Genomic DNA, 57,671 nt, shown 5'->3' with positions numbered 1-57,671 from the left:
CGCCGGGAGTCATTTCGATAGCGCCTTTGCGGGCAAGGGCCTTCAAGTGTTCTTCTGCAGCGTTGGGTGATTTGAAACCCAGCTCCTGGGCGATTTCCGCACGGGTAGGCGGATAACCGTTGTCTTCAAGGCAACGTTTGATGAAACCCAGAATTTCTGCTTGGCGTGGCGTCAGTTTGATCATGTTGAGCGCTCTGGCTTTTTATACAGTGACTGGGATTATATACAGTGATTGCGTCTTGGCAATCGTCCTTTTTGTTTCCGCTGCCAGGCGGTACTCGGGAAGGGTGGATTCGGGCTTTGCAAGCGGTCGTCAGCTAACGGCTACAGGGGCCAGCCGATATGGTTAAATGCGTGACCGTACAGGCAGAAAGTGAACGGCCAGACTTGACAAGTAACCCGTGTAATACGTATGTTTCAAACAAGTGTTTGTCAGGCAGGAAACCATGGCCCAGTCGGAAACAGTTGAACGCATTCTCGATGCTGCCGAGCAGTTATTCGCGGAAAAAGGTTTTGCCGAAACATCGTTGCGGCTGATTACCAGCAAGGCATCGGTGAATCTGGCTGCGGTGAATTATCACTTTGGTTCCAAGAAAGCCCTGATTCAGGCGGTTTTCTCGCGCTTCCTCGGGCCGTTCTGCATCAGCCTTGATCGTGAGCTGGAGCGACGCCAGGCCAAGCCGGAAAACAAGCCGACGCTTGAAGAGCTGCTGGAAATCCTCGTCGAACAGGCGCTGGTGGTTCAGCCACGCAGCGGTAACGATCTGTCGATTTTCATGCGCCTGCTGGGTTTGGCCTTCAGCCAGAGCCAAGGCCATTTGCGGCGCTACCTGGAAGACATGTACGGCAAGGTGTTCCGCCGCTACATGACGCTGGTCAACGAAGCCGCGCCGCGTATTCCGCCTATCGAACTGTTCTGGCGCGTGCACTTCATGCTCGGCGCTGCAGCCTTCAGCATGTCCGGGATCAAGGCATTGCGGGCCATCGCCGAAACCGATTTCGGGGTGAATACCTCTATTGAACAGGTCATGCGCCTCATGGTGCCGTTTCTCGCCGCCGGCATGCGCGCTGAAACCGGCGTCAGCGATGCCGCGATGATCTCGGCGCAGCTCAAGCCGCGTACCAAAAGCAGCACCAGCGTCCCCGCGACTGCCAAGGCCTGACCCTTCGCGCATTGCGCCAGACTCGATGATCAAGCACCATTGCCCGGATTGGATATAGGCAATGGTGTTTTCATATGAGTTACGGCCTGCAAGGCTCTTTGATGGTGGATGTCGCCGGCACGTGGTTGACCGCCGAAGATCGCCAGTTTCTGCGTCAGCCCGAAGTGGGTGGCCTGATCATTTTTGCTCGCAACATTGAACACCCGCGTCAGGTTCGGGAGCTGAGCGCAGCGATTCGCGCGGTTCGCCCGGACCTGTTGCTGGCCGTCGATCAGGAAGGCGGGCGTGTGCAGCGCTTACGCCAGGGCTTCGTGCGTTTGCCGGCCATGCGCGCAATTGCCGACAATCCGAACGCCGAAATCCTCGCCGGGCACTGCGGCTGGCTGATGGCCACCGAAGTGCTCGCGGTGGGCCTGGACCTGAGCTTTGCGCCGGTGCTGGATCTGGATTATCAGCGCAGTGCCGTGGTCGGCAGTCGTGCCTTCGAGGGTGACCCCGAGCGGGCAGCGTTGCTCGCTGGAGCGTTCATTCGGGGCATGAACGCTGCGGGAATGGCCGCCACCGGCAAGCATTTTCCCGGTCACGGCTGGGCTGAAGCCGATTCCCACGTAGCGATTCCCACCGACGAGCGCAGTCTGGAGCAGATTCGCGCCAATGATCTGGTGCCCTTTGCACGCTTGAGCAAGCAGCTGGCCGCCGTGATGCCCGCGCATGTGATCTATCCCAAGGTTGATTCGCAGCCGGCAGGTTTTTCCCGCCGCTGGTTGCAGGACATTCTGCGCGGCGAGCTGCAGTTTGACGGGGTGATCTTCAGCGATGATCTTTCCATGGCGGGCGCGCATGTGGTTGGCGACGCGGCCAGTCGTATCGAAGCGGCATTGAGTGCCGGCTGCGACATGGGGCTGGTGTGCAACGACCGTGCGGCTGCCGAGCTGGCGCTCACTGCGGCACAACGGCTGAAGGTCAAGCCTTCGCCGCGCATCGCACGCATGCGCGGCCAGGCATACGCCAATACAGAATACCGCCAACATCCGCGCTGGCTGGCGGCGCTCGAAGCGCTGCGTGCTGCGCAACTGATCGACTAAGGATTACTCATGACTGTTTACGCGATTATCGGCGGCACCGGCCTGACGCAGTTGGAGGGGCTGAACATTCGTCAGTCCCTGCCGATGAACACACCGTATGGTGCGCCTTCCGGCGAAATCCAGATCGGCGACTATGCCGGTCGCGAAGTGATGTTCCTCGCGCGCCACGGGCATCCGCACCGTTTGCCGCCGCATCAGGTGAATTATCGGGCCAATATCTGGGCCTTGAAGCAGGCTGGCGCCGAGGCGATTCTGGCGGTTAACGCTGTGGGCGGTATTCATCCGGCCATGGGCACCGGCCATTTCTGTGTGCCCCATGATCTCGTGGACTACACCAGCGGTCGCGAGCACACCTATTTCGCGGATGATCTGGAGCAGGTGACGCACATCGATTTCAGCTACCCGTACAGCGAAGCGTTGCGCGCGCGGCTGATTGCCGCGTTGGCGGCGGAAGGTTGCGAGTTCAGTGAACGCGGGGTTTACGCCTGCACCCAAGGGCCGCGCCTGGAAACCGTAGCGGAGATTGTGCGTCTTGAGCGCGATGGCTGCGACATCGTCGGCATGACCGGCATGCCGGAAGCGGCGCTGGCCCGCGAGCTGGAGCTGGAATACGCCTGTCTGGCGCTGGTGGTCAATCCGGCAGCCGGCAAGTCTTCGGCAGTGATCACCATGGCCGAGATCGAGCAGGCATTGCACGACGGAATGGGCAAAGTGAAGGCAACCCTGGCGCGGGTTTTGGGAGCCGAATAACCTGTTGGAGCGAGCTTGCTCGCGAAGATGTCAGAAGATCCGGGAGATTTGTCGGGCCTGAACTATTGCCTTCGCAAGCAAGCTTGCTCCCACAGGTGAAATGCGGTCATCCCGTGGGACCGGATTTATCCGGGAAGGCGTCGGTGCAGACGCCACATCTGCGGCATCTGTGGGTTGCCCTCAAACATAGAATCTCCCACTTGGTTGATACATTGCTTAACGCTTGACCTTCTTCGCTGGCAACGGCAGCGGCGCGAACAGTGCCGCGATGTCCTCGCTTTGCAGCTTCCAGTCGCCAGTCATCCGACCGTCCAGGACACCCGCTGCCAGCGCTGATTTTTCCTGCTGCAAGCGCTGGATTTTCTCTTCGACGGTGCCTCGGGCAATCATCTTGTAGACGAACACCGGCTTGTCCTGACCGATGCGATACGCGCGGTCGGTGGCCTGGTTTTCCGCCGCCGGATTCCACCACGGGTCGTAATGAATCACGGTGTCGGCCGCCGTCAGGTTCAGACCGGTGCCGCCGGCTTTCAGACTGATCAGGAAGATCGGCAGCTTGCCGGCCTGAAAGGCTTGCACGGGCGTGCGACGATCCCGGGTCGCACCGGTCAGCAACGCATACTCGATGCCGCGCTGTTTGAGTTCGGCTTCGATCAGCGTGAGCATCGAGGTGAATTGCGAGAACAGCAGGATCTTGCGACCTTCAGCCAGCAGCTCTTCGAACATTTCCATCAGGCTGTGCAGCTTGGCTGAACTGCCGTGACGCGGATTGGCCTGTTCACTGTTGACCAGACGCAGATCGCAGCACACCTGACGCAGCTTGAGCAGCGCTTCGAGGATGATGTTCTGGCTGCGCGCCACGCCTTTGCGGGTGATTTCGTCGCGGACTTTCTTGTCCATGGCCAGACGTACGGTTTCGTACACGTCGCGCTGGGCGTCGTTGAGTTCGACCCAGTGGATGATTTCGGTTTTCGGCGGCAGTTCGGTGGCCACCTGTTCCTTGGTGCGGCGCAGCAGGAACGGCTTGATCCGCGCGTTCAGGTGCTGCAGGCGATCCATGTTGCCGTGCTTCTCGATGGGATTGCGGTAGTTGCTGTTGAATTCCTTGCTGCTGCCCAGCCAGCCCGGCATCAGGAAGTGGAACAGCGACCACAGCTCGCCCAGGTGGTTTTCCAGCGGCGTACCGCTCAGGCACAAACGCTGGCGGGCGTTCAATTCGCGAGCGGCCTGGGCAGCCTTGCTGTTGGGGTTCTTGATGTATTGCGCTTCATCGAGAATCAGCGTGTGCAGCGGCTGTTTGGCCAAAACCTCGACATCACGCGGCAGCAGGGCATAAGTGGTCAGGATCAGGTCGTAATCCTGCAGATTGGCAAAGTCCTGCGAGCGATTGGCGCCGTACAGGGCCAGCACCTTGAGCTGCGGCGTGAAGTTTTCCGCTTCGTCCATCCAGTTGGGGATCAGGCTGGTAGGCATCACTGCCAAGGCAGGGCGATCCAGACGCCCGGCCTGTTTTTCCATCAGCAAGTGCGCCAGGGTCTGCAAAGTCTTGCCCAGGCCCATGTCATCGGCCAGCACGCCGCCGACTTCTAGTTCCCGCAGCGATTGCATCCAGCTCAGGCCTTCGAGCTGATACGGCCGCAATGTAGCGTTCAGGTCGTCCGGCACCACCACCGGTGCGTCCTTGATATTGGCCAGTCGGTCGGCGAACTGGCGCAGGCGGTCGCCACCTTGCCAGCTCAGTGGCAAGTCTTCGAGTTCGCCCAGGCGCGTCGCGTCGGCGTTGTTCATGCGCAGCGCGTTGTTGCCTTCGTCGCGCCAGTAGAAATCACCGAGGGTTGCCAGCACCGGCTTGAGCCGGCCGTAGGGCAGGGCGATCTGGATCGGGCCACCGCCACGCTGGGTGAAGTGATTGATCTGCACCAGCAGTTGCTCGTCGTCAGCGCGCTTGGCGATGCCGGCCGCGCTCATCAATTCCGGATGGGTACGAATCAGATTGATCAGGATCGGCAGCAGGCTCAGGCGCTCGCCATTGACGATGATGCCCAGTTCCAGATCAAACCAGTCACGCTCGGCTTCTTCGTCGATGACCGCGTACCAGTCATCGACAGGCGTGACGTCGAAGGCGAATTCATCGGTGATCTCGATATCCCAGCCTTGTTCTTCCAGGCGGGGCAAATCCTTGAGCACGAAATTCAGCCAGGCCTTGTCGTTGGGCAGTTCGAACATGTCGCCGGCGGTTTCGGGCAGCGCCTTGCTTTGCCGGGTCGCGACCCTGAAGCCCATGTCCTGCAACACCTGGCGCTGTTGGCGTTCGTCTTCGCCCCGGCGTCGAATGCGCAGGGTTTCGGTCGGATGATGCTCGATGATGTCGCTTTTCTGATTAACCAGATCGCTGCCCAGGGAACTGACCAGAATGCTGACATTGGCCGTGCCAATGGCGAAATGCTCGCCGTAACCGAACGCCAGCGCCGCGCGGTGCTGGATATGACGCTGCATGCGACCGTTACGTGGTTCGTAGGCGCTGTATTCGATACTCGCCAGGATCAGCCTTGGTTTGGGCTTGATGGTGTCGATCAGCCGTTCGGGCAGCGCGGGTTTGGGTTCGACCCGGGGTGGCGCCTCGCGTCGTGACTCATTCAGCACCGCCAGAATCGACGGTTGATTCGTCGGGTCCTGCAGGTAGTACAAGGCCGCCGCGCAGTGTTTGCAGTTTTCCCGCACCGGGCAGGTGCATTTGCAGATCAGGGTGTTCTTGAATCGGCCTGGATCCTTGAACATCAACGTCTGCTGATAGATCTCCAGACCGGAACCCCGACACGCGGTGCGGACCAGATCGGGATTGAGTTCTTCAAGGATGATGCGTTGTTGCAGGGCGTAGTCGAGCCCCCGCTCAAGAGTCTTGTCGGTAAAGTTGTCTGTCCACGCCAGGGCGAGGACTTTTTCGAGATTGGACGACACAGTTCTGGACAGCCTACGCCGTAGCGATGCTCAAAAGGGCAAGGAACGCGCTATGCGCTCCTTGATGGTTACAGGGGTGCAATCTTGATCAGCATGGCCAGACTTCCGTAGTCCATGTAGATCAATTCCCCGTTTTTTACCCGGGTTGTCTGTTTCATGCGCTCGCTGCTGATCAGAACGCCATGGCTATCGAGCTGGTTGACCCAGAAGTCTGCCGCGATGTCGGTGAAGCGCGCAATACCGATGCTCAACGTGCCTTCAATCGGGAAGTGCCCCAACTGCTCCTGGCCGCTGCTGATCGCCATTTTGCCGGGCTCGGCTGTCAGATTCTGGCTCCAGGCCCGGTGCAGCAGCACTTTATAGGTGCCACTGGCTTCAAGCTTGCTGGCCAGTTCGTTCAGGGCGACGCTGCGCTCGTTTAGCGCGTCGATCCTTTGCGCGTCGGCTGCCCAGCCCTCGGGCGCGAACTGACGCGTCGCGGCCGGTTCGCCCAACTGGCGGAACAGGATCATCTCGACCTGATAGCTGCCATCGGCGAAAGCTGTTGGCGCAACCAGCGTCAGCAACAGCAGGAGTGAACGAAACACACGCATGGATGAATCCTTCAAGCAGATTTCGGGGTCAGGCGCTCGAACAGCGCTTCAATGGTGTTGAAACGCTCTTCCGGGCGTTCCATCGGCACCATGAATTTGAACATCGTGGCGCCTTCGAATTTGTAACGGTTGGGTTGCCCCTGAATCAGCTTGATCAGCGTCAGCGGGTCCACCGGCGTATCCGCCGCGAACTCGATGCGCCCACCTTGCGGTCCGCCATCGACCTTCTTGATGCCCAGCTGCTCGGCCTGCAATTTGAGCAGCGTGATGCGCACCAGATTCTTGGTCGGTTCCGGCAACAGCCCGAACCGGTCGATCATCTCCACCTGCAAATCCTTGAGGCTGTCCTCGTCGGCGGCATTGGCGATGCGCTTGTAGAGTATCAGCCGCGTGTGAACATCCGGCAGGTAGGCTTCGGGAATCAATGCCGGCAGACGCAGGTTGATTTCCGGTCCGCCACCCAGCGGCTGGTCCAGATTGGGCTGTTCGCCCTTGCGGATCGACTTGACCGCCCGTTCGAGCATTTCCATGTACAGCGTGAAACCTACCGCCTGAATCTGGCCGCTCTGGCCGTCGCCGAGCAACTCGCCCGCGCCGCGAATCTCAAGGTCGTTGGTGGCCAGCACGAAACCGGCCCCGAGGTCTTGAGTGTTGGCGATCGCTTCCAGACGCTTTTCGGCGTCCGGGGTAATTTGCTTGCGCGGCGGCGTCAGCAGATAAGCATACGCCTGGTGGTGGCTGCGACCTACGCGGCCGCGCAACTGGTGCAGCTGCGCCAGGCCGAACTTGTCGGCGCGCTCGATGATGATGGTGTTGGCGCTGGGCACGTCGATCCCGGTTTCGATGATGGTCGAGGCGATCAGCACGTTGAAACGCTTGTGATAGAAGTCGCTCATCACCTGTTCGAGATCACGTTCGCGCATCTGGCCGTGGCCGATGCCGATCCGGGCTTCGGGCACCAGTTCCGCGAGGTCGGCGGCGCATTTCTCGATGGTTTTCACATCGTTGTGCAGGTAATAGACCTGCCCGCCGCGCAACAGCTCACGCAGCAAGGCTTCCTTGACCGTGGGCTTGTTGTGCTCCATGACAAAGGTACGCACCGACAAACGTCGCGCCGGTGGCGTGGCAATGATCGACAGGTCGCGCATGCCCGAAACCGCCATGTTCAGCGTACGCGGGATCGGCGTTGCGGTGAGCGTCAGGATGTCGACCTCGCTGCGCAGGGCTTTGAGCTGTTCTTTCTGGCGCACCCCGAAACGGTGTTCTTCGTCGATGATCACCAGGCCGAGATTCTTGATCTTGACGTCGTCCTGCAGCAGCTTGTGGGTGCCGATGACGATGTCGATCTTGCCTTCTGCCAAGTCGGCCACTGCCGCGTTGACCTCTTTGGTGGACTTGAAGCGGCTCATGACTTCAACAGTCACCGGCCAGTCGGCGAAGCGGTCGCGGAAGCTGTTGTAATGCTGCTGGGCGAGCAGGGTGGTCGGCACCAGGATTGCCACCTGACGTCCGCCATGCACGGCAATGAATGCGGCGCGCATTGCCACTTCGGTCTTGCCGAAGCCAACGTCGCCACAGACCAGACGATCCATGGGCTTGGGCGCCAGCATGTCGGCGCGTACGGCGTCGATGGTGGTTTGCTGGTCCGGCGTTTCTTCGAACGGGAAGCCTGCGCTGAACGTCGCGTAGTCGGCTTTCGGATCTTCGAAGGCATAACCTTCACGAGCTGCGCGGCGGGCGTAGATATCCAGCAACTCTGCCGCCACGTCGCGCACCTGTTCGGCGGCCTTGCGCTTGGCTTTCTGCCAGGTTTCCGAACCCAGGCGATGCAATGGCGCCAAGGCGTCATCGCTGCCGGTGTAGCGGGCGATCAAGTGCAGGTTGGCTACCGGAACGTAGAGCTTGGCGTCCTCGGCATAGGCCAGCATTAGAAATTCCGCGACCTGATTCTCGACTTCCAGCGTAGCCAGCCCGAGGTAGCGGCCGACGCCATGATCAATATGCACCACCGGCGCGCCTTCGCGCAGCTCGGTGAGGTTTTTGATCACTGCATCGTTGTTGCCGCCATCGGTGCGTTTTTCCCGGCGACGACGCTGCATGACGCGCTGGCCGAACAACGGGCTTTCAGCGATCAGCGCCAGCGCCGGTTGTTCGAGGACCAGGCCTTCATCCAGCGGGGCGATGGTGATCGACAGGCGTTCCTTGCTTTCGACGAAGTCGTTCCAGCTGTCCACGGTTTTCGGGCGCAGCTTCAGACGTTCCAGCAATTCGAGCAGGACTTCCCGGCGCCCGGCGGATTCGGCGGTAAACAATACGCGGCCGGGGAATTCGTCGAGGAAATTCGCCAGGGCGGCCAGCGGCTGGTTGGCCTTGGCTTCGATGGCTAGATCAGGCAACAGCTGCGCCGGGAAGCGCTCGCGACCTGTGCCAGCATCGACATCCTGCTGGCTGGCAACCACGCGCGGCCAGTTTTTCAGGCGCGCAAAACAGTCTTCAACCGGCAGGAATAGCTCCGCCGGAGGTAATAAAGGACGCTCCGGGTCGACACGACGCTCTTCGTAGCGGCCGCGCACGTCGTTCCAGAAGTTTTCCGCCGCCTGCTCGATGCCCGGCAGCGAGAACACTTGGGTGTCCTGGGGCAGGTAGTCGAACAAGGTCGAGGTTTCTTCGAAAAACAGTGGCAGGTAATACTCGATACCGGCCGGGGTGATGCCGCTGCTCAAATCCTGAAAGATCGGGCAGCGTCGGAAGTCCACGTCGAAGCGTTCGCGAAAACGCGCCTTGAAGCGGGTGACTTCTTCTTTTTGCAGCGGGAATTCCCGAGCGGGCAGCAGGCGTACCGATTCAACCTTATCGATGGAACGCTGGGTTTCCGGGTCGAAGGTGCGCAGGGTTTCGATTTCATCGTCGAACAGGTCGATCCGGTACGGCAGCTTGCTGCCCATCGGGAACAGATCGATCAGGTTGCCGCGTACCGTGAACTCGCCGTGCTCGTACACCGTGTCGACATAACGATAGCCGCTGGCCTCGAGCCGCGAGCGCATCACTTCGATATCGAGCTTCTGGCCGATATCCAGCACCAGGCTGCTGCCGAGCAGGAATTTGGTCGGCGCCAGGCGGTGTAGGGCGGTGGTGATCGGCACTACCAAAACGCCATGTTCCAGCTCGGGCAAGCGATAAAGGCTGGCGATGCGCTGGGAAATGATGTCCTGGTGCGGCGAGAATAAATCGTAGGGCAGCGTTTCCCAATCCGGGAAATGCAGGACCGGAAGGCTGGGCGCGAAGAACTTCAACTCCTGCTCCAGCCGCTCGGCGCTCTGGCTGTCGGCGGTCAAAAGCAGGGTAAAGCGCTTGGCGGCGCTGGCAGCCTCGGCAATCGCCAGGCTCAGGGCGGCACCGGGAAGATTGCCCCAGTGTTGTTTGCCTGCAGCAGCAGGAAGAAGCGGTAGGCGCAGAACGGGCACGGAAGATAGAGCTCCAAGCGTTGCGACGGGGCGGCGATTGTAACTAACGCAGGTATCGGTTGTCTGTTTTACGAGAGCCGGAAAAATGTAGTGCCGTGTAATCTGATAGCCGTGCATTGCTCATAAACAAAGGCGGCGGCATAATGTAGCCCCTTTTTTCAGCCCCTACATGTGGAAGGTTCCCGTGACTCAGAAGCCCGACCAGTGTCTTGGTGAATGGATTGATCGTGAAGCCCTAGCCGAAGCGATGATCCCGCTAATCGGTCAGCTCTACCGCAATAATAATGTGGTGAGCTCGATCTATGGCCGCAGCCTGATCAACCGTTCAGTGATCGCGATACTCAAAGCCCACCGCTTTGCCCGTCATCGCCAGTCCGATGCGAGTGAGTTGTCCGTACACGAGACTTTCCCGCTCATCAAGGCGATGAGCGAGCTTAAACTGGGTGCCGCTTCGGTGGACCTGGGCAAGCTGGCCGTGAAGTTCAAAACCGAAGGCAACGGCCGAACCGCCGAGCAGTTCGTGCGTGAAGAGTTGGCCGATGTGGTAGGTCAGCAAAACTCCAACAGCCGCAAAGGCACCGACGTCGTGCTGTACGGTTTTGGTCGGATCGGTCGCCTGCTGGCGCGGATCCTGATCGAGAAAACCGGTGGCGGCGACGGCTTGCGTCTGCGTGCAATTGTCGTCCGTAAAGGCGCCGACAACGATCTGGTCAAGCGCGCCAGCCTGTTGCGTCGTGACTCGGTGCATGGCCCGTTCGATGGCACCATTACCATCGACGAAGCCAACAACACCATCACCGCCAACGGCAACCTGATTCAGGTTATCTACGCCAAGAACCCGACTGAGGTGGATTACACCCAGTACGGCATTCAAAACGCGTTGCTGGTAGACAACACCGGCGTATGGCGCGATGCCGAAGGCCTGGGACAGCATCTTTCCTGCCCTGGCATCGACCGTGTGGTTCTGACCGCGCCGGGTAAAGGCAAGCTGAAGAACATCGTGCATGGCATCAACCATGGCGAAATCACTGCCGATGACAAGATTGTTTCCGCCGCTTCCTGCACCACAAACGCCATCGTGCCGGTGCTTAAAGCCGTGAACGACAAGTTTGGCATCGTCAACGGTCACGTCGAAACGGTTCACTCGTACACCAACGACCAGAACCTGATCGATAACTTCCACAAAGGCGATCGCCGTGGTCGTAGTGCCGCGCTGAACATGGTCATCACCGAAACCGGTGCTGCCACCGCTGCCGCCAAGGCGCTGCCGGAACTGGCTGGCAAACTGACCGGCAACGCGATTCGTGTTCCAACGCCGAACGTTTCCATGGCGATTCTCAACCTCAACCTTGAGAAGTCGACGACCCGCGAAGAAATCAACGAGTACCTGCGCTACATGGCATTGCACTCGGATCTGCACAAGCAGATCGATTTCGTCAATTCGCAGGAAGTGGTGTCCACCGACTTCGTTGGCTCGCGTCACGCCGGTGTTGTCGATGCTGAAGCGACCATCGCCAACGATAACCGGGTTGTCCTGTACGTCTGGTATGACAACGAATTCGGTTACAGCTGCCAGGTGGTTCGTGTGATGGAAGACATGGCGGGCGTCAACCCACCAGCGTTTCCTAAGTAAGACACAGGAGAGGCGTTAGCCGCGAGGCAGCTCTCCCGGCTAAAGCCGGTCCTACAAAAAACGCCCCGACCGGGTTTCCGGTCGGGGCGTTTTTTTGACTTTGACAAACCTGTAGAGCGTAACCCGTGGGACCGGATTTATCCGGGAAGGCGCCGGTTCAGACGCTACATTTGCAGCGTCTGAAAAATCCTTCGCGAGCAAGCTCGCTCCCACACAGATAGGGGCTCTAACGTAAAAACCAGCGTCAGATTATCCCGCCACCGCGCCCACCGGCGCTTCAAGCTTCTGACCACCCTTGCGGAACAGCACAAGCGTCGCCACCAGACCCAGAATCGCCGCGCCGGTCAGCCAGATGCCCGGTGCTGCCTTGTTGTCCAGCACATGAATCAGGTACGTGCAGGCCGCTGGGGTAAAGCCGCCGAAGGTTGCTGTCGCCAGGCTATAGGCCAGGGAGAAGCCCGTAGTGCGCACGGCGACCGGCATGATTTCGGTCAGCGCCACGACCATCGCGCCGTTGTATGAACCGTAAAGGAACGACAACCACAACTCGACCATCAACAGATTGCCGAAGCTCGGATGCGCGACCAGCCACGACAGGGCGGGGTAGGCCGTGGCAATTGCGAGAACGGTTGCGCCGACCAGCAGCGGCTTGCGGCCGATACGATCCGAAAACGCGCCCATCACCGGCAGCCAGATGAAGTTCGAGATCCCGACACACACAGTCACGATCAAGCTGTCGAGGTCGGACAGGTGCAGCTCGTTTTTGCCGAACGTCGGCGTGTAGGCCGTGATCAGGTAGAACGAAACCGTGGTCATGATCACCAGCGCCATACCGCCAAGCACCAGCCCGAAGTTCTGGCCGATGGAGCGCACCACTTCGCCCAAGGTCGGGCGATGAGTACGGGCCTGGAATTCCGGGGTTTCTTCCATCGAGCGACGGATCACGAAAATCACCGGCACGATCAGGCAGCCGATCAGGAACGGCACGCGCCAGCCCCATTCACCCATTTGCTCCGGGCTGAGCCAGTGATTCAGACCAACGCCCAGCAGACCGGCAAACACCACCGCAGCCTGTTGGCTGGCGGACTGCCAGCTGACGAAAAAGCCCTTGCGACCCGGCGTGGAGATTTCCGCCAGATACACCGAAACGCCACCCAGCTCGACGCCAGCGGAAAAGCCCTGCAGCAAACGACCCAGCAGGACCAGCAGCGGGGCTGCGACGCCAAGCGTTGCGTAACCGGGCACGCAGGCAATCAGCACGGTGCCCATGGCCATCAATGCCAAGGTGACGACCAGACCTTTTTTACGGCCGTGACGGTCAATATAGGCACCGAGAAAAATTGCCCCCAGCGGGCGCATGAGGAAACCGGCACCAAAGGTCGCCAGCGATAGCATCAGGGAGGCGAACGCACTGTCGGTCGGGAAGAAGGTCTTGGCGATGGCCGTGGCGTAGAAGCCGTAGACCATGAAGTCGAACATTTCAAGAAAGTTGCCGCTGACAACGCGAAAAATCGCCTTGCCTTTGCCTGTATTGGAGGCCATTGGAATTACTCGCTTAGGCTTTTTATCTAGGGGATCCGTTGTATTTATGTCCTGTTTGCACCGGTCAAGGCTCCTGCCTGCACGCGAAGCATATTTGTAACAATATGTGTATTGATCTGCAATGACAACCATCTGCCTTTCATCGCGCAATCTCGAGGCACGGTTTGGGCTTTGCGGGATGCGGTATTTGTTTAGCGCTTGCAGCACTCACCGATGGTTTTAGCTGCTGTGAAATACGCCCATGGCCCCAAGCCTTGATCGTCCTCATTCACAAGCAAGCTGGAATCACATGACTATTGCCTTAGATGTTGCAGAACAATTTGCTCACCGGCCGACCCTGCGCAGCGTGGCCAGCGCCGCCTTGCGGGACGGGTTGCGCGAGCTGTATCCGACGCTGACCATCGACCCGGAGGTCGCAACGCTCGCACATGCGGCAAAAACCCTTACCGACTGCCTGCTGGACCATTTCGCCGAGCAATCGACGGTCAAGTGGTGGCCGGAGCAAACCACGCTGTTGTCCAGGTCGGAAGACGCTACGCCGCTACCGGTGGATATCAACCAGGTCGGAGCACTGGTCGACCGGATCGCTTTAGGCTTGTTCGATTATTTCAAGCAGGCCCTGGTGGATTACTGGCACAGCTGCGCGGTCGACGGCGCTGGTTGCCGCAATCGCTGGGCCTGGCTGGCTGAACGGGTCTGGCAGCAAATAACCGACGGGTTGAATGCAACGCCCCCGCGCCCGGCGGATGCCGACGCCCGGCAGTTGCTGCACGACATCATTCGCTTTCCGTTCAAGCTCGACCGGCAACTGACGCTGGTACGAGCGCCGGTGCCTCGGGTGTGTATTGTTCAACTCAAAGCCGGGACGCAAACGGCGGTGAGGGTGCTGCCCGCACTGGTGGTTTTCAGTGGTGAGCGAGTGCTGATGTGTGGGATATCAGGACGCTGCGAGTTCTGGCCCTCACTGCATGCGTGGGAGCAGAGTCTGGCGCGCCTGCTCGCAGCTGATAGCCAGGTGCGCGAAGTTGAGTGGACGGCATACGAGCCTGAAGACGATATTTTCGAGGTGCTGACCCAGGCGCGTCTCGAAAGCCAACTGGCTGATATCGAGCAAATCAAGGACGAGCATTTTTACCCGCTCGACTACCTGGAACAGGCACTCTCAGCGGTTACTGACGTCAGCAGCTGGTTTCAGGCCGAGGAAGAACAGGTCAGCCCTTCGCCGGTAAGCCTTGATCACTTGCCGCATTGGCTCATCGGTGCATCGCAGGTCGACCGGGCTGCATACGGCCATCTGCTGACCGAACTGGCGGTGGTCCAGCGTCAGGCAGATGGCAGGTTTTTCAATGATGATCTGCCGCCGATTCTTGAGTTTGCAACTACGGCATTGACTGAAGAAATCCGCAAGGACCACCCGGATTCCATGGGTTTTCCCGTCGGACATGTTCGGGTGAGGATCGATAAGGTCATCGCCGAAGCTGTTCCGGGAGGTGGTCAGCCGTTTGCGGTGGGCAGTGTCGAACCGGTTTACATGACGCTCGCCGAGTTTGCCCTGGAGAATCTGGCCGGCTTGCCCGCCGGAAACATCTCGCTGGGGCGCACCGATTCAGGTGATTTGCCGGGCTGGATGACCGCTGGCTATCTGCGGCAACTGGTAATCCGCGCCGACATTGGCCAGGTTTATCCGGATTTGCTCAAGCGCTGTCTGGTCACCGACACCGCGCAAGCGCAACGACGGGAGCGGCTGTTTGCCGATCAGCTGCGTGTGCAACTGCCGCTGCTGGCGCTGGAACTGAAAATGAAGGGGCAGTTGAGTCAGGCTGCCTGGCAAACGGTCGACGCCATCATGCGACCGCGTGCGGCCCAGCGCAAAGTGGGCGCTCAGCGCGTTGTCATGCGTCCACTGGCGTTCGTCAGCGCTCCCGGGCGGAGCGCCGACGTCGTCGCCAATATGTTTGTGATCGGGCCTGCCGACATCCGTTCCGCTCCGCACGTGCTCTATCGGCCTTTGGCGCGTACGCCGTTGACCGAATTCCCCGACTGGTCGGCCTTGCTGGCGGGCATCGCGCAACCCGGTGCCTTGCAGAACAGCGTCCTGATCTGGCTCAGCGACACTGCGCGCCCGATCTACGCCAATGGCGGTTTCGTCGAGCCGCACATTGTCCGTTTTGGCCTTGGCTCCGAGTTCGCCTCGCTGGAGCGCCCTCGGCCTGCGGCGTTAGCTATCGATTGGGTCAGCGAAGATATCTTGAGCACGCTGTTCAATGCCAATGCTCAAACGTTGATCGCCCTGGCGGATCGCAACGCGATTTCCAATTCGGAAAACCGCTGGATGATGCTCAAGGAAGGCGGCTGGTTGCTGCTCAACACCCTGTTGCCGCTGATTGGCGGCACAGTTGCCAACGCATTGTGGCTCGGTCAATTGCTGGCAAGTGTCAACCAGTTGCTCGCCACACCTGCCACCGTGGATGCCCGAGTTCGCTCGGCGGTGCTTGCCGATTTGCTGATGAACATTTCATTACTATTGCTTCATCACGGTCTTGCCCTGCGCAGTGCGGCACGTTGGCGTTTGCCGGCGCCGACCCACTTGTTGGCGGAGCCCGCGCAAGCTGCACCGGTGGTCGTTCGTCAGGCATCACCTCATACGAGTGCACTGCTGGCCGATGCGCAGACCCTTCTGGACTTCTCCTGGTCACGACCGGTCAATCGACTCACCGAGCGGCAAAACAGGCAGTTGGAGCGGTTCAAATACTGGCCGCATCCGCATCTGGGGGAAAAATTGACCCATGGGCCTCATTCCGGGCTGTATGCCTACAAGGATGAATGGCTGGTCTGGGTCGGCACCGACCTGTTCCGTGTCGTTGTCGATGAGGAAGGTGTCGTGGTGGTGCGTGCCAATGATCCGTCATTCAGGGGGCCGCATCTGGTGCGGGACGCAGAGCACTGGCGTTTTGACCTCGGCTTGCGGTTGCGCGGTGGCGGTCCGAAAAAGACCCTGCGTAAGCTGGCTGAGGAAAATGCCGCGAATGTGGCTCGTATCGACGAGCAGGTAGCCTTGCTGGATAGCCGCAAGACGGCGCTGTTTGGGAGAGTTGCCGGATATTACGAACAATTACGGACGGCGAAGGGTGAGGTTCGACCGTTATTTTTCGATCGAAGTGAGAGCGAATTGACGGAGTTGGTCGACGTTGTGCAACAGCGGCTCGAATTGTCGCGGCAGCTCAGGCCGGGAGACCGGCTGCCTGAACGGGACGAAGCCGCAGAAATCAAGCGGCTGGCCAGTCATGTGGTGTGTCTGGAATTTATCCTGGTGGAAGAAAACCTCCACGTGATCAGGGATTCCATTGGGTTGCAGTTGAGTCAGGCTAATAGTTTTGTAGTGGCCGGCAACGTCGACGTCTATATCGATATGTTCAAAAAGTTGCTGGCCAATCAGGCGCGCGGGCTGCACTGGTCGCAAGTGCGTGAATCGCTTTGGTCCCGGTTGCGCGCGGTGCCGAAGGTCGGAGAGCAGTGCTGGCGCAACGAGGTTCTAGAGCTTCAAAGGGCGAAACTTTTTACCAGTCAGGAATGGAGGACCCAGCGAATGATGTCGTTGCTGGAACTGTGTTTCAGCAAGGCCGATATTCTCGAGGAGGACGAACTGAGTATGTTGAAAGCGCTGCGTGTAGACAAGGATCTGCACGGCGCATTCATATCCCAGGCTGAGCTGGACAAACCCAATGACTACTCTGTGCAGGAACAGATTGAGGTCCTGGAGAGTGCGTTGCGTGAGTACGACAAAGCTTTGGATATAGCAGCCTATGTGGAGTCAGCGGGGCTGGCCGTTGAGCAGGGCGATTACTTTGAACAGTTCTTCCGCGACTTCACGTTGCTGCGCGAGTCGACCGAAACCCGCCTGACCGCGTTAATTCATGACCAGCTGGAGTCTGCAGCGGTGGTCATTGCGCAGGTGCCTCGTGTACCACAGCCTGACAAACGGATTGTCAGAACTCGAGACCACCGCGCTTTTGTCGGACGGCTGCGCGAAGGCGGCAGCGATTCGCCCGAACCGGTGGTTGACGTCACCAATCCGCTGACCAATGAAGTAATCACTTCGTGGCACCAGCATGCCGACGGCGATTGGGTGGAAATCGAGACGGTACCACCTGCCGAGGTGCCGGCAACGCCTAAACCGGTATTGCCAGCACCGGGCGAACTGAAGAAACAGGCCCAGGTCCTGCTGGACAGCGTCGAGGGCTCGATTGCCACCGCTCGTCAGCAATCCACGCGCGTGTACGAACCTGAAGACATCGAAGACATCCTGGTTTTCAAGGCGCAAAAACTCACCGCGCTTGCCGAACAGATGATGCAAAGCGCCAGCGATGCTCGAACACCGGCGCCGATCTCGTCGCAATTGACCCAGACGGTGAGCGATTTGCGTACGGCCGCCGCCCGGTTGACCAGCGAAGGCAGGAATCTGCGCGTCGCAATGATCAAGGTGCAGCCGCCAACCGCAGCACGCGTCAGCTATTTGCACCGACAAAATGAGGTGAATATTGCCCGGGTTGATGGCCGCAAGAACATGTCCGGAAGCAAGCGCGATGATTTTATTCAGGAGTACTCTTTGCGTGACCGGGACCATCAGCTGTTGTGGTGGGCACATTTTCACTACGCTGCCGAAGATGCGGATGCCCAGTCATTCACCGCAGCCCACCTGAAATTGCCAGACCAGCGCCTGCTCGGCTACAAGGCGCTGGTGCGTGCCGCAAAAGATAACCGGGAAGTGGTCAACATTTATCGCAGCACAATCGGCAAGGAGGTGGCGCAGCGATTGTTTCTGGTGCTGGCGCGCTGAATCCACAGGCAGGCCTTGTCCGCATTTGTGTGGGCAAGGCACTCTCCTGGCCTTTTTTCGATCTCACATGGTTGCGTTGAACAGGAGGGTCTTTTGAACTTGCGGAAACTGGATTTGCTGCGCGGTTGTGCCTTCGGGCTTTTATCAGTTGGCCTGGCGGGCTGTGATTCAGGCGCTGATCCGAGGGCGCAAGGTTCCCGGCTGGAAAGTTTTGGCGGGCCGACCATGGGCAGCAGTTATTCGGTCAGCTATGTACGCCGGGCCGATCAGCCCGGTGTAGCGGCAGTGCAGCCCGAAGTCCAGGCGATACTGGCCGAAGTTGACCGGCAAATGTCCACCTGGCGCAGCGATTCGGACATCGAGCGTTTCAACGCCTTGCCCGCCGACAGTTGCCAGGCGATGCCGGAGCCGGTTCTGCAACTGGTTCGCCTCGGCGAGCAGCTGTCCCAGACAAGCGAAGGGCGCTACGACCTGACCGTCGAGCCTTTGCTGAATCTATGGGGCTTCGGCCCGCAATCCCGAACGGAGCAAGTGCCGGACGCTGACCAATTGGCCCAGGCGCGGCGACGCGTCGGTCATCAGCACTTGCGCATCGAGGACCAGCGCTTGTGCAAGGATGCTGCGGTGGAGGTCGACTTCAACAGCATCGCCGCCGGCTATGCGGTTGACCGGATCAGCGCTCGAATTCAAGCCCTGGGTATCAAGGATTATCTGGTCGAGGCCACCGGCGAGCTCAAGGCCGTTGGCAAAAAGGCCGACGGCTCGCCCTGGCTTATAGGTCTGGAACAGCCTCGGGATGATCAGCGGATTGCCCAGCGCGTCATCGCCCTTGATGGTTATGGGGTTTCCACGTCCGGCGACTACCGCAAGTATTTCCTGCGCGACGGTCATCGCTATTCACACACCCTGGATGCGTTGACCGGGGCGCCGGTCGAGCAGGCGTTGGCGTCGGTCACGGTTATGCATCCTTCGGCACTGATGGCTGACGGGCTGTCAACCTTGCTGCTGATTCTCGGCCCGGAACGCGGTTGGGATTACGCCGAACAGCACCATGTCGCCGCTTTTTTTGTGATTCGTGACGGCAAGGGCTTTATCATTCGCAGCAATCGCGCCTTTGATCAATTGTCGGGAGGTGATGCAGTGCCGACAAAATTGGCTAACGACGCGACCAAGGGTTAATGTTCCCCGCCTCGGCGCAGGTTTAGACTGCGCCTCGAGTTTCGATCCTTCATGTCGCTGGCCGCGATGTGATTTAGCCAGAGATGCCAGAGTGGCAGCTCGGCCTGTTCTAAGGAGTACGCATGGCTGTCTACAACTACGACGTAGTGGTACTGGGTTCCGGCCCTGCTGGTGAAGGCGCGGCAATGAATGCCGCCAAGGCGGGACGCAAGGTTGCGATGGTCGATAGCCGTCGGCAGGTCGGCGGCAATTGCACTCACCTGGGAACCATCCCGTCCAAGGCATTGCGTCATTCGGTCAAGCAGATCATCCACTTCAACACCAACCCGATGTTCCGGGCCATTGGCGAGCCGCGCTGGTTTTCGTTTCCGGATGTGTTGAAAAACGCTGAAATTGTCATCGCCAAACAAGTCTCGTCGCGCACCGGCTACTACGCTCGCAACCGCGTCGACGTGTTCTTCGGCACTGGCAGTTTCGCCGACGAGCGCAGCATCGATGTGGTGTGCCCCAACGGCGTCGTGGAAAAACTCGTCGCCAACCAGATCATCATCGCCACAGGCTCGCGACCTTATCGTCCAGCCGATATCGATTTTTCTCACAAGCGTATCTACGACAGCGACACCATCCTCAGCCTGGGCCACACGCCGCGCAAACTGATTATCTATGGTGCCGGTGTCATCGGCTGTGAATACGCCTCGATCTTCAGCGGACTGGGCGTGATGGTCGAGCTGGTGGATAACCGCGACCAGTTGCTGAGCTTCCTGGATTCGGAAATTGCCCAGGCGTTGAGTTATCACTTCAGCAACAACAATGTGATGGTTCGCCACAACGAAGAGTATGAAAAGGTCGAAGGTCTGGATAACGGCGTGATCCTGCACCTCAAATCCGGCAAGAAGATCAAGGCCGATGCCTTGCTCTGGTGCAACGGCCGTACCGGCAATACTGACAAGCTGGGCCTGGAGAACGTTGGCATCAAGGCTAATGGTCGTGGCCAGATCGAAGTCGACGACAACTATCGCACCAGCGTGCAGAACATCTATGGCGCAGGCGATGTGATTGGCTGGCCGAGCCTGGCCAGTGCTGCGTATGACCAGGGTCGTTCAGCGGCCGGCAGCATGGTGGATAACGGCAGCTGGCGTTATGTGAATGACGTGCCGACCGGGATTTACACGATTCCGGAGATCAGCTCCATCGGCAAGAACGAACACGAACTGACCCAGGCCAAGGTGCCGTACGAAGTGGGCAAGGCGTTCTTCAAGGGCATGGCGCGGGCGCAGATTTCCGGCGAGCGGGTCGGCATGCTGAAGATCCTGTTTCACCGTGAAACCCTGGAAGTGCTGGGCGTGCATTGCTTCGGCGACCAGGCGTCCGAGATCGTCCACATCGGTCAGGCAATCATGAACCAGCCCGGCGAAGCCAACACCATGAAGTATTTCGTCAACACCACGTTCAACTACCCGACCATGGCCGAAGCCTATCGGGTCGCTGCTTATGATGGCCTCAACCGGCTTTTTTAAGCGACTCCGGCCGGTGGCCTGAGCCGGCCGGGGAGACCGATTTCAGTAATTCCCGAGCGTGGCGCTGGCCAAACCGGGAAAGTCTGTAATCAGGCTGTCTACGCCGAAGTCGGCGAGCCTGCGCATCAGCGCGGGTTCGTTGACTGTCCAGACCGACACATGCAAACCCTGATTCTGGGCTTTCTTCAGCCGCTCCGGGGTGCACAGCGTCCAGTTCAACGCGAGAATCTCGCAGCCATAGCTTTGCGCGACCTTCAAGGGGTCCAGCCAGGCATATTCGGCAACCAGCCCGCGCGCGATATCCGGTGTCAGGTCCAATGCCGCACGCAATACTTCCCGTGAACTCGAGGTGATGGTGATCTTGTCCAGCAGGCCATGGCGCTGCGCAAGTTCGCGTATCGCCAGCACTGTCGTGGCCGCACGGGTGCGCGAGGCGCTTTTGACTTCCAGCTGCCAATGCTCAAAGTCGCATTTCTCGAACAGTTCTTCGAGGGTCGGAATCGGGCAAGGATTGACCCAGCCCGGGCCGCCCTTGCGCGCGTCGTAAGTCACCAGATCCGCCGCCACATGTTCGTTGACCTTACCGCGTCGGTCGGTGGTGCGTTTAAGGGTTGGATCGTGAATGACCATCAACTCGCCGTCACGGGACAAGTGCAAATCCAGTTCGCAACGGCGCACACCGTGCTTGAGGCATTCCTGGAAACTGGTCAGGGTGTTTTCCGGTGCTTCGCCTTTGGCGCCGCGGTGGCCATAAATAAGGGTCACGTTTACTCCTGGTGGCCTTCAAGGCGTCGTTCTTGCTGCGAGTGCAGTCAGGTCTATCTGGGAAATGGGCAGAATGTTCAGCGATCAGGCGTCCGGCAACTCCTGCTGCTCAAGCGCTTGACGTCGCTGCTGGGCTTGTCGTTGCAAAATGTATCGGGCAAGCAGCTGGCGTTGTGAATCCGGCAGCTCGATAAACTCGGTGCCGACATCGAATTCGCCACCTGCCAGCGTATCGCAATGAGTGACTTTGGCGTGCAGCATCAGTGCCGACGCCTGCGGCATCAGCACCATTTTGATCGACAGTTGCGCATCGAGTGCGTACGCCTGGGGCGACGAAAATTGCACGCCGCCTTCGGATATGATCACTGGCTGCGGGGCGCCCAGCTTGGCCAGCGCTGTTTGCGCGACCACCTGGCCGAGCAGATCGATGCGCTTGCTCAGCGACTTGAGCAGGCTGCTCAACACCCGGTCACGCTCGTCCAGCTGACGCAGCAAATGCTGGGATTCGAACTCACTGATATGCAGTTCGCTGAGCAGCTCAAAGAGGCCCGAGGTCTCGCGCATGGCTTTCAGGTCAGCCGTATCGGCACCGGCCAGCAGGTTAATTTCCAGTGCGACGCTGTCCTCGATACGGTAGTATTCGCGGCGTTCTTCTTCATCTAATGTCGACATGGCGAACCCATGGTAGCGGCGGTTGTCATAGTGATTGCTCAGCAATGCTCAGAGTGTTTTCGAGTGTAGAGCTGCGCGCCAAGGCCCGCCACAAGGACGTTCCCATTCCTCCGAACAAGTCCCTAAATGTTCAGACCTCTTTTTGTATTCATCGGCACGCGTTATACCCGTGCAAAACGCCGTAACCATTTCGTCTCCTTTATTTCGCTGACTTCCATGATCGGACTCGCCCTTGGCGTAGTGGTGATGATAGTCGTGTTATCGGTCATGAACGGTTTCGATCACGAAATGCGTACCCGCGTTCTGGGCATGGTGCCGCACGCGACCATCGAGTCCGCCGAGCCCATCAACGACTGGAAAGCCCTGGCCGACAAGGTCAAGCGCAACCCGCAGGTGCTGGCCGTTGCGCCATTCACCCAGATGCAGGGCCTGCTGACCAGTAATGGCAACGTGCAAAAAGTCTTGCTCAATGCCATCGACCCGGTTCAGGAGCGTAAAGTTTCGATCGTCGACAACTTCATGAAACAGGGCAAGCTCGACGATCTGGTTCCCGGCAGCTTCGGCATCGTCATTGGCGACAAGGCCGCGACCAAGCTGGGCGTGAAGATGGGCGACAAGCTGACCTTCGTAGCACCGGAAATCACGGTGACGCCGGCCGGCATGTTCCCGCGCATGAAGCGCTTCACGGTAGTCGGCATTTTCCATGTTGGCGCTGGCGAACTGGACGGCTATCTGGGCCTGACCAATCTGGATGACATTGCCAAACTGCATCGCTGGAAGCCCGAGCAGGTGCAAGGTCTGCGCCTCAAGTTCGACGACCTGTTCAAGGCACCGCGCACCGCTTACGAGATCGCGCAAACCCTCGGCGAGCATCAGTATTACGCCCGCGACTGGACGCGCACCCACGGCAATCTGTATCAGGCGATCCGTATGGAAAAAGCCATGATCGGCCTGCTTCTGTTGCTGATCGTCGCCGTCGCCGCGTTCAACATCATTTCCACGCTGGTCATGGTGGTGAATGACAAGAAAGGCGACATCGCCATCCTGCGCACCCTGGGTTCCACGCCAGGGCAGATCATGGCGATCTTCATGGTGCAGGGCACCGTGATCGGCGTGGTCGGGACGCTCATTGGCGCCGTGCTGGGGATTTTTGCCGCGCTGAACGTCAGTGCCGCGATTTCCGCCCTCGAAGGCCTGATCGGCCACAAGTTTCTCAATGCCGACGTGTACTTCATCGACTACCTGCCATCGCAGCTGTTGGCCGAAGATGTGTTGCTGGTCTGCGGCGCCGCATTGATCCTGAGTTTTCTCGCCACCTTGTATCCGGCCTGGCGCGCAGCGCGCACGCAGCCGGCGGAGGCGTTACGTTATGAGTGAGTCGGGCATGAGTGATAAAGCAGTTTTGAGTTGCCGTAACCTGGGCAAATCCTACGAGGAAGGTCCGGAATCAGTAGTAGTTCTGGCCAACCTGCAGCTTGAGTTGTTTCCGGGGGAGCGCGTAGCCATTGTCGGCAGTTCGGGTTCCGGCAAGAGTACCTTGCTGAACATGCTCGGCGGGCTGGATACACCGTCCACCGGCAGTGTCTGGCTGGCCGGCGAAGAGCTATCGGCGCTGGGCGAAAAAGCCCGTGGCCTGTTGCGTAACCGCTCGCTGGGTTTCGTCTATCAGTTTCATCACCTGTTGCCCGAGTTCACCGCGCTGGAAAACGTCTGCATGCCGCTGCTGATCGGCAAGACCGCGATCCCGAAAGCCCGGCAACAGGCCACGGCGCTGCTGGAACGCGTTGGCCTGGGGCATCGTTTGCAGCACAAGCCTTCGGAATTGTCTGGCGGTGAGCGTCAGCGCGTGGCGATTGCTCGTGCGCTGGTCAATCAGCCGGGTCTGGTGATGCTTGATGAGCCGACCGGCAACCTCGACCATCACACAGCCCAAGGTATTCAGGATCTGATGCTGGAGTTGAGCACCTCGTCGCGCACCGCGTTTCTGGTGGTGACTCATGACATGAGCCTGGCGCGGCAGATGGATCGCGTGTTGCGTCTGGAAGATGGCCACCTGGTCGCCGCCTGATCGCGCAATCCGGCGCAGCTGAGCGCGCCGGGTCACTTTTTCTGCGGCATTTTTTTGCTACGGTGTTATTCGAATGTTCCGACCGTTATCGATTTTCATAGGCGCGCGCTACACCCGTGCCAAGCGCCGCAACCGATTTGTCTCGTTCATTTCCATGACCTCGATGATCGGGCTGGCGCTGGGCGTGCTGGCGATGATCGTCGTGCTGTCGGTGATGAATGGCTTCCAGCGCGAAATGAGCTCGCGGATTCTCGGCATGGTGCCCCACGCGGTCATCGCTGGCGTCACGCCGCTGGACGACTGGAAGCCGGTCGCTGCCGCCGCCTTGAAGAACCCGGAAGTGACCGCCGCCGTACCGTTTACGGAAATGGAAGGCATGCTTTCCTATAAAGGCTCGATGCAACCGATTCAAATCAGTGGCGTTGATCCTGCGCTGGAGCACGAAGTCTCGATCGTTGCGCAGCACATTGTGCAGGGCAAACTTGAAGATCTGAAAGCCGGTGAATTCGGTGTGGTCGTCGGCGAGCTGACCGCCCGGCGTTTTCGTCTCAACGTCGGCGACAAGTTGACCCTGATCGTGCCGGAAGTCAGCAGCGCGCCGGGCGGCATCACCCCGCGCCTGCAACGCCTGACCGTGGTCGGCGTGTTCAAGGTCGGTGCCGAACTCGATGGCTCGATGGCGTTGATCAACGTCGCTGACGCCGCGCAGATGCAACGCTGGCAGCCTGATCAGGTACAGGGCGTGCGTCTGGCGCTGAAAGATTTGTACGCGGCGCCGCAAGTGTCCAGCCAGATCGTCGCCGGATTGGGTGCTGATTATCGAGCCGATGACTGGACTCACACTCAGGGCAGCCTGTTCAGTGCCATGAAAATGGAAAAGACCATGATCGGTTTGTTGTTGCTGATGATCGTCGCCGTGGCCGCGTTCAACATTATTGCGACGCTGATCATGGTGGTGAACGACAAGGGCGCGGACATCGCAATCCTGCGCACCCTTGGCGCCACACCGGGACAGATCATGTCGATCTTCGTCGTGCAGGGCACGGTGATCGGTATCGTCGGCACCTTGATCGGCGGCGTACTCGGCGTGATCGCTGCCATCAACGTCAGCAGTCTGGTGGGCTGGCTGGAGCGGGTCAGCGGCCAGCACATCTTCAGTTCCGACGTGTACTTCATCAACAGCCTGCCTTCGGAGCTGCAAACCGGCGACGTGCTGCTGATCTGCAGCGCCGGTTTCATTCTGAGCTTCCTGGCGACGGTCTACCCGGCCTGGCGCGCGGCACAGATCCAGCCGGCGCATGCGTTGCGGTATGAGTGATCTGCGCGGTTAGACACATCAATTTGCAGATGCGGATTTGTAGGCGCGAATGCGGGAGATCCATGTTTGGGGTTAACCGCCAGACGCCGCCGATGTGTTGTCTGCCCCGGCGCCCTCCCGGATGAATCCGGTCCTACAGGATCGCGTCGATTTCGAAAGAGTAGGAGCGAATTCATTCGCGAGGAGGCCGGGACAGGCTCCGACTCTCTCGCTGTCTGCCCCGACGTCCTCCCGGATAAATCCGGTCCTACAGACCGCGCTGATTTCGAAAGCGTAGGAGCGAATTCATTCGCGAAGCGGCCGGGACAGGCTCCGACTCTCTCGCTGACGGCACCGACGTATTCCCGGATAAATCAGCACGCAATGGTTTGACATGTTTCATTAAATTGGCAACTCAATCACAAACCGCGTCACACCCTGAGCTGACTCGCAGCGAATCGTCCCGCCATGGGCCTGGATGATCGAGCGGGTGATCGCCAGACCCAATCCTGCATGTTCAGTGCTTTCCCGACGGGCCGGGTCGGCGCGATAGAAGCGGTCGAACAGGCGCGGCAGAATCTCGGGGTCGATCGTCGGGCCGCTGTTTTCGATGCTGATCGCAACCCCGCGTTGCGCGTTGCCCAGGCTGACCTTTATGTAGCCGTGCGCCGGGGTGAAGCGCAGGGCGTTGTCCAGCAGATTGGAAAAAACCCGACGCAGCATCGTGCGGTCGCCTATGAAGGTGGCTTGTCCTGCGCAACTCATGCTGACCTGCGCGTCTTCGGCCAGTGGCGCGAAGAACTCCAGCACCGCATTGGCTTCTTCATGCAGCTGCAAGCATTCGCGCACAGGAGTCAGCAAGCCATGCTCGGCCTTGGCGAGGTACAGCATGTCATTGACCATCTGCGCCATGCCTTGCACTTCTTCCAGATTGCCCAGCAACGCCTCGCGATAATCCTCCCGTGGGCGTTCGCGAGTCAGGATCACTTGGGTGTGGGTCAGCAAATTGGATAACGGCGTGCGCAATTCATGGGCGATGTCGGCAGAAAATGCCGAGAGGCGCTGAAAGGCATCATCCAGCCGACCGAGCATGGCGTTGAAGGCCAGGGTCAGTTCCGCCAGCTCGCTGGGCATTTGCTCTTGGGGCAGGCGAGTGGTGAGCGAACTGGCCGAAACGCTGGCGGCGATCTGGCTCATCTGGCGCAGCGGGCGTAATCCACTGCGCGCCGCCCAGGCGCCAAGCAGCGCAGTGGCCAGCGCCGACAGGCCGATGGTCAGCCAGATCAAACGCTGCATGCGTTGCAGGAAGTGCTGGTGATGGGTGATGTCGAGCATCAACGTCAGCTGTGGCGAATCCGCTGCTGGCTCCCGCAACGGCGCGCTATAGATACGATAGGCCGCATCCGAATCATTCAGCGTGTGCAGTCCGGAGTGAGCCAGTTGCTCGACCTTCAGGTTTGAATTGTCGAACCAGACCGCCCCGTCAGCGGCGCTGACCCGCAAGGCCAGGTCCGGCTGACGACCCAGTTCAGCGCGCAGTTGCGCTTCCCGGGTGATGAATCCTTCACGGGTCGATACTCCGTTCAACACATTGCGCAATTGCGGCAGTCTGCTGTCGAGCAATTGCTGGTCCAGTTCCATGAAATGGGTTTCGCTGGCGTGATTGAACAGCACGCCAGCGGTCAGGGACACCACTGCGGTGCAGGCCGCGAACAGCAACGCCAGGCGGCTGGCCAGGGAGATTCGCCGAATCACGATGGGCGCTCTTCAAGCACATAGCCCATGCCACGCACGGTATGAATGAGTTTGTTGGGGAAGTCGTCATCGATTTTCAGGCGCAGGCGGCGGATCGCGACTTCGATCACATTGGTGTCGCTGTCGAAATTCATGTCCCAGACCTGGGAAGCAATCAGCGATTTGGGCAGCACTTCGCCCTGACGACGCATGAGCAATTCGAGCAGGGCGAACTCTTTGGCGGTCAGGTCGATGCGTCTGGCGTCGCGCTCGACCCGGCGACGCAGCAAGTCCAGGCGCAGGTCGGCGAGTTGCAGATGGGTTTCCTGGACCGCGCTGCTGCCACGGCGCAGCAGGGTGCGGACCCGGGCGAGCAATTCGGAGAAGGCGAAAGGCTTGATCAAATAGTCGTCGGCGCCCAGTTCCAGGCCCTTGACCCGATCCTCTACGGCATCCCGGGCGGTCAGGAACAGCACGGGTGTCTCCAGGCCGGCGCTGCGCACGGCTTGCAGAATCTGCCAGCCGCTGCGGCCCGGCAGCATCACGTCGAGAATCAACAGCGCGTAGTCGCCGGTCAGCGCCAGATGCTGGCCCGTGCTGCCGTCAGCCACCAGTTCGGTGCTGAAACCGGCTTCGCTCAGGCCTTGACGCAGGTAATGGCCGGTTTTCGGTTGATCTTCGACGATCAGTAATTTCATGAGTGACTCATAAGCTTCAACGAAGGCTGCTTTATAGCGCGGCTGGCGTTGGCGGATACCAACCTGACAAATTTGTAATCTTGTTGTCAGCTCGCCGCCAGTGCCCGGCTTGTACTGTGTGATGATCGATTGTCGCTCATTTGGAGACACCTATGCGTTCCCTCGCACGCCTCACGCTGGTCGTTGCACTGCTGGCCGCGAGTCAGCCCTTGCTCGCATCGCCAGCGTCGTCTTTTGACTTTGGCCATGCAGCGCCTGCCACTCAGGCGACCCGCACGGTTGAACTGACCCTTGGCGATATGTATTTCGAGCCCAAATCCGTGCAGGTCAAAGCCGGTGAAACCGTGCGCTTCGTGCTGGTCAACAAAGGCCAGTTGCTCCACGAGTTCAATCTCGGCGATGCGGCGATGCACGCGCGGCATCAGCAGGAAATGCTCAAGATGCAGGAAAGCGGGATGCTGACACCAACCGGCATGAACCATAAGGACATGGCGCATGAGATGGGCGACGGCAAAATGGCCATGAAACATGACGATCCCAATAGCGTGTTCGTCGAACCCGGCAAAACCGCCGAGCTGACCTGGACCTTCGCCAAAGCCAGCAACCTGGAATTTGCCTGCAATATCCCCGGTCATTACCAGGCCGGGATGGTGGGCAAGCTGACGATCACCGAGTAGTCGCTGAAAACCGGGCATAAAGTCTATAAACTGCCGGTCTATTCCGTCCGCTTCATGTGATCCAGGTACCGTCATGCATCCCGCAGCCGAACACTCGCCGCTGGGCAAGTCCAGTGAATACATCGCCACCTACACGCCGTCGCTGCTGTTCCCCATCCCTCGCGCTGCCAAATGGGCCGAGTTGGGACTGACGGCGCAGACCTTGCCGTATCAAGGTGTCGATTTCTGGAACTGCTTCGAATTGTCCTGGCTGCTGCCTTCCGGCAAGCCGGTGGTGGCGATTGCCGAGTTCAGTATCCCGGCGGATTCGCCGAATATTATCGAATCCAAATCCTTCAAGCTGTACCTGAACTCGCTGAACCAGACGCCGTTCGCCGAGCGCGCCGAACTGGTTGCCACCCTTGAGAAGGATTTGTCCGCAGCAGCGGGCAAACCAGTGGGCGTGCGGATTCGCAGTCTGGCCGACATCGAGGCAGAGGGCGTCGCGGCGCTGTCGGGCGTTTGCATTGATGATCTGGACGTGACGATTCACAGCTACGATCGCCCGCAACCGGAATTACTGCGTTGCGATGATTCGCGCGTGGTGGCGGAGGCGGTACACAGTCACTTGCTCAAATCCAATTGCCCGGTGACCAGTCAGCCGGATTGGGGCAGCGTCGCCGTGGAATATCGCGGCGCGGCGCTGGATCACGCGAGCCTGTTGGCGTACATCGTGAGCTTCAGGCAGCATTCGGATTTTCACGAGCAATGTGTCGAACGGATTTTTCTGGATCTGCAGCGCTTGCTCAAGCCAGAGAAACTGACTGTGTACGCGCGCTACGTGCGCCGTGGCGGGCTGGACATCAACCCGTATCGCAGCACTGAGAAACTCAGCTTTGAAAATCGCCGGTTGGCGCGGCAGTAAATCGCAACAGTCTGTGGGAGCGAGCTTGCTCGCGAAGGCTTCAATACATTCAATGGGATTGTCAGCGTTTGAATGATTGTCTTCGCGAGCAAGCTCGCTCCCGCGGGAGTAAGTCAGATCAAATCCCGATATTGCCCAGGGTCACGATGATGTTGCGCAGTGTGCCGGCAATGCCTGGGTGGTCAAGTTCGAAGCGCTCTACCGCCAGATTGACGTCGTCAGCAAGATTGGAATCCTGAGTGGCGCTTTCCAGTTCGATTTGCGATTCAATCTGTTGCATCAGTTGATGCAGGTCGGCGCGCTCCTGCTCGGACAGCGGCGGGTTCTGCTCCAGTTGCTCGCGCAGGGTATTGAGTTGTTCTTGCAGTTCGCGGGCAGGCATGACGTGCTCCTTCATTGATAAGTCTGTCCCATGGACCTCGTCGCCGGGCGAAAGGTCCGCTATGGGTGTAAGACTAATCCACTACGGCGCGGCCTGCATGATGTTGATCAACGCCGAGACACTGCTCAGGGTTTTTCGCCCTTGCTGCGGCGCAGGGCAATGTCGGCCAGACAGGATTCAAACTCCCCCAGATGATCGATCACCGAATGCACGCCCAATGCGTAGAGCTGCAAGGTGGCCTGACCACGACGGTATTCGCGCTCGGCATTGCTCAGTGCTTGCCACTGCGCCTGAGACAACCCGCACAACGAGCCGCAGGACGCGAGGCCGACCGTCCATAACCCGGCGTTGAGGCCGGCCTGCAACAGTTTCGGTTCGCCACTGACCAGCACGCTGCCGTCGAGCTGATTGACGCCCAATGCCATGAGCGCCTGCCAGCAGGCGTTCGGGGCAGGCCAAGGCGTCGATGCCTTTGGCGCCGGCACGATCAATGAGGTCAGCGACCGGGCCAGCGATTCGCTGACTGCTTCCGGTAATTCGTCCAGCCACGCGCAGGGGACGCCTTGTCTACCCAGGCTTTGCAATACCTGCAACGCGCCCGCTGTAGCCTGGCCCTGGTCGCTGTTGACCAGCTTTTTCGAGGCTTGCGCGCCGAAATCCACCAGGCAGCCACTCAGGCCGAACAATACGGCGGTAAAGGCGGGCAGGGGAGCAGTGACCGGCGCAAGCATGGTGATCTCTCAGAAATACCGAGAAACGCTACTGGCCTTTTGTGACAGCGCGATGAACGTCTGATGATGGCGTTTAAAATGTTTTCCTGCTCTGACAGGCTTGGCTTCAGTGATGCTGCCTTATTTTGCCGATATGGCTTTATACTGCCCGCCTTGACGTGGGGGCGTAGCACCCGCTTGATTACTTTTGACTAGGAGTGTCAGCTATGCCCTTGACCGGTGCAGGCTTATTTGATCGTCTGGCTCAGCTATGTTTTTGTGCCGGTGTAGCGCTGGTTCCAATGGCCGCTCAGGCCGCCGAGGATGATCCATGGGAAGGCGTCAACCGCGCCATCTTCCGTTTCAATGACACGATCGATACCTATGCCTTGAAACCAATCGCCCAGGGTTATCAATACGTGACACCGCAGTTTGTCGAAGACAGCGTGCATAACTTCTTCAACAACATTGGTGATGTACGCAACCTGGCCAACAACATTCTGCAGGCTAAACCTGCCGAGGCTGGCGTGGACACAGCCCGCCTGATTTTCAACACCACCTTTGGCTTGCTGGGCTTTATCGACGTGGGGACCAAAATGGGCCTGCAACGCAGCGATGAAGACTTCGGTCAGACGCTGGGTTACTGGGGCGTAGGAAGCGGCCCGTTTGTAATGCTGCCATTGCTCGGCCCAAGCACCGTGCGTGACACGGTTGCGATTTACCCGGACACCTACACGTCGGCGTATCACTACATCGATCACGTACCGACCCGTAACAGCGCACGCGCTGTGAACGTTGTCGACACCCGCGCCAGCCTGCTGTCGGCCGAGCGCCTGATCACCGGTGACAAATACACCTTCATCCGCAACGCGTATCTGCAGAATCGCGAGTTCAAGGTCAAGGACGGTCAGGTCAAGGACGATTTCTGATCGCTCCGGCTTGAATGAATAAAGGCGACCTCAGGTCGCCTTTATTCATTGCGGAATGTGAACCCGTTCCGCTGCGGCTCAGCTCATGGACACAATGGTCAGCCCCAGTTTCTGTCCGCCGTCTTCCAGATCTGTCAGCCAGACCACTTCCGTTTCCGCCTCAAGACCTTTGAGGGCGGCGTGCTCCGAATCGATTCGGACGCTCAGCTTGTCGCCGATCCTGAAGGTGCGCGGCGCCTGGACCTGCATGCCGGAGCTGGACAAATCAATGCATACGGCGGGAATGATCTGGCCGGCGTACAGCAAGCTGATATCGGCATCCACGCGCATGCGGATGTAATCGCGCTTTTCGTCGTAGTCTCGATCATTTCGGCTCATGGTTTGTCCTTCACTTTAGTTGCTTATTTGCCTGTTCTTATAACTCTGGGTGATTTGCGATGTAAAGACGCAAAGCGACCGCCGGAGCATGCTTGAAACGCCCGGCGGATGGGAGTACCGTCTGCGCCTTGAAGGGCACCTCTGAAATGGCATGCGCAGGGCGAAAAGCACGGCGCGCGTTCAGAGAGGCTAGAAGCGAATCCAGTAAGCTGACCCGTACAACGAGTCGTTTACGCCAACCTAATCTGGCGCCGTTTGCCCACATGCAAAAAACCAGTGCCACGCTGCTGATAATCGATGACGACGAAGTGGTGCGAGCTAGCCTCGCCGCCTATTTGGAAGACAGTGGCTTCAGCGTCCTGCAAGCGAGCAATGGCTTGCAGGGTATCGAGCTGTTCGAGAAGGAAAAGCCTGATCTGGTGATCTGCGACTTGCGCATGCCCCAGATGGGTGGACTCGAACTGATCCGTCAGGTCACCAGCCTCGCTCCCGAAACGCCGGTGATCGTCGTCTCGGGCGCCGGTGTCATGAACGACGCGGTCGAAGCGCTGCGTCTGGGTGCTGCTGATTACCTGATCAAGCCTCTTGAAGACCTGGCGGTGCTCGAGCACTCGGTTCGGCGTGCGCTGGATCGCGCCCGTCTGTTGCAGGAAAACCAGGTTTATCGGCAACAACTCGAAACCGCCAATCGCGAACTCGAAGCCAGTCTTCATCTGTTGCAGGAGGACCAGGATGCCGGTCGCCAGGTGCAGATGAACATGTTGCCGATCAGCCCTTGGGCGATCGATGAATTCAAGTTTGCCCACGAGATCATCCCGTCGTTGTACCTGTCCGGGGATTTCGTCGATTACTTCCGCGTCGATGAGCGCCGGGTTGCGTTCTATCTGGCCGATGTTTCCGGGCATGGTGCTTCTTCGGCGTTTATCACGGTGCTGCTGAAGTTCATGACCACACGCCTGTTGTTCGAGTCCAAGCGCGGTGGCACATTGCCTGAATTCAAGCCGTCGGATGTGCTGGGCCATATCAACCGAGGCCTGATCAGCTGTAAGCTGGGCAAACACGTGACCATGGTGGGCGGTGTCATCGATGAAGACACCGGCAAGTTGACTTACGCGGTTGGCGGCCATTTGCCGTTGCCGGTGCTGTATACGCCCGGTGAGGCGCGTTATCTGGGCGGTCGTGGTTTGCCAGTCGGCTTGTTCAATGAGGCGACGTATCAGGACCATGAAGTTGATTTGCCGGAGTCGTTCAGCTTGACCCTGCTATCAGATGGCATTCTGGACCTTTTGCCCGGTGATACACTCAAAGAGAAAGAGGCTGTGTTACCAGAGTTGGTAAAAACGGCGGGCGGCAGCCTGGATGGTCTGCGGCAGATTTTTGGATTGGCCACGCTAGGGGAGATGCCGGATGATATCGCCTTGTTAGTGCTGAGCAGGAACCTTGAATGAGTACCGGTAGAATCCAGTTCGCCGAGCAGGACGGCACCTTCGTCCTGAAGTTCGTTGGGGAAGTGCGTCTGACCCTTTGTTCGGCTTTGGATGCGACGATTGAGCGGATCTTCACTGCGCTGAATTTTTCGGCTGTCGTCATCGATCTGACCGAAACCCGCAGCATCGACAGTACAACCCTTGGCCTGTTGGCCAAGTTGTCTATTTTGTCTCGGCAAAAGGTCGGGCTGTTGCCGACGGTCGTGACCACCCATGAAGACATCACCCGGCTTTTGCAGTCGATGGGTTTCGATCAGGTGTTCAACATCGTCGACCGTCCGATTCCGCGTCCTGAGTGCCTGACGGATCTGCCGTCCCAGGATCAGTGCGAGGAAGTGGTCAAGGCCAAGGTGCTGGAAGCGCACAAGATCCTCATGGGTCTGAACGATTCCAACCGTGAAGCCTTTCACGATCTGGTCAACGCCCTGGAACGTCACTAGCCTTTAATAACGTCAGCAAGGGCCAGCGCCAAATCGCAGGCAATAAAAAGGGCGACACCCGCGAGGGTGTCGCCCTTTAGTGCATTCAGACCTTGGCTGAGAGCAGCGCCTCGAGCTTTTCCTGATCGCGAGCGAACTGACGAATACCTTCGGCGAGTTTTTCGGTGGCCATCGCGTCTTCGTTGGAAGCCCAGCGGAACTGGCTTTCGCTCAAGGTTTGACGCGGCTCACCGGCATTGCCGGGCGCCAGCTTGCGCTGCAGCGAGCCAGTGTCGTCGGCCAGCTTCTGCAAGAGGTCGGTGCTGATGGTCAAGCGGTCGCAGCCGGCCAGCTGTTCGATCTGGCTGATATTGCGGAAGCTGGCGCCCATGACCACGGTCTTGTAGTCATTGGATTTGTAGTAGTTGTAGATGCGCGTCACCGACTGCACGCCCGGATCTTCGGCACCGACATAGTCCTTGCCTTCGGCCTTCTTGTACCAGTCGTAGATGCGGCCCACGAACGGCGAAATCAGGAACACACCGGCGTCGGCGCAGGCCTGGGCCTGGGCGAAGGAGAACAGCAGGGTCAGGTTGCACTGAATGCCTTTCTTCTCTAACACTTCGGCGGCACGGATGCCTTCCCAGGTCGAGGCCAGCTTGATCAGGATGCGATCCTTGCCGATGCCGGCCTTGTCGTAGAGGCCGACCAGGCGCTCGGCGCGTTCGATGCAGGCGTCGGTGTCGAAGGAGAGACGCGCATCGACTTCGGTGGACACGCGGCCCGGCACAACCTTGAGGATTTCCTGACCGATTGCGACAGCGAAGCGGTCACAGGCCAGGCTGATATCGCCGTTGCTGCCACTGAACGCTTCTTTCAGGCGGTCGCCGTTGCTGTCGCTCGATGCGGCTTTGAGCAGCAGGGAAGGGTTGGTGGTGGCATCGACCGGCTTGAGCTTTTCAATCGCTGCGAAATCGCCAGTGTCGGCGACAACGGTGGTGAATTCTTTGAGTTGATCCAGCTTGGAAGTCATGAGTGTGCTCTGTCCTGTGCGGTTGGATGACATTACCCGAGCATTGCCGGCCTCTCAAGCGAGCTGTGTAAATCCGCGAGAGGGCAACGCCTCGATTGTGCTGGTTTTGAGCCTCAGTCAGGCTGCTTGTTCCCGGAGATTTGCGAAACCTGGACCGCTGGCGTTCGGCGTTTTTCCCTGATGCGGGGTTCTCTTGGTAGACTTGCAGCCCTTCGCCACACAGACTTCGAGACACGTAGAGCTAATGTCACAGACAACCGCCACGCAGATGAACCCCGCCTCTACGCTTTCCCGTCGGTTTTCCGTTGCCCCCATGATGGACTGGACTGACCGCCATTGCCGGTTTTTCCTGCGCCTGCTGTCGAAAAATGCCTTGCTGTACACCGAAATGGTCACCACCGGCGCGCTGCTCAATGGCGACCACGAACGTTTTTTGCGTCACGATGAAGCCGAGCATCCGTTGGCGTTGCAACTGGGCGGCAGCGTGCCGGCCGATCTGGCGGCGTGCGCGCATCTGGCGCAGGACGCGGGATATGACGAGGTCAACCTGAACGTCGGTTGCCCAAGCGACCGGGTGCAGAACAACATGATCGGCGCCTGCCTGATGGCGCATCCGCAACTGGTGGCCGATTGCATCAAGGCCATGCAGGATCGGGTCGCGATTCCGGTCACGGTCAAGCATCGCATCGGCATCAATGGCCGGGACAGCTATGCGCAGCTGTGCGATTTCGTCGGTACCGTTCGCGAGGCGGGCTGCAGCAGTTTTACCGTGCATGCGCGGATCGCCATTCTGGAGGGATTGTCGCCCAAGGAAAACCGGGATATCCCGCCGTTGCGTTACGACGTTGTGGCGCAGCTTAAAGCGGATTTCCCCGAGCTGGAAATCATCCTCAACGGCGGTATCAAGACCCTTGAGCAATGTCAGGAACACTTGCAGATTTTCGACGGCGTGATGCTGGGTCGCGAGGCGTATCACAATCCTTATGTGCTGGCGCAGGTCGATCAGCAGCTGTTTGCCAGCAACACGCCGGTGATCAGCCGGGCTGAAGCCCTGGCAGCCTTGCGTCCTTACATCGCGGCGCATATTGCCAGCGGCGGTTCGATGCATCACATCACCCGCCATGTGCTGGGTCTGGGCCAGGGCTTTCCCGGCGCGCGACGTTTTCGCCAGTTGCTCTCGGTGGATATTCACAAAGCCGAGAATCCGCTGGCACTGCTCGATCAGGCTGCGCTGCTGCTGGAAGGTCGCTAGTTCGCAAATACCGGTGGGTGCAGCCATGCGGCTGTACCCCGTCCATGTTCGTTCGACAGGAGTCCGTTGCACATGACAACCCAATCCAGCAATCCCCTCATCCGTCACCTGCACCCCGCCAGCGTCAGCGAGCCATGGGCCCGGGAGTTCGCTGAAGCCATTGAAGTGCCAGTGAACGCGCGTCAGCTGGTGTTGAGTGGCGTCGGGCCACAAGTTGTCGACGACGCTGCCCCGGCGGGTTCTGTGCAGGCTTACGGCGATACGGCGGTACAGACGCTGAGCGTCATCCGGCAGATCGAAGCGACGTTGACTCGCCACGGTTATGGGTTGGGCGACATTGTCAGCATGCAGGCGCTTCTGGTGGCGGACCCGGCTGCGGACGGCGTTGCGGACTTCGAGGGTTTCTCGGCGATATACAACCAATATTTCGGCACGCCTGCTCAGCCGAACGTGCCGACCCGAACCCGTGCGCAGGTCATCCGTCTGGTCCCGCCGGGTTGGCTGGTGGAAATGACCGTGACGGCCATCAAGGCTTCGAACTGATTGCGTGAGGCCCGACGACCATTGGTCAGGCGCGCCGCACTCTATTGGCTGGCAGGCTTCCGATAATCATGGCCCAGGCATCTCTGGGCTCTTGGTGTGAGGTGCCCCTGATGATCAGCATGGCGACAAATCAGCATGATCCCCGGAACGATCCCGGCTTCGATCCCGATTCACCAGACGTTGCCGACCCGCAGATCGATCCCATCGGCCCGGCCAAAGCGCCTGATGACGGTCAGGACGTTGGCTCGGATAAACGCGTGGATGACGATCAATATCCGCCTTACGACGACGAGAAGTAAGCGCCCGTTCAAGCGCGCAGTTTGATGTGGCTGCCCACTGTCATGCCCTTGATCTGCTCGCCGGAAAGTGGGCGGCAGAAGAAGAAACCCTGGGCTTCATGGCAACCGAAGCTCCTGACCAGGTCCATGCACTGGAACGTCTCGATGCCTTCGGCGACGGTGCGGTAACCCAGTTCATGGGCCAGTTTGAAGATGGATTGGGCAATGATGCGATTGCGTGGTTTGTTTTCCAGGTCGGTGATGATCGACTTGTCCAGCTTGATGACGTTGGCCGGGATTTCGTGCAGGTAGGCGAAGTTGCTGTAGCCGGTGCCGAAGTCATCAATGGCCACATCAACGCCCAAGGCGCGAATGTCTGACAACTGGCCGAGCACGGTGGTGCTCGCCCTGATCCACTCGCCTTCAGTGATTTCCACTTCAACCCGATGCGGGGCGATCCGGTGCCGCTCGCAGCTGTCGCGCAGTGCATTGGCGATGTCCATGGACTGGAAGTCCAGCGCTGACAGGTTCAGCGAAACCTTCGACTCGCGATCCTCCCACTCGGCCGCGGCGGCCAGCGCGTGATCAATGACCCAACGAGTCACCGTGCTGATCTGTCCCGAGCGCTCGATCAGCGGGATGAATTCGGCAGGCGAGACCGGTCCCAGCGTGCTGTGATTCCAGCGCAACAATGCTTCGGCACTCACCTGGCGGCCATCCTCCAGACGAAAGCGCGGCTGAAACATCAGATAGATATCGCCGTTGGCGAGCGCGCTGACGACGTCCTGGCTCAATGCCAGTGCGCGGCGGCTGGCGCAGTTCTCGTTTTCGTCCCAGAGCGCCCAGTCGATGCCCTCGCGACTGGCCGCTTCGACGGCGTGCCGGGCTTTACGCAGCAGCTCGCCCATGGACTGGCTGCCATCTTCACAAGACGCGATGCCCATACGCGTGGCGGGCAAGGTGGAAATCGAATCCTCGGCGCACGGCTCGCAGATCAGCGTGCTCAGGATCTGAATCAGTTCGGTCTTATCGGTCTGGTTGGTTGGCAGCAGCAGGCAGCAGTGGCGCTCACTGACGTGGTAGACGCCCACGCTGTTGAGCAGCACCTGCTCCAGGCGACCGGCAATGTCCTGAGCGCGCATCTGCAGGGACGTCATGTTGTTGAGCGGGGCCAGTTCGGTTTCGTATTGACTGTCGACAATCTCGATCAAGGCCAGCAAGCGGCCCGGGAATTCTTTATTCAGCCAGGGTTCCTGGTGGTCGGTCAGAAACTGCCGCAGGTTCGGTAATCCCGAAAACGGGTTGCGCGTCAGGATCATCTGCCGTTGTTCAATCTGCGAGATAACCATCTCGGCCAGATCTTCCAGCACGCGGATTTCGGTATGGCTCAGCTGATGCGGCGATTTGTCGATGATGCACAGGCTGCCGAGGGCATGCCCGTCGCGGGTCAGCAGCGGCGCGCCAGCATAGAAGCGAATGCCGTCCTGAGCGGTCACCAGGTCGTTGTCGGAAAAGCGCGTGTCTTCGCAGGCATCGATGACCTGCATCACGCCTTGCTGCCTGGCGGTGTGGGCGCAGAAGGACTGGATGATCGGGGTTTCGCTCTGGACAAACCCCACTCGCGCGGCAAACCACTGTCGGTCGGCCTCGACCAGGGAAACCAGGACCGTTGGCACATCGAAATAAGCGGCCGCAAGGCGACAGATGCGGTCGAAGTTTTCGTTGTTGGCCGTCTCCAGCCACTGCACCGCCCGCACTGCGGCCAGGCGTTGGTGCTCTGCTTGTAGGGTGTGGTGCATGAGTTTTCTCAGAATGCGTTCGAGAAGTCAGTCAATTAGGGCAATATGCCATCATAGCCAAGATGTCGTGGAACGCAGACATTTTTTTCTGACCCGGATCAACTCTCTGTGGATTTTCCTTCTGAAAGCAGCCTGCGGTTATTGGCCAGGTGTCGAACCAGGCTGATTTTTGGTCACCAGTCGCAGTCCGCTGGCGATGCTGCCCACGGCCGCAAAACCGGCACCGATGCTCAACGCCAGTACCGGCCCGTGTTCGCCGGAGATCCCGAAACTGAAGGCGACCAGCGCCGCACCGGTGGCCTGGCCAATCAGGCGTGCGGTGGCAATGGTGCCGCTGGCGCCGCTGGCCCGTTCCCTAGGCGCGCTGGTCATCAGTGCCTTTTGGTTGGGCGCCTGAAAGAAGCCGAAGCCCAGGCCGCAGATAATCATGCTGATGCAAATTTGCCAGGCCGAAGCATTAGGCGACATAAACGCCAGGGAAATCATGCCCGCGCAAAGGATCGCCAACCCGATGCCGCCCAACAGACCGGGCGCGTAGCGATCGGACAGGCGTCCGGCAAACGGCGCGATCATGGCGACGACCACCGACCAGGGCGTCATCAGAAAGCCGGTTTGCACCGGGTCGCGGGCCAGCACTGTTTCGAAGAAAAACGGCAGCGAGACGAACGCCAGGCCTTGCGCCGCGAACGAGCAGAAAGCCGTCATGGCCGACAAGGCAAACATCGGCCGCTTGAGCAAATCCAGCGGGAACATCGGCGCGGGGTGGCCAGCTTCACGGCGCAGCATCAGCACGAACCCAGCCAGAAACACCGCCAGCGCAATCAACACGCTGTTCCACGAACCCAGTTGCGCGGCCTGGCTCAGGGCAAAAATCAGCGCGCCGAAGGTCAGGACGTTGAGCAACGCCGTCAGTGGATCAAAGGTCAGCGTGCCGGGCTTTGAAATGGGCAATGAATTCCAGGCGAACACCAGGGCGAAGATGCCAATCGGCAGGTTGATCGCGAACAGCCACGGCCAGTTCGCCACGGACAGCACCAGCGAGGCAATGGTTGGGCCGGCGGCGAACGAGGTGCCGACCACCAGAGCATTCATGCCCAGCCCTCGGCCCAGACGTTCCCGAGAGAAAATCGAGCTGATCAGCGCCGCGTTGACGCTCATGATCGCGCTGGCGCCCAAACCCTGCAAAACCCGGGCGATGGTCAGAGTGGGCAGCGACCAGGCAAATGTACACAGCGCCGAAGACACGACGAACAGGATCAGACCGCCGAGATACACCTTGCGATGCCCGATCACCCCGCCCAGCGCGGCAAACGGCAGCAAGGTTGCTACGGCCGCCAGCTGGTAGGCGTTGATGATCCACACGGATGCGGCCGGCGAGGCATTCAGGTCCGCCGCGATGGCGGGCAGGGCGGTATTGGCGATGGCGGTATCGAGGGTTGCCAGGGCAATCGAAATCAGGATGGCAACCATCCCGCGAAATTCGAGTGGCGTCAGTTTATTGCTGACCGGGACAGATAATTCGGGTGTGAGTCGAGCCATTACCAACAACGCTCCGGAAGATTTTTCTCGCAGGGACGAGGCCTGCGACGCAGACACCAGAGCGATCCTGCCGGTTTACAGCATGGCTGTGCAATGTTTTGTATTAATTAAGCGTGAGCTATGTGGGAGCAAGCATGCTTGCGAAGACAATATTTCAGACAACAGAAATGTACCTGATTTACTGACATCTTCGCGAGCAAGCTCGCTCCCACAAAGCGTGCTCCCGCGACGCTGATGACTAGCCGCCATCAGTATTGATATCGGCATCATGCCCTTGTGTGGGTTGCGGATTGCGTTGATCTGCCGGTTTTTCTTCCGGTTCGTAATCCGGGGTAAAAGTGCTGCCGCCCGATTCCTGGGTTTGTTCCAGTTGCGTATCAGGCTGGCCCACCGGTTTGCCTTGGGACTGGCCTGCAGTGTCCTGGTACTGCTGGCCCTGACCCAATGCGTTATCCGGGTTTTCAGGGTCAATGGCGGGGTCGTTGCGGTCGACGGATTTCTGGCTTTGATCGGTCATCGTTGTGTCCTCTCATTCATAAGCTTGCAAGAATTCGAGGTCGATGGCGCGCGGTCGTTCGATCATTTTCGTGACCGACTGTCCGTTGTGAAAAAGGATCAGCTGTCGCGATGTGCACCGTTGACCGGCAAACGGCTGCCCAGGCGATAGCGCGATGAAGGATGGGTCAGGCGCACGAAGGTGACGATCTTGCCGTTGCTCCAGGTGCGCCGCATCAGGACCAGACACGGTTCCAGGTTGTCGATCTGCATGTAGCGGCTCTCATCGGCGCTTGGGTGACTGGCTTCGACGATGTGCTCCATCTCATCCGGGCGAATGGTCTGCAACAGATAGCGGGCCGGCTGCAACTGTTCGCCGAACTGCTGCTTGAGAAAATCCGGGACCAGTTCCGGGTTGACGTAGCGATCCTCCAGTTGCACCGGCACGCCTTCTTCGCAATGCACGCAAAGCAGATGGAACACCGAGCTGCCGGTGGTCAGCGACAGCGCGGCGGCAATCGACATCGACGCCGCTTCCCGGCCCAGATGCAGCACCTCACAACTGTAGCGATGGCCACGGGCAATGATCTCGTCGGCGATGTTGGTGATGCGCAGCAGGTTCGACTGCGGCTTGCTTTCGGCGACGAAGGTGCCGACCCCGGAGATTCGCAGCAAATGGCCTTCTTCGGTGAGTTCACGCAGCGCACGGTTGACCGTCATGCGCGACATGCCCAGCTCCTGCACCAGGCGATTTTCCGAAGGGATCAGGTCGCCTGGTTTCCATTCGCCACAGCTGAGCTTGCCCTGCACGTAATCCTTGGCGCGCCGGTACAAGGCTTGCGGGGTCGGAGGAGTGCTCATCAGGTGTTCACAAGGGTCATACGCTGCTGGCCTCCTTGTTGTCCTGCCAGAATGCATTGCGATCCAGATAGTTCTGCAGGAATTGCTGCAAGCGTGGCTGTTCGGCATTGTGGAATATTTCCTGCGGCGTGCCCCGTGCCACCACTTCGCCCTGATCGAGAAACACCACCGAGTCGGCAACCTGAGCGGCGAAGCCCATTTCATGGGTGACCACGACCATGGTCATACCTTCCTTGGCGAGGGTTTTCATGACTTGCAGCACTTCGCCCACCAGTTCCGGGTCCAGCGCCGAGGTCGGCTCATCAAACAGCATGATGTGCGGTTCCATGGCCAGAGCCCGGGCGATTGCCACGCGCTGTTGCTGGCCACCGGACAGCTGCGCCGGATAGGACGCCGCCTTGTGCGCCAGCCCGACTTTATCGAGCATCGCCATGCCACGTTGTCTGGCTTCGTCAGCGGACAGCTTGCGCACCCGACGCAGGGCCTCGCAGACATTGCCGATGGCCGTCATGTGCGGCCACAGGTTGAACTGCTGGAAGACCATGCCGACGTTGCGCCGCACCTGATTGATCTGCGCTTGCGGCGCGCGTTTGCGAGGCTTTCCGGGCGCGCCATTGCCTGGCATCCAGCCCAGCAGTTTGCCTTCGATGATGATTTCGCCTTCGTCGTACTCTTCAAGAAACGCCATGCTGCGCAGCAAGGTGCTCTTGCCGGACCCGGATGGACCGATCAGGCACACCACTTCCGAATGGCGGACCTGCAGGTCGATCCCCTTGAGCACGCGCAGGGGGCCGAAGCTTTTGCCGACCTTGTTCAAGGTCAGCATGGGTTCGCGGTCGCCGGCCAGTTGCTGGGAGGTTTTCATCAGTTCACCTGGTTGCAAAATTTGAACGCTGCTCATTGGGCTTGCCTGTTCATGAAGCGGCCGACCTTGTGCTCAAGGAACATACCGAGCCGGGAACAGGCTTCGACCAACAACAGATAGCCGATGCACAGCATCAGCAAGGTTTCGACAAAGGCGAAGGTTTCCGAGCCGATGCCGGTCAGCACCATGGTCAGTTCCGGAATGGTGATGATCGACAACACGGCGGTTTCCTTGCACAGAATCGTGACCATATTGACCAGCGCTGGAAGGATGATCACCAGCATCTGCGGCACCTGAATGCGCAGGATGCATTGCCAACGGGTGATGCCCAGGGTATCGGCGGCCTCAAGCTGGCCGCGTGGTACGGACTGAAAGCCGGTGCGGAAAATTTCCGCAAAGTACACGCTGCCATAGATGCCCAGCCCAAGGACGCCAGCCGGAATCGGCTCGAGACTCAAGCCGAAAGCCGGGCCGGCGTAATAGATCAGGAACAACTGGACCAGAAACGGCGTGCTGCGGATCAGCTCGATGAAGACCCGTAATGGCGCGCGTACCAGGCCATTGCCGAACAGCTGGGCGACGGCGATCAGCATGCCCAGACCGAGGCCGAGCACGACGCCGCCGGTCCAGGTGCCCAGGGTAATCATGAATCCCGAGCCGATCTCGTCCAGATGGTCGGTGATGATTCGCGGATCGAAGATCATCAGTACTGCTCCTTCAAACGCCGTTCAAGCAGGCCGCCGAAGAACGCCAGCGGAATGTTGATCAGGCAATAGAAGCCCGCCAGCATCAGGTAGTCCTGGACGAACAGGTAATCGCTGGCCGCCATGTTCTGCGCCGTGCGGGTCAAGTCCGCGAGGCCGACCACCGAGACCAGCGACGACGCCTTGATCAGCAAGATCATCTCGTTAATCAGGGCTGGCAGCGTCAGGCGCACGGCTTGCGGGACGCGAATCCGGATCAGCATTTGCCCGGCGCTCAACCCCAGCAAGCCGGCGGCTTCCAGCTGGCCTTCGGGGATGGCGAGAAAACCGCCGCGCATGATTTCCGCAATGTACGCGCCTGCCGCCAGCGACAAGCCGATCACCGCCGCCACGGTCGGCGATACATTGGGCAGGCCGATGCGCGGCAGGAAGTAATAAATGAACAACAGTTGCACCAGCAGCGGAATGCCACGGAACACGAAAATATAGCCGCCACCCAGACGCCTGAGCAGCGGCACGGGGGACAAGCGCAGGCTGCCCACCAGAATGCCGATCACAAAACCGATGCACAGCGCCGCGACGGTAACTTCAAGGGTCACCAGCAGCGCTTCGAGCATCAACGGCAGGTTTTGCGCGAGCAAGGGCCAGTCGAACATCGTGTCTCCAGAATTCGTGCACAAAGGGGCGAGCCATTGTTGGCGCGAGGCTTGCTGTAGGACCGGCTTTAGCCGGGAGGGCGATTGGCGCTCTCGCGACTAAAGTCGCTCCTACGGTCGCTCCTCCGACCTCTTCGCGGGCAAGTCGGAACGCCGCCCGCTCGCTCCAACAGGGAGGTTTACCAGGTCGGCGTGAAATCAGCTTTCGGCACGTCCATTTCGGCGTCCAGCCATTTCTTTTGCAGGGCGGCGAGGCGGCCGTCGGCGTGCATTTTCAGCATGGCGGCGTCGAGGGCGGCGATCAGGCTGTCGGCATCGGCGTCCTTGCGGCCCAGATAGGCAAAGTAGGATTTTTTGCCGAACGGCGGCTCAATCACCTTGTACTTGTCCTTTTGTTTAGCTGCGACGTAAGAGATGTTCGGCAGCGAGTTGGCCACTGCAACAATACGTTTGGCCGCGAGGTCAGCGTAAGCCTGGTTGTTGTCCACGTATTCGCGGATGGTGACTTTTTCCGGTAGGGTCTCGGCAAACTTCTTCAGCTCTTCCAGTTGCGCCGAGCCTTTGCCAGCGCCGACGGTCTTGCCGGAAATGTCTTCGGGTTTGTTGATGCTCTTGTCATTGGCTCCGACCATCAGCGCAACGGTGGCTTCGGCGACCGGCAAAACAAAGTGGTAACGCTCCTGACGTGCCTTGGTCTCGATGATCGGACCGGCAACCATGTCGAATTTCTTCGCCTCAAGCCCCGGCAACACGCTCGGCCACGGCAGATCGATGAACTTGACCTTCACACCCAATTCCTTGCCCAGCTGCTCGAACAATTCGGAGTTCAAGCCTTGCTGCTTGCCGTTTTCGGTGAAATCGAACGGCGCGAACTGCAACTCGGTACCCACGACCAACTCGCCGGCTTTCTTAACATCGGCCAACTGATCGGCGTGAGCCATCAGCGGCATTGCGGCCAGGGCCACGGCGAGGCTCAAGCTTTTGCACGTTTTACTGAACAGGGAATCCAGTTGCATTGGGTAACTCCTTCGTCTCAGTCAGGTTCGGTGTGAAATCTGTAACTATCGCTGCAGTTAGCGTGCCATACCGGTATATACAACCCGGTTGCCCGGCTCAGCCGAGGATTTTCCCCGGATTGAGAATGCCGTGCGGGTCGAGGCAATCCTTGAGCTGGCGCATGGTTGCCAAGGCTTCAGGACTGACCGAATGGTGCAGGAACTCACGCTTGAGCAGGCCGATGCCATGCTCGGCCGAGACCGCGCCGCCCATTTCACCCACGGCGGTATAGACCAAGTCTTCGATTTCCAGAATCGGCGCAGGCTGCGGCAGGGAGTTGCAATCCACGGTCAGGTGCAGGTTGCTGTCACCGATGTGGCCGAAATACACGCTGTGGTTACCCGGCCATTGTTGCTCCAGGCGCTGGCGACACATCTGTGCGAAGTCGCCAATCTGGCCGATCGGCAGGCTGATATCGAAATTCAGTGGTGCCAGACGCACGGGAAACTCGCCGGTGGCTTCGCGAATCTTCCACAAGGCGCGGGCCTGGGTATGGGAACTGGCCATGATCGCATCCACCACTTCGCCCGCTTCCAGCGCCGCTTCGAGGGTCTGTTCCAGTACTTCGCGCGAAGCCACCGATTCCAGCAGCACGTACAGCGGATGGTGGTCGGGCATCGGCGATACCGGGTTTTCCAGCCAGGAAACGCCCATGCGGAAGAAGTCCTGCCACATCAGTTCATAGGCTTGCGGCGTACCGGCGTCGCGTTGCAGGCGTCGCAACAGGTTCACCGCGCTTGTGTAATCGGGCAGGGCGCACAGCAACGTGATGGTTTCGCCCGGTTGCGGCGCGAGTTTCAACACCGCGCGGGTGATGATCCCGAGCGTGCCTTCACTGCCGATAAAGCACTGTTTCAGGTCATAACCGCAGTTGTTCTTGATCATCTTGTTCATCAGGTTGAGGACTCGTCCGTCGGCCAGCACCACTTCCAGGCCCAGCACCAGTTCGCGGGTCATGCCGTAGCGGATGACGGCGTTGCCTCCGGCGTTGGTGGCGATGTTGCCGCCGATCTGGCACGAGCCCCGCGCACCAAGATCGAGCGGGAACAGAAAGCCTGCGTCGTGCACGGCCTGCTGGATTTCCTGCAAGGTGGTGCCCGCCAACACACTGATTGTCGCTGAAGCGGCGTCGATTTCTTCGATACCGCGCAGGCGTTCCAGGGACAAGGCGACGTCACAGGTGCGCGGAATGGCGCCCCCGGCCAAGCCGGTCATGCCGCCTTGCGGCACCACCGATTGTTGTGCGGCGTTGCAGATGCGCAGCGCGGTAGACACTTCTTCAGTGTTGCGCGGCAACAGCAATGCCGCCGGGCAGGCGGGCGCGTGGCCGGTCCAGTCGCTGTAATGCCGCGCGTTGATGGCGTCGCCGGTCAGCACTTGCGCTTCACCCAAGGCTTCACGCAGTTGATCCAGGGTCTGTTGCAGATTCGTCATCGGTCAACTCACCGTGCAGGAAGGGGAAAACCCGGCGCGCAGTGCGGCCAGATCGGGTTGGCCCAGCAGAAACAGCGCCAGGCGCAGCTCCTCGGCGAGCAGGTCAAGCGCATGACCGGCGCCCGCCTGGCCGCCCACCGCGACGCCATACAAAGTGGCCCGGCCTAGCAGCACCGCGTCGGCACCCAGGGCGCAGGCTTTGAGAATGTCGGTGCCGCGCCGGATGCCACTGTCCAGCAGCAGCGTCAACTTGCCTTTGGCCACTGCAGCGATAGCGGGCAGGCAGTCAATGCTGGCCGGCACGCCATCCAGTTGCCGTCCGCCATGATTAGTTACAACGATGCCATCCAGACCCAGCGCCACGGCCTTTTCCGCATCGCCGGGGTGCATTACGCCTTTGAGCAGCAGGCGTTGCGGCCAGCGATCACGCAGGCGCGCCAGGTATTCCCAATCCAGGCTCATGTCCATTTGCGCGCCCATGAAATGCGCGCCGCCGCTGGCGTTGCGCTGCTCCGGCGGCAGATAACGTTCGATATTCGCCAGACTCGGCATGCCTTGCGGCCAAAGCGCCTGATGCAACCAGCGCGGGTGACGCAGTACGTCGAACTTGTTGCGCAGGCTCAGCTGCCGGGGGCGGGCGAAATTACGCCGGTCCCACTCGCGATTGCCCAGCAATACTGCATCGCTGGTCAGCAGCAGTGTCTGGCAACCGACCGCGCTGGCCCGCTGGAGCATGTCTTGCTGGATAAGCGGATCTTTCAGGCAATACAACTGCAGCCAGAAATTGGCGTCAGGCACGGCGGCAACCACTTGTTCCATGGAACTGGTGGAGACCGTGCTCAAGGTGAACGGCAGGCCGCGCTCAGTAGCAGCGCGGGCCAGATGAATGTCGGCATCGCGATGCAGCATGCCGTTGTAGCCGGTTGGACCGATGGCGATGGGCAGCGGCAGTTCACGGCCGAAGATCGAGCGCCGGGTATTGATGTCGCCGCACGGCACCAGGGTCTTGGGCAACAAGGCTATGTCGGCGAATGCCTGGCGGTTGCGCTTGAGGGTGAGTTCTTCTTCCGCTCCGCCCTCCAGGTATTCCCAGGCGAAGTGCGGCAAACGGCGTCGGGCCATGGCGGCCAGTTCGGCAATACTCTTGGCGCGACGGAAATCGGAGCCTGTGTGATAGCGGCGCATGCAAATCCTTGAACAGTAAAAAGGGACCTGGACAGGAAATGCGCGGCTGGCAGACTAAATGCCCGCCGACCGCTTGACCTATCAACCGTACAGGCGTTGGAACGGCAACCAGCGCGTGAATGCACCATTCTCGACCCAGGCACGCGCAGCGGCGATGTCCGGGGCGAAGTAGCGATCTTCATCGTAATGAGCAACTTCACTGCGGATCATGGCCAGCACTTCGCTGAGCTTTTCCGAGGTGTGCAGCGGCGCATGCAGATCGACACCTTGCGCCGCGCCGAGCAACTCGATGCCCACCACCGCGCTGCTGTTCCCGGCCATATCCAGCAAACGGCGTGCCGCAAAGGTCGCCATGGACACATGGTCTTCCTGGTTGGCGGAGGTCGGCAGGCTGTCCACCGAGGCCGGGTGCGCCAGGGTCTTGTTCTCCGAGGCCAGTGCCGCAGCGGTTACCTGAGCGATCATGAAACCGGAGTTCAAGCCGCCTTCCTTGACTAGAAACGCCGGCAGGCCGGACAGGGCAGGGTCCACCAACTGGGCGATGCGGCGCTCGGACAGGGCACCGATTTCGGAAATTGCCAGAGCCAGCACGTCGGATGCCATGGCCACCGGTTCAGCATGGAAGTTACCGCCAGACAACACATCGCCATCGGCGCTGAATACCAGCGGGTTGTCCGACACGGCGTTGGCTTCGCGCAGGAACACGCTGGCAGCGAAGCGCATGTGATCCAGGCACGCGCCCATGACTTGTGGCTGACAACGCAGGGAATACGGGTCTTGCACGCGGCCGCAATCGATGTGCGAGTCGCGGATTTCGCTTTTCGCCAGTAATTCGCGGTACAGCGCAGCGACGTCGATTTGCCCCGGTTGCCCACGAACGGCCTGGATACGCGCGTCGAAAGGAACGTCCGAGCCTTTGAGTGCCTCGACGCTGAGGCTGCCGGCAACCACGGCGGCGGTGAACAGTTTCTCGGTGGCGAACAGGCCGCGCAGTGCCAGCGCCGTCGACACCTGGGTGCCGTTGATCAACGCCAGGCCTTCTTTCGGACCGAGGACCATCGGTTCCAGTCCGGCCAGCGCCAGACCTTCCACAGCATCCATTTCACGGCCTTGATGACGCACGCGACCCACGCCGATCAGCACCGCAGACATGTGCGCAAGCGGTGCCAGATCGCCGGACGCGCCCACCGAACCCTGGGACGGAATGCACGGATAGACTTTGGCGGCGTACAGCGCGCTGATGGCCTGGATCACTTCCCAGCGAATCCCGGAAAACCCACGAGCCAGCGAGCCGACCTTGAGCGCCATGATCAACGCGACGCTGGCGTCATCCAGCAGCGGGCCGGTGCCGGTGCAGTGCGACAACAGCAGATTGCGTTGCAGTTTGGCCAGGGATTCGGTGGGGATTGATGTGCGGGCCAGCAGGCCGAAACCGGTGTTGATGCCATACACCGTGCGGTTGTTGGCGATAATCTCGTTCACCGTACGGGTGCTGGCATCGACCACTTCCCGTGCATCAGGGTCAAGTTCGAACGGCGCCTGCTGCTGATAGATCGCACGCAACTGATCGAGGTCGAATTGTCCGGGCTTGAGAAGAAGAGAAGCTGGCATGGCGTGTGTTCCTGCTTTGATTATTCGGGTGGATGCTGGCGAATTCGAGCTGATTTCGAATGACCATTTTAAGTCATATCATCCTGTATATACAGGTAAGGCAAAAGCCGGGCCAGTTCAACCTTGTCCCGGAATTCGCCGGTTGGGCGGCTGTGCCTGTTTCTGCATGCCTGGAACCTGTCACCGAAAGTTGCACCACTTGTGATCCTCGTGCCCAGTGTTGGGGCGCTTGGAAACGCTGCCTGATCCCGGCGACTGGTCATACAGCCAACAGCAAATCGAGGTGATAAGGAGGCTGGTTGAGTCATCGACCCAGTGCCTGGTCGACCGGCACAGGAAATGCTTGCACCTGTATATACCGCCTGCCGTTTCTTCAGGAGTCAGCATGACCGATACCAATCTGCCTTTGATCGACATGACCGGAGTTCACGAGGGCGATCCTGCCAGCATTCAGCGCGTCGGCGACGCGATTCGCAAGGCGTGCAGCGAGACTGGATTCTTTTACATCGTTAACCACGGTGTTCCCCAGGCAGTGATTGACCGCGCCATGGCTGCGGCGAAGACCTTTTTCGCTTATCCGGCCGAGGTCAAGCGCCAGGTCGCCGTCAATAAACGCCATCGCGGCTGGCACGCCTTGGGTGGCGCGTTGATGTACGAAGCGACCAAACCCGATCACAAGGAGTTTTTCAGCATCGGCCTGGAGCTGCCGGAAGACGATCCGTGTGTGCTGGCCGGTGAAGCCTTGCGCGGGCCGAATCAATGGCCGGAGTTCATGCCCGAGTTGCGAGGTGCGCTGGACGACTATTACGCACACATTGGTGTGGCGGGCGCGGATCTGCTCAAGGCGGTGGCGGCCGGGCTGGGTATCGATCAGGATTTTTTCGTCGGCAAATACAGCAAGCGGCTGCAGCGCACGCAGATGGTCTATTACCCACCGCACCCGCCCATGGCTGAAGCCGATCAATTCGGCGTCGCACCGCACACGGATTACGGCTGCATCACCTTGCTGTATCAGGACGACAGTGGTGGTTTGCAGGTGCGTGAGCTGGGTTCCAACAACTGGATCGACGCGACGCCAATCGCTGGCAGTCTGGTCGTCAACGTCGGTGATCTGCTGGCGCATTGGTCGAACAACCGATTCCGCTCGACCTTGCATCGGGTGATCAACAAATCCGGGCATGAACGCTATTCCATCGCGACCTTTTACGACCCGACCTACAGTGCGATGGTTGACCCTTGTGATCTGGGGATTGATCCGGCGAGCAGCCTGTATCCGCCGGTGGCAGCGGGGGATTACATCCTCAAGCGGATCGATGATTCGATGGCGTATCGGAAGAAGGGGTAGAAAGCCAGCAATCCGTAGGACCGGCTTTAGCCGGGAAGGCGCGCTCCCGGCTGAAGCCGGTCCTACGGATCGTGACGGACGGCATTAACGCTTTCAGATCACCTGAATGATCGCCTTGCACACCGTATCGATGTTGTTCTGGTTCAGCGCAGCCACGCAGATGCGGCCGGTGTCCAGGGCGTAGATGCCGAACTCGTTACGCAGACGGTGCACTTGTACGGTGGTCAGCCCGGAGTAGGAGAACATACCGCTCTGGCGACCGACGAAGCTGAAATCCTGACCCGCCGGATTGTTCGCCAGACGCTCGACCATCGACGCGCGCATGCCGCGAATCCGCAGGCGCATCTCGCCCAGTTCTTCTTCCCACATCGCGCGCAGTTCCGGGCTGTTGAGCACGGCGGCGACGATGATTGCGCCATGGGTCGGCGGGTTGGAATAGTTGGTGCGGATTACACGCTTGACCTGCGACAGCACGCGGGCCGTTTCTTCTTTGGATTCGGTAATGATCGACAGCGCGCCGACGCGTTCGCCGTACAGCGAGAAGGATTTGGAAAACGAGCTGGAAGCGAAGAAGGTCAGGCCCGACTCTGCGAACAGGCGCACGGCGATGGCGTCTTCGTCGATACCGTCGCCAAAGCCTTGATAGGCCATGTCGAGGAAAGGTACGTGGCCCTTGGCCTTGACCACTTCGAGGACTTTTTTCCAGTCTTCAAGGGTCAGGTCGACGCCGGTCGGGTTATGGCAGCAGGCGTGCAGCACGACGACGGAACCGGACGGCAGGTTCTCAAGGTCTTCGAGCATGCCGGAACGGTTCACGTCGTGGCTGGTCGCATCATAGTAACGATAGTTTTGTACCGGGAAACCGGCCGTCTCGAACAGGGCGCGATGGTTTTCCCAGCTTGGATCGCTGATGGCGACGACGGCATCGGGCAGCAGTTGCTTGAGGAAGTCGGCACCGATTTTCAGTGCACCGGTGCCGCCGACTGCCTGGGTCGTCAATACGCGACCGGACGCGATCAATGGCGAATCTGCGCCGAACAGCAGTTTTTGTACGGCCAGATCGTAGGCGGCGATGCCGTCAATCGGCAGGTAACCGCGGGGAGCGTGTTGAGCCACGCGAATCTTCTCGGCTTCGGCAACAGCGCGTAGAAGGGGAATGCGTCCTTCCTCGTTGCAATAGACGCCCACGCCAAGATTGACCTTGGTGGTGCGGGTATCGGCGTTGAATGCTTCGTTGAGGCCCAGGATTGGATCGCGTGGTGCCATTTCGACAGCGGAGAACAGGCTCATTTTTGCGGCGGCTCTGAGTGGGAAGTGAGGGAATGCCGCTCTAACCCGAATGCGCCAGAGCGGTGCACAAACGGGGAGCTAGTATAGAGGCCATCGCTGGCCGGGGCGACAGCTGCGACGGCGTTTTTTCAAGGTTTTTACGGTTATTTTTGCGCCGTCAGTCACATTGCGGCCGACATCCTTCGAAGCTATCGGCTGTTCGGCTTGAAAGGCGGCGATGGAGACTCCATTTGTAGTCCCATCACTTTATATTCTGTACGACTGATCCTTTCACGGAGCAGGCGTTGGCGGTTCTTTCGTTTTTGCGCGCACTCTGGCGAAAACGCACACAGAGGTACGTTATGTCCGAGTTTCAGCTCGTCACCCGTTTTGAGCCTGCTGGCGATCAGCCGGAAGCCATTCGCCTGATGGTCGAAGGGATCGAAGCCGGGCTGGCGCACCAGACATTGCTGGGTGTGACCGGTTCGGGCAAGACCTTCAGCATCGCCAACGTCATCGCCCAGGTGCAGCGCCCGACGCTGGTGCTGGCGCCGAACAAGACCCTGGCGGCGCAGCTGTACGGCGAGTTCAAGGCGTTTTTCCCCAACAACGCAGTCGAATATTTCGTCTCTTATTACGATTACTACCAGCCCGAAGCCTATGTACCGTCGTCGGACACGTTCATTGAGAAGGACGCCTCGATCAACGACCACATCGAGCAGATGCGGCTGTCGGCGACCAAGGCGTTACTGGAACGCAAGGACGCCATCATCGTCACCACGGTTTCCTGCATCTACGGCCTGGGCAGTCCGGAAACCTATCTACGCATGGTTCTGCACGTGGACCGTGGCGACAAGCTCGACCAGCGCGCGTTACTGCGGCGCCTGGCAGACTTGCAATACACCCGCAACGACATGGATTTCGCCCGTGCGACCTTCCGGGTGCGCGGCGATGTCATCGATATTTACCCGGCCGAATCGGATCTGGAAGCGATCCGCATCGAGCTGTTCGACGACGAGGTGGAAAGCCTGTCGGCGTTCGATCCACTGACCGGCGAGGTGATCCGCAAGCTGCCGCGTTTCACCTTCTACCCGAAAAGCCACTACGTAACGCCTCGGGAAACCCTGGTCGAAGCGATGGAAGGCATCAAGGTCGAGTTGCAGGAGCGCCTGGAATACCTGCGCAACAACAACAAGCTGGTGGAAGCCCAGCGTCTGGAGCAGCGCACCCGTTTCGATCTCGAGATGATCCTCGAGCTGGGTTACTGCAACGGCATCGAAAACTACTCGCGCTATCTGTCGGGTCGCCCATCCGGCGCGCCGCCGCCAACGCTTTACGATTATCTGCCGGCCGATGCCTTGCTGGTGATCGACGAATCCCACGTCAGTGTGCCGCAGGTTGGCGCGATGTATAAAGGCGACCGCTCGCGTAAGGAGACGCTGGTGGAATACGGTTTCCGGCTGCCGTCGGCACTGGATAACCGGCCGATGCGTTTCGACGAGTGGGAAGCGGTCAGCCCGCAGACCATTTTCGTCTCGGCAACGCCTGGCAATTACGAAGCCGAGCACGCCGGCCGGGTCATCGAGCAGCTGGTGCGCCCGACCGGTCTGGTCGACCCGCAAATCGAAATTCGTCCGGCGCTGACTCAGGTCGATGACTTGCTGTCCGAGATCGGTAAGCGTGTGGCGCTGGAAGAGCGGGTGCTGGTGACCACGCTGACCAAGCGCATGTCCGAGGATTTGACCGATTACCTGGCTGACCACGGGGTGCGGGTGCGTTACCTGCACTCGGACATCGACACGGTGGAGCGGGTCGAGATCATCCGGGATTTGCGTCTCGGCACCTTCGACGTTTTGGTGGGGATCAACCTGCTGCGTGAAGGTCTGGACATGCCGGAAGTTTCCCTGGTGGCGATTCTCGATGCCGACAAGGAAGGCTTCCTGCGTTCCGAGCGTTCGCTGATCCAGACCATTGGCCGTGCCGCACGTAACCTCAATGGCCGGGCGATCTTGTACGCCGACCGGATTACCGGCTCCATGGAGCGTGCCATCGGCGAAACCGATCGCCGTCGCGACAAGCAGATTGCCTATAACCTTGAGCATGGCATTACGCCCAAAGGCGTATTCAAGGACGTCGCCGACATCATGGAAGGTGCCACCGTGCCCGGTTCGCGCAGCAAGAAGCGCAAAGGCATGGCCAAGGCTGCCGAAGAGAATGCCAAGTACGAAAACGAGCTGCGCTCACCCAGCGAAATCACCAAGCGCATTCGCCAACTGGAAGAAAAGATGTACCAACTGGCCCGCGACCTGGAATTCGAGGCGGCAGCGCAGATGCGCGACGAGATCGGCAAATTGCGCGAGCGGCTGTTGGTGGTCTGAATACCCGTGAGCAAGCTTGCCTGCGAAGGCAGTATGTCTGGCTACGAAGATATTCTGGATGTACTGGCCACTTCGCGAGCAAGCTCGCTCCCACAAGGTTTGCGTGCCGCGCCACCCCCGCGCCTGTTAATATTCGCCGCTTGATTGACCTATTCGGGATTTCCCATGACCACCGTTCGTACCCGCATCGCGCCATCGCCTACCGGCGACCCTCACGTTGGCACGGCTTACATCGCGCTTTTCAACTACTGCTTCGCCAAACAGCACGGCGGCGAATTCATCCTGCGTATTGAAGATACCGATCAGCTGCGTTCGACCCGCGAGTCCGAACAGCAGATTTTCGATGCCTTGCGCTGGTTGGGTATCGAGTGGAGCGAAGGTCCGGACGTGGGCGGTCCCCATGGTCCGTATCGGCAGAGCGTGCGTGGCGAGATTTATCAGAAGTACGCCAGGCAGCTGGTTGAGCTGGGTCATGCCTTCCCGTGCTTCTGCACCGCGCAAGAGCTGGATCAGATGCGCGCCGAGCAAATGGCCAAGGGCGAAACCCCGCGTTACGACGGCCGTGCCTTGTTGCTTTCGCAAGAAGAAGTCGCCCGTCGTCTGGCGGCCGGTGAACCTCATGTGATCCGCATGAAGGTGCCAAGCGAAGGTGTCTGCGTGGTGCCGGACATGCTGCGCGGCGAAGTCGAGATCCCGTGGGATCGCATGGACATGCAAGTCTTGATGAAGACTGACGGCCTGCCGACGTACTTCCTGGCCAATGTCGTCGACGACCATTTGATGGGTATCACCCATGTATTGCGTGGCGAAGAATGGCTGCCATCGGCCCCCAAGCTGATTCTGCTCTACGAATATTTCGGTTGGGAAAAGCCGCAGTTGTGCTACATGCCGCTGCTGCGTAACCCGGACAAGAGCAAGCTGTCCAAGCGCAAGAATCCGACCTCGGTGACGTTCTACGAGCGCATGGGTTTCATGCCCGAGGCGATGCTCAACTACCTGGGGCGCATGGGCTGGTCGATGCCGGACGAGCGCGAGAAGTTCTCGTTGCAGGAAATGGTCGAGCATTTCGACCTGTCCCGGGTTTCCCTGGGCGGTCCGATCTTTGATATCGAAAAACTGTCGTGGCTCAACGGCCAATGGCTGCGCGAGCTGCCAGTTGAAGAATTCGCCAGTCGCGTACAGAACTGGGCGCTGAATCCGGCCTACATGATGAAAATCGCGCCCCATGTGCAGGGCAGGGTAGAGACCTTCAGCCAGATCGCGCCATTGGCCGGGTTCTTCTTTGCCGGCGGCGTCACGCCGGATGCCAAGCTGTTCGAGCACAAAAAGCTGTCCAGCGACCAGGTACGTCAGGTGATGCAGCTGATTCTCTGGAAACTGGAGTCCTTGCGTCAGTGGGAGAAGGATTCGATCACCGCCAGCATCCAGGCCGTGGTGGAGCATCTGGAACTCAAGCTGCGCGATGCCATGCCGCTGATGTTCGCGGCGATCACCGGTCAGGCCAACTCGGTGTCGGTCACCGATGCGATGGAAATCCTCGGTCCGGATCTGACGCGCTTCCGTCTGCGCCAGGCTATCGACCTGCTGGGCGGCGTTTCCAAGAAAGAAAACAAGGAATGGGAAAAGCTGTTCGGCGCCATCGCCTGAGCATCTCCCGACGCCTGGGGCCGTGTGTGAGTCCGACGCGGCCTTCCGTCCCCCGGTTTTCCGGGGGCTGACGGGTAAGTGATTGTAATGCCGACAGAAAACATTGAAATTTGTTGAAAATATATTTGACAGCTCCCCGCCTCACGCTTAACATGCGCCCCGTCCACAACGTGGGGCTTTAGCTCAGCTGGGAGAGCGCCTGCATGGCATGCAGGAGGTCAGCGGTTCGATCCCGCTAAGCTCCACCAATTTAGAGTTTCAAGGCGCAGCTTCACTGCCTTGAAGCGAGGTAGGATTACCGGTTCCAGCTCCGGTTATCTACTGAAGGTTTTGTCCCCTTCGTCTAGTGGCCTAGGACACCGCCCTTTCACGGCGGTAACAGGGGTTCGAGTCCCCTAGGGGACGCCATTTCAAACTGCATGACTGGAAGGTCATGTGAGCCGCGAGGCGATAAATCCGGGGCTTTAGCTCAGCTGGGAGAGCGCCTGCATGGCATGCAGGAGGTCAGCGGTTCGATCCCGCTAAGCTCCACCAATTTGTAAGGTTCAAGGTTCGGCCACACTGACCTCGAATCGATCAAGTCCGCTTGATCACACGCAGAAGGTTTTGTGTCCCCTTCGTCTAGTGGCCTAGGACACCGCCCTTTCACGGCGGTAACAGGGGTTCGAGTCCCCTAGGGGACGCCACGATTTCTCGCTCTGCGAGACCAAGGGTCATTCGATTATTGAATGGCCCTTTTGTTTTTGTGCCGCTTTTTCCCCTCGTCTTGTTACTCCTTCCTTGTAGCGAAGTTTCAGCCGTTTGACCGGCGATTCATCATTGCGCTTGCTCTTCAGGATTATGGGAATAATATTACCTCCGTAATCCTGGAGATCGATATGAGCGATAAAAAAACCAAGACCCGTGAGCGCATCCTTGATGCAGCCAGTGCGGCCCTTATCAGTCGTGGTCCCGGCCAGCCCAGCGTCAACGAGATTATGGGCGCGGCGGGCCTGACGGTCGGCGGCTTCTACGCGCATTTCGATAGCAAGGAAGCGCTGATGCTCGAAGCATTTCGTCATCTTCTCAAGCAGCGCCAATCCGCAGTGGCGCAGATCGACGATCAATTGCCGGGGCATGAGCGCCGAGCACTGCTCGCAGCGTTTTACCTGTCCCGCAAGCATCGGGATGGTAGCGACAAGGCCTGCCCGTTGCCATCAACCGTGGGTGAGATGTCACATCTGCCTGAGAGTTTTCAGGAGGTGCTGGCTGAACACCTGGAAATGATGGTGGCGCAACTGTCTTCCAGTCCTGAAGACGCCGACAAAGTCCTGGCAGATGTAGCGCTGATGGTTGGCGGTCTGACGTTGGCGCGTGCACTGGGCGATGGCGAACTGTCGGATCGGGTGTTGCGCGCGGCCAAGTCGGCTGTGATCTGATGGCCTGACGTGACACTTCCCGGACTTTGGTTACACTGGCTGGCTTATGTACGTCATCGACAGCAGCCTGAAGGGAGTGAGCATGGTCTGGGATAGGGCGACACCGTTTGTCATCGACCTTAATGTGGCGGCAGATGATATTGATGGTTTGGGTCATGCCAATAATGCGGTCTATGTCACCTGGCTAGAGCGCTGCGCCTGGCGCCACTCGCAGCAGTTGGGGCTGGACCTCACTGAATACCGGCGACTGGACCGCGCCATGGCCGTGGTCCGCCATGAAATCGACTATCTGGCCAGCGCCTATGAAGACGACGAGCTGCAATTGGCGACCTGGATCATCGATTGGGATCGTCGCCTGAAAATGACCCGATGCTTTCAGCTACGCCGTCCCAGCGACGGCCAAACCTTGCTGCGCGCCCAGACCACTTTTGTCTGCATCGAGCTGTCCAGCGGCAAGCCCAA

Annotated in this window: 48 protein-coding genes and 4 tRNA genes (2 of these 52 running past the window's edge); 27 read left to right on the top strand and 25 right to left on the bottom strand. The window is 59.5% G+C overall.

All coding sequences use genetic code 11. The features are described from left to right. A protein-coding gene (gene lexA / locus AABC73_RS19290; protein ID WP_020294126.1) for a transcriptional repressor LexA crosses the window boundary here: on the bottom strand, positions 1-184 show its 5' portion. Its footprint begins 425 nt before the window's first position; only the first 184 of its 609 coding nucleotides appear in the window; it begins with the start codon at positions 182-184; its stop codon lies beyond the left edge, outside the window. Between the two features lie 262 nt (positions 185-446). On the opposite strand from lexA, the gene psrA reads away from it, so the two are divergent. From psrA to AABC73_RS19275, 3 genes are all read left to right on the top strand, one after another. Continuing rightward, positions 447-1,163, top strand: coding sequence for a transcriptional regulator PsrA (psrA, locus tag AABC73_RS19285; protein WP_065834475.1), 717 nt, complete (start codon positions 447-449; stop codon positions 1,161-1,163). 86 nt (positions 1,164-1,249) lie between these two features. Continuing rightward, the gene (nagZ, locus tag AABC73_RS19280) at positions 1,250-2,248 is read left to right on the top strand and encodes a beta-N-acetylhexosaminidase (protein WP_341524284.1); all 999 of its coding nucleotides are present in this window, start codon (positions 1,250-1,252) and stop codon (positions 2,246-2,248) included. Positions 2,249-2,257: 9 nt separating this feature from the next. Next, a complete protein-coding gene (locus AABC73_RS19275) occupies positions 2,258-2,998 on the top strand; it encodes an S-methyl-5'-thioinosine phosphorylase (RefSeq protein ID WP_341520524.1) in 741 nt (246 codons plus the stop codon). A gap of 216 nt (positions 2,999-3,214) precedes the next feature. On the opposite strand, the gene AABC73_RS19270 is transcribed toward AABC73_RS19275, so the two are convergent. From AABC73_RS19270 to mfd, 3 genes are all read right to left on the bottom strand, one after another. Further along, entirely contained in the window at positions 3,215-5,956 is a 2,742-nt protein-coding gene (locus AABC73_RS19270; protein ID WP_341520523.1) for an SNF2-related protein, read from the bottom strand. 68 nt (positions 5,957-6,024) lie between these two features. Further along, positions 6,025-6,549, bottom strand: coding sequence for a CsiV family protein (locus AABC73_RS19265; protein WP_341520522.1), 525 nt, complete (start codon positions 6,547-6,549; stop codon positions 6,025-6,027). An 11-nt stretch (positions 6,550-6,560) separates the two neighbouring features. After that, positions 6,561-10,013: a transcription-repair coupling factor gene (gene mfd, locus AABC73_RS19260; RefSeq protein WP_341520521.1), complete on the bottom strand. Its 3,453-nt coding sequence runs from the start codon at positions 10,011-10,013 to the stop codon at positions 6,561-6,563. Positions 10,014-10,182: 169 nt separating this feature from the next. Between mfd and AABC73_RS19255 the strand changes: the two genes are divergently transcribed. Further along, positions 10,183-11,646 (top strand): glyceraldehyde-3-phosphate dehydrogenase, encoded by a 1,464-nt coding sequence (locus AABC73_RS19255; RefSeq protein WP_047576334.1) that lies wholly within the window; start codon positions 10,183-10,185, stop codon positions 11,644-11,646. Positions 11,647-11,895: 249 nt separating this feature from the next. Here AABC73_RS19255 and AABC73_RS19250 read toward each other — a convergent pair whose 3' ends face one another. Continuing rightward, entirely contained in the window at positions 11,896-13,188 is a 1,293-nt protein-coding gene (locus tag AABC73_RS19250; protein WP_341520520.1) for an MFS transporter, read from the bottom strand. 289 nt (positions 13,189-13,477) lie between these two features. Between AABC73_RS19250 and AABC73_RS19245 the strand changes: the two genes are divergently transcribed. The 3 genes from AABC73_RS19245 to sthA all read left to right on the top strand — a co-directional run bounded on the left by AABC73_RS19245 (position 13,478) and on the right by sthA (position 20,721). After that, positions 13,478-18,025 (top strand): DUF6543 domain-containing protein, encoded by a 4,548-nt coding sequence (locus AABC73_RS19245; protein WP_341520519.1) that lies wholly within the window; start codon positions 13,478-13,480, stop codon positions 18,023-18,025. 225 nt (positions 18,026-18,250) lie between these two features. After that, a complete protein-coding gene (locus AABC73_RS19240) occupies positions 18,251-19,204 on the top strand; it encodes an FAD:protein FMN transferase (RefSeq protein WP_341524283.1) in 954 nt (317 codons plus the stop codon). Positions 19,205-19,326: 122 nt separating this feature from the next. After that, complete coding sequence (gene sthA / locus AABC73_RS19235; protein ID WP_341520518.1) at positions 19,327-20,721, top strand: Si-specific NAD(P)(+) transhydrogenase; 1,395 nt, start codon at positions 19,327-19,329, stop codon at positions 20,719-20,721. Between the two features lie 42 nt (positions 20,722-20,763). Here sthA and AABC73_RS19230 read toward each other — a convergent pair whose 3' ends face one another. Both AABC73_RS19230 and AABC73_RS19225 read right to left on the bottom strand, forming a co-directional pair. Then, on the bottom strand, positions 20,764-21,486 hold the full coding sequence (locus AABC73_RS19230) for a glycerophosphodiester phosphodiesterase family protein (protein WP_020294115.1): 723 nt from the start codon (positions 21,484-21,486) through the stop codon (positions 20,764-20,766). A gap of 84 nt (positions 21,487-21,570) precedes the next feature. After that, the gene (locus AABC73_RS19225) at positions 21,571-22,158 is read right to left on the bottom strand and encodes a PilZ domain-containing protein (RefSeq protein WP_341520517.1); all 588 of its coding nucleotides are present in this window, start codon (positions 22,156-22,158) and stop codon (positions 21,571-21,573) included. Between the two features lie 126 nt (positions 22,159-22,284). Between AABC73_RS19225 and AABC73_RS19220 the strand changes: the two genes are divergently transcribed. The 3 genes from AABC73_RS19220 to AABC73_RS19210 all read left to right on the top strand — a co-directional run bounded on the left by AABC73_RS19220 (position 22,285) and on the right by AABC73_RS19210 (position 25,544). Further along, on the top strand, positions 22,285-23,535 hold the full coding sequence (locus AABC73_RS19220; protein WP_341520516.1) for a lipoprotein-releasing ABC transporter permease subunit: 1,251 nt from the start codon (positions 22,285-22,287) through the stop codon (positions 23,533-23,535). Between the two features lie 7 nt (positions 23,536-23,542). Further along, on the top strand, positions 23,543-24,226 hold the full coding sequence (gene lolD / locus AABC73_RS19215; RefSeq protein WP_341520515.1) for a lipoprotein-releasing ABC transporter ATP-binding protein LolD: 684 nt from the start codon (positions 23,543-23,545) through the stop codon (positions 24,224-24,226). A gap of 73 nt (positions 24,227-24,299) precedes the next feature. After that, complete coding sequence (locus tag AABC73_RS19210) at positions 24,300-25,544, top strand: lipoprotein-releasing ABC transporter permease subunit (protein WP_341520514.1); 1,245 nt, start codon at positions 24,300-24,302, stop codon at positions 25,542-25,544. A 381-nt stretch (positions 25,545-25,925) separates the two neighbouring features. Here AABC73_RS19210 and AABC73_RS19205 read toward each other — a convergent pair whose 3' ends face one another. Both AABC73_RS19205 and AABC73_RS19200 read right to left on the bottom strand, forming a co-directional pair. Beyond that, entirely contained in the window at positions 25,926-27,278 is a 1,353-nt protein-coding gene (locus AABC73_RS19205; RefSeq protein WP_341520513.1) for a heavy metal sensor histidine kinase, read from the bottom strand. Then, the gene (locus AABC73_RS19200; RefSeq protein ID WP_341520512.1) at positions 27,275-27,955 is read right to left on the bottom strand and encodes a heavy metal response regulator transcription factor; all 681 of its coding nucleotides are present in this window, start codon (positions 27,953-27,955) and stop codon (positions 27,275-27,277) included. The genes AABC73_RS19205 and AABC73_RS19200 overlap by 4 nt, the downstream gene beginning before the upstream one ends. A 152-nt stretch (positions 27,956-28,107) precedes the next feature. Here AABC73_RS19200 and AABC73_RS19195 point away from each other — a divergent pair, with 152 nt between their 5' ends. Both AABC73_RS19195 and queF read left to right on the top strand, forming a co-directional pair. After that, on the top strand, positions 28,108-28,632 hold the full coding sequence (locus tag AABC73_RS19195; protein WP_341520511.1) for a cupredoxin family protein: 525 nt from the start codon (positions 28,108-28,110) through the stop codon (positions 28,630-28,632). 73 nt (positions 28,633-28,705) lie between these two features. Beyond that, on the top strand, positions 28,706-29,536 hold the full coding sequence (gene queF, locus AABC73_RS19190) for an NADPH-dependent 7-cyano-7-deazaguanine reductase QueF (RefSeq protein ID WP_341520510.1): 831 nt from the start codon (positions 28,706-28,708) through the stop codon (positions 29,534-29,536). A gap of 118 nt (positions 29,537-29,654) precedes the next feature. Here the strand turns inward: queF and AABC73_RS19185 are convergent, their stop codons facing one another. Together AABC73_RS19185 and AABC73_RS19180 are read right to left on the bottom strand one after the other, a co-directional pair. Further along, positions 29,655-29,918 (bottom strand): DUF4404 family protein, encoded by a 264-nt coding sequence (locus AABC73_RS19185; protein WP_341520509.1) that lies wholly within the window; start codon positions 29,916-29,918, stop codon positions 29,655-29,657. Positions 29,919-30,043: 125 nt separating this feature from the next. Then, on the bottom strand, positions 30,044-30,649 hold the full coding sequence (locus tag AABC73_RS19180; protein WP_341520508.1) for an HAD family phosphatase: 606 nt from the start codon (positions 30,647-30,649) through the stop codon (positions 30,044-30,046). A gap of 206 nt (positions 30,650-30,855) precedes the next feature. Between AABC73_RS19180 and AABC73_RS19175 the strand changes: the two genes are divergently transcribed. Beyond that, on the top strand, positions 30,856-31,557 hold the full coding sequence (locus tag AABC73_RS19175; protein WP_341520507.1) for a VacJ family lipoprotein: 702 nt from the start codon (positions 30,856-30,858) through the stop codon (positions 31,555-31,557). A 78-nt stretch (positions 31,558-31,635) separates the two neighbouring features. On the opposite strand, the gene AABC73_RS19170 is transcribed toward AABC73_RS19175, so the two are convergent. After that, positions 31,636-31,935, bottom strand: coding sequence for a PilZ domain-containing protein (locus tag AABC73_RS19170; RefSeq protein WP_331151372.1), 300 nt, complete (start codon positions 31,933-31,935; stop codon positions 31,636-31,638). A 263-nt stretch (positions 31,936-32,198) separates the two neighbouring features. Between AABC73_RS19170 and rssB the strand changes: the two genes are divergently transcribed. Both rssB and rssC read left to right on the top strand, forming a co-directional pair. After that, on the top strand, positions 32,199-33,383 hold the full coding sequence (gene rssB / locus AABC73_RS19165) for a two-component system response regulator RssB (protein ID WP_341520506.1): 1,185 nt from the start codon (positions 32,199-32,201) through the stop codon (positions 33,381-33,383). Further along, positions 33,380-33,862, top strand: coding sequence for an anti-sigma factor antagonist RssC (gene rssC / locus AABC73_RS19160; RefSeq protein ID WP_020294101.1), 483 nt, complete (start codon positions 33,380-33,382; stop codon positions 33,860-33,862). Before rssB ends, rssC begins: the two co-directional genes overlap by 4 nt. Positions 33,863-33,947: 85 nt before the next feature. Here the strand turns inward: rssC and tal are convergent, their stop codons facing one another. After that, on the bottom strand, positions 33,948-34,874 hold the full coding sequence (tal, locus tag AABC73_RS19155; RefSeq protein WP_341520505.1) for a transaldolase: 927 nt from the start codon (positions 34,872-34,874) through the stop codon (positions 33,948-33,950). A gap of 268 nt (positions 34,875-35,142) precedes the next feature. Between tal and dusA the strand changes: the two genes are divergently transcribed. From dusA to AABC73_RS19140, 3 genes are all read left to right on the top strand, one after another. Then, positions 35,143-36,126: a tRNA dihydrouridine(20/20a) synthase DusA gene (gene dusA, locus AABC73_RS19150; RefSeq protein WP_341524282.1), complete on the top strand. Its 984-nt coding sequence runs from the start codon at positions 35,143-35,145 to the stop codon at positions 36,124-36,126. Between the two features lie 72 nt (positions 36,127-36,198). Continuing rightward, positions 36,199-36,669 (top strand): RidA family protein, encoded by a 471-nt coding sequence (locus tag AABC73_RS19145; protein ID WP_341520504.1) that lies wholly within the window; start codon positions 36,199-36,201, stop codon positions 36,667-36,669. A 110-nt stretch (positions 36,670-36,779) separates the two neighbouring features. Next, complete coding sequence (locus AABC73_RS19140) at positions 36,780-36,968, top strand: DUF6021 family protein (protein ID WP_331151368.1); 189 nt, start codon at positions 36,780-36,782, stop codon at positions 36,966-36,968. Positions 36,969-36,976: 8 nt separating this feature from the next. Here AABC73_RS19140 and AABC73_RS19135 read toward each other — a convergent pair whose 3' ends face one another. The 11 genes from AABC73_RS19135 to hutH all read right to left on the bottom strand — a co-directional run bounded on the left by AABC73_RS19135 (position 36,977) and on the right by hutH (position 49,152). Continuing rightward, entirely contained in the window at positions 36,977-38,746 is a 1,770-nt protein-coding gene (locus tag AABC73_RS19135) for an EAL domain-containing protein (RefSeq protein WP_341520503.1), read from the bottom strand. 138 nt (positions 38,747-38,884) lie between these two features. Beyond that, positions 38,885-40,216, bottom strand: a complete 1,332-nt coding sequence (locus AABC73_RS19130) for an MFS transporter (RefSeq protein WP_341524281.1) — start codon at positions 40,214-40,216, stop codon at positions 38,885-38,887. Between the two features lie 307 nt (positions 40,217-40,523). Then, on the bottom strand, positions 40,524-40,802 hold the full coding sequence (locus AABC73_RS19125) for a hypothetical protein (protein WP_341520502.1): 279 nt from the start codon (positions 40,800-40,802) through the stop codon (positions 40,524-40,526). A gap of 98 nt (positions 40,803-40,900) precedes the next feature. Beyond that, the gene (gene hutC / locus AABC73_RS19120) at positions 40,901-41,641 is read right to left on the bottom strand and encodes a histidine utilization repressor (RefSeq protein WP_341520501.1); all 741 of its coding nucleotides are present in this window, start codon (positions 41,639-41,641) and stop codon (positions 40,901-40,903) included. A gap of 16 nt (positions 41,642-41,657) precedes the next feature. Beyond that, positions 41,658-42,506, bottom strand: coding sequence for an amino acid ABC transporter ATP-binding protein (locus tag AABC73_RS19115; protein ID WP_341520500.1), 849 nt, complete (start codon positions 42,504-42,506; stop codon positions 41,658-41,660). A gap of 32 nt (positions 42,507-42,538) precedes the next feature. Then, the gene (locus AABC73_RS19110) at positions 42,539-43,210 is read right to left on the bottom strand and encodes an amino acid ABC transporter permease (protein WP_341520499.1); all 672 of its coding nucleotides are present in this window, start codon (positions 43,208-43,210) and stop codon (positions 42,539-42,541) included. Further along, a complete protein-coding gene (locus AABC73_RS19105; RefSeq protein WP_065834506.1) occupies positions 43,210-43,866 on the bottom strand; it encodes an amino acid ABC transporter permease in 657 nt (218 codons plus the stop codon). The genes AABC73_RS19110 and AABC73_RS19105 overlap by 1 nt, the downstream gene beginning before the upstream one ends. Before the next feature lie 179 nt (positions 43,867-44,045). Beyond that, positions 44,046-44,882: a transporter substrate-binding domain-containing protein gene (locus tag AABC73_RS19100; RefSeq protein WP_341520498.1), complete on the bottom strand. Its 837-nt coding sequence runs from the start codon at positions 44,880-44,882 to the stop codon at positions 44,046-44,048. Between the two features lie 97 nt (positions 44,883-44,979). Beyond that, on the bottom strand, positions 44,980-46,356 hold the full coding sequence (locus tag AABC73_RS19095; RefSeq protein WP_341520497.1) for an FAD-binding oxidoreductase: 1,377 nt from the start codon (positions 46,354-46,356) through the stop codon (positions 44,980-44,982). 3 nt (positions 46,357-46,359) lie between these two features. Further along, the gene (locus AABC73_RS19090) at positions 46,360-47,541 is read right to left on the bottom strand and encodes an alpha-hydroxy acid oxidase (protein ID WP_341520496.1); all 1,182 of its coding nucleotides are present in this window, start codon (positions 47,539-47,541) and stop codon (positions 46,360-46,362) included. Between the two features lie 81 nt (positions 47,542-47,622). Next, a complete protein-coding gene (gene hutH / locus AABC73_RS19085) occupies positions 47,623-49,152 on the bottom strand; it encodes a histidine ammonia-lyase (protein ID WP_331151360.1) in 1,530 nt (509 codons plus the stop codon). A gap of 385 nt (positions 49,153-49,537) precedes the next feature. Between hutH and AABC73_RS19080 the strand changes: the two genes are divergently transcribed. Continuing rightward, a complete protein-coding gene (locus AABC73_RS19080) occupies positions 49,538-50,497 on the top strand; it encodes a 2-oxoglutarate and iron-dependent oxygenase domain-containing protein (protein ID WP_341520495.1) in 960 nt (319 codons plus the stop codon). 93 nt (positions 50,498-50,590) lie between these two features. Here AABC73_RS19080 and AABC73_RS19075 read toward each other — a convergent pair whose 3' ends face one another. Then, positions 50,591-51,787: an amino acid aminotransferase gene (locus AABC73_RS19075; protein ID WP_341520494.1), complete on the bottom strand. Its 1,197-nt coding sequence runs from the start codon at positions 51,785-51,787 to the stop codon at positions 50,591-50,593. Between the two features lie 341 nt (positions 51,788-52,128). Between AABC73_RS19075 and uvrB the strand changes: the two genes are divergently transcribed. The 8 genes from uvrB to AABC73_RS19035 all read left to right on the top strand — a co-directional run. Next, positions 52,129-54,144, top strand: a complete 2,016-nt coding sequence (gene uvrB, locus AABC73_RS19070; protein WP_341520493.1) for an excinuclease ABC subunit UvrB — start codon at positions 52,129-52,131, stop codon at positions 54,142-54,144. A 165-nt stretch (positions 54,145-54,309) separates the two neighbouring features. Then, on the top strand, positions 54,310-55,791 hold the full coding sequence (gene gltX / locus AABC73_RS19065; RefSeq protein ID WP_341520492.1) for a glutamate--tRNA ligase: 1,482 nt from the start codon (positions 54,310-54,312) through the stop codon (positions 55,789-55,791). 172 nt (positions 55,792-55,963) lie between these two features. Next, positions 55,964-56,039: transfer RNA gene (locus AABC73_RS19060), tRNA-Ala, on the top strand. An 84-nt stretch (positions 56,040-56,123) separates the two neighbouring features. After that, a tRNA-Glu gene (locus tag AABC73_RS19055) sits at positions 56,124-56,199 on the top strand. Between the two features lie 50 nt (positions 56,200-56,249). Further along, positions 56,250-56,325, top strand: a tRNA-Ala gene (locus AABC73_RS19050). Between the two features lie 76 nt (positions 56,326-56,401). Continuing rightward, a tRNA-Glu gene (locus AABC73_RS19045) sits at positions 56,402-56,477 on the top strand. A gap of 192 nt (positions 56,478-56,669) precedes the next feature. Beyond that, on the top strand, positions 56,670-57,209 hold the full coding sequence (locus AABC73_RS19040) for a TetR/AcrR family transcriptional regulator (protein WP_341520491.1): 540 nt from the start codon (positions 56,670-56,672) through the stop codon (positions 57,207-57,209). 82 nt (positions 57,210-57,291) lie between these two features. After that, positions 57,292-57,671 carry the 5' portion of a thioesterase family protein gene (locus AABC73_RS19035; RefSeq protein ID WP_341524280.1) on the top strand. Its footprint extends 70 nt past the window's final position, so the window shows 380 of its 450 coding nt (coding positions 1-380); it begins with the start codon at positions 57,292-57,294; its stop codon lies beyond the right edge, outside the window.

Source organism: Pseudomonas sp. G.S.17, from assembly GCF_038096165.1.
Lineage (GTDB): Bacteria > Pseudomonadota > Gammaproteobacteria > Pseudomonadales > Pseudomonadaceae > Aquipseudomonas.
This window is presented reverse-complemented; position numbering and strand designations above follow the sequence as displayed.

Excerpts from the sequence above, each read along its gene's own strand:
- psrA (WP_065834475.1), top strand. The coding sequence starts at position 447 with ATGGCCCAGTCGGAAACAGTTGAACGCATTCTCGATGCTGCCGAGCAG.
- AABC73_RS19275 (WP_341520524.1), top strand. The coding sequence starts at position 2,258 with ATGACTGTTTACGCGATTATCGGCGGCACCGGCCTGACGCAGTTGGAG.
- AABC73_RS19265 (WP_341520522.1), bottom strand. The coding sequence starts at position 6,549 with ATGCGTGTGTTTCGTTCACTCCTGCTGTTGCTGACGCTGGTTGCGCCA.
- AABC73_RS19255 (WP_047576334.1), top strand. The coding sequence starts at position 10,183 with ATGTGGAAGGTTCCCGTGACTCAGAAGCCCGACCAGTGTCTTGGTGAA.
- AABC73_RS19250 (WP_341520520.1), bottom strand. The coding sequence starts at position 13,188 with ATGGCCTCCAATACAGGCAAAGGCAAGGCGATTTTTCGCGTTGTCAGC.
- AABC73_RS19245 (WP_341520519.1), top strand. The coding sequence starts at position 13,478 with ATGACTATTGCCTTAGATGTTGCAGAACAATTTGCTCACCGGCCGACC.
- AABC73_RS19240 (WP_341524283.1), top strand. The coding sequence starts at position 18,251 with ATGGGCAGCAGTTATTCGGTCAGCTATGTACGCCGGGCCGATCAGCCC.
- sthA (WP_341520518.1), top strand. The coding sequence starts at position 19,327 with ATGGCTGTCTACAACTACGACGTAGTGGTACTGGGTTCCGGCCCTGCT.
- AABC73_RS19225 (WP_341520517.1), bottom strand. The coding sequence starts at position 22,158 with ATGTCGACATTAGATGAAGAAGAACGCCGCGAATACTACCGTATCGAG.
- AABC73_RS19220 (WP_341520516.1), top strand. The coding sequence starts at position 22,285 with ATGTTCAGACCTCTTTTTGTATTCATCGGCACGCGTTATACCCGTGCA.
- lolD (WP_341520515.1), top strand. The coding sequence starts at position 23,543 with ATGAGTGATAAAGCAGTTTTGAGTTGCCGTAACCTGGGCAAATCCTAC.
- AABC73_RS19210 (WP_341520514.1), top strand. The coding sequence starts at position 24,300 with ATGTTCCGACCGTTATCGATTTTCATAGGCGCGCGCTACACCCGTGCC.
- AABC73_RS19200 (WP_341520512.1), bottom strand. The coding sequence starts at position 27,955 with ATGAAATTACTGATCGTCGAAGATCAACCGAAAACCGGCCATTACCTG.
- AABC73_RS19195 (WP_341520511.1), top strand. The coding sequence starts at position 28,108 with ATGCGTTCCCTCGCACGCCTCACGCTGGTCGTTGCACTGCTGGCCGCG.
- queF (WP_341520510.1), top strand. The coding sequence starts at position 28,706 with ATGCATCCCGCAGCCGAACACTCGCCGCTGGGCAAGTCCAGTGAATAC.
- AABC73_RS19185 (WP_341520509.1), bottom strand. The coding sequence starts at position 29,918 with ATGCCTGCCCGCGAACTGCAAGAACAACTCAATACCCTGCGCGAGCAA.
- AABC73_RS19180 (WP_341520508.1), bottom strand. The coding sequence starts at position 30,649 with ATGCTTGCGCCGGTCACTGCTCCCCTGCCCGCCTTTACCGCCGTATTG.
- AABC73_RS19175 (WP_341520507.1), top strand. The coding sequence starts at position 30,856 with ATGCCCTTGACCGGTGCAGGCTTATTTGATCGTCTGGCTCAGCTATGT.
- AABC73_RS19170 (WP_331151372.1), bottom strand. The coding sequence starts at position 31,935 with ATGAGCCGAAATGATCGAGACTACGACGAAAAGCGCGATTACATCCGC.
- rssB (WP_341520506.1), top strand. The coding sequence starts at position 32,199 with ATGCAAAAAACCAGTGCCACGCTGCTGATAATCGATGACGACGAAGTG.
- rssC (WP_020294101.1), top strand. The coding sequence starts at position 33,380 with ATGAGTACCGGTAGAATCCAGTTCGCCGAGCAGGACGGCACCTTCGTC.
- tal (WP_341520505.1), bottom strand. The coding sequence starts at position 34,874 with ATGACTTCCAAGCTGGATCAACTCAAAGAATTCACCACCGTTGTCGCC.
- dusA (WP_341524282.1), top strand. The coding sequence starts at position 35,143 with ATGAACCCCGCCTCTACGCTTTCCCGTCGGTTTTCCGTTGCCCCCATG.
- AABC73_RS19145 (WP_341520504.1), top strand. The coding sequence starts at position 36,199 with ATGACAACCCAATCCAGCAATCCCCTCATCCGTCACCTGCACCCCGCC.
- AABC73_RS19140 (WP_331151368.1), top strand. The coding sequence starts at position 36,780 with ATGATCAGCATGGCGACAAATCAGCATGATCCCCGGAACGATCCCGGC.
- AABC73_RS19135 (WP_341520503.1), bottom strand. The coding sequence starts at position 38,746 with ATGCACCACACCCTACAAGCAGAGCACCAACGCCTGGCCGCAGTGCGG.
- AABC73_RS19130 (WP_341524281.1), bottom strand. The coding sequence starts at position 40,216 with ATGGTTGCCATCCTGATTTCGATTGCCCTGGCAACCCTCGATACCGCC.
- AABC73_RS19125 (WP_341520502.1), bottom strand. The coding sequence starts at position 40,802 with ATGACCGATCAAAGCCAGAAATCCGTCGACCGCAACGACCCCGCCATT.
- hutC (WP_341520501.1), bottom strand. The coding sequence starts at position 41,641 with ATGAGCACTCCTCCGACCCCGCAAGCCTTGTACCGGCGCGCCAAGGAT.
- AABC73_RS19115 (WP_341520500.1), bottom strand. The coding sequence starts at position 42,506 with ATGAAAACCTCCCAGCAACTGGCCGGCGACCGCGAACCCATGCTGACC.
- AABC73_RS19110 (WP_341520499.1), bottom strand. The coding sequence starts at position 43,210 with ATGATCTTCGATCCGCGAATCATCACCGACCATCTGGACGAGATCGGC.
- AABC73_RS19105 (WP_065834506.1), bottom strand. The coding sequence starts at position 43,866 with ATGTTCGACTGGCCCTTGCTCGCGCAAAACCTGCCGTTGATGCTCGAA.
- AABC73_RS19100 (WP_341520498.1), bottom strand. The coding sequence starts at position 44,882 with ATGCAACTGGATTCCCTGTTCAGTAAAACGTGCAAAAGCTTGAGCCTC.
- AABC73_RS19095 (WP_341520497.1), bottom strand. The coding sequence starts at position 46,356 with ATGACGAATCTGCAACAGACCCTGGATCAACTGCGTGAAGCCTTGGGT.
- AABC73_RS19090 (WP_341520496.1), bottom strand. The coding sequence starts at position 47,541 with ATGCGCCGCTATCACACAGGCTCCGATTTCCGTCGCGCCAAGAGTATT.
- hutH (WP_331151360.1), bottom strand. The coding sequence starts at position 49,152 with ATGCCAGCTTCTCTTCTTCTCAAGCCCGGACAATTCGACCTCGATCAG.
- AABC73_RS19080 (WP_341520495.1), top strand. The coding sequence starts at position 49,538 with ATGACCGATACCAATCTGCCTTTGATCGACATGACCGGAGTTCACGAG.
- AABC73_RS19075 (WP_341520494.1), bottom strand. The coding sequence starts at position 51,787 with ATGAGCCTGTTCTCCGCTGTCGAAATGGCACCACGCGATCCAATCCTG.
- uvrB (WP_341520493.1), top strand. The coding sequence starts at position 52,129 with ATGTCCGAGTTTCAGCTCGTCACCCGTTTTGAGCCTGCTGGCGATCAG.
- gltX (WP_341520492.1), top strand. The coding sequence starts at position 54,310 with ATGACCACCGTTCGTACCCGCATCGCGCCATCGCCTACCGGCGACCCT.
- AABC73_RS19040 (WP_341520491.1), top strand. The coding sequence starts at position 56,670 with ATGAGCGATAAAAAAACCAAGACCCGTGAGCGCATCCTTGATGCAGCC.